42 protein-coding genes are annotated in these 52,643 nt (G+C 74.2%); 15 read left to right on the top strand and 27 right to left on the bottom strand.

Going from position 1 to position 52,643, the window contains the following annotated elements; genetic code table 11:
- Positions 1-93 precede the first annotated feature (93 nt).
- The 17 genes from ACR807_RS19310 to ACR807_RS19390 all read right to left on the bottom strand — a co-directional run bounded on the left by ACR807_RS19310 (position 94) and on the right by ACR807_RS19390 (position 29,232).
- Positions 94-798, bottom strand: a complete 705-nt coding sequence (locus tag ACR807_RS19310; RefSeq protein ID WP_438922734.1) for a thioesterase II family protein — start codon at positions 796-798, stop codon at positions 94-96.
- Between the two features lie 75 nt (positions 799-873).
- Positions 874-4,035, bottom strand: a complete 3,162-nt coding sequence (locus ACR807_RS19315; RefSeq protein WP_438922735.1) for a non-ribosomal peptide synthetase — start codon at positions 4,033-4,035, stop codon at positions 874-876.
- Positions 4,036-4,187: 152 nt separating this feature from the next.
- The gene (locus tag ACR807_RS19320) at positions 4,188-6,584 is read right to left on the bottom strand and encodes a non-ribosomal peptide synthetase (RefSeq protein WP_438922736.1); all 2,397 of its coding nucleotides are present in this window, start codon (positions 6,582-6,584) and stop codon (positions 4,188-4,190) included.
- Positions 6,585-6,607: 23 nt separating this feature from the next.
- Positions 6,608-8,023 (bottom strand): serine hydroxymethyltransferase, encoded by a 1,416-nt coding sequence (gene glyA / locus ACR807_RS19325; protein ID WP_438922737.1) that lies wholly within the window; start codon positions 8,021-8,023, stop codon positions 6,608-6,610.
- Positions 8,020-8,712, bottom strand: a complete 693-nt coding sequence (locus ACR807_RS19330; RefSeq protein WP_438922738.1) for a thioesterase II family protein — start codon at positions 8,710-8,712, stop codon at positions 8,020-8,022. Before ACR807_RS19330 ends, glyA begins: the two co-directional genes overlap by 4 nt.
- Complete coding sequence (locus tag ACR807_RS19335) at positions 8,709-10,046, bottom strand: condensation domain-containing protein (RefSeq protein ID WP_438922739.1); 1,338 nt, start codon at positions 10,044-10,046, stop codon at positions 8,709-8,711. The genes ACR807_RS19330 and ACR807_RS19335 overlap by 4 nt, the downstream gene beginning before the upstream one ends.
- A gap of 5 nt (positions 10,047-10,051) precedes the next feature.
- Positions 10,052-10,900 carry an SDR family oxidoreductase gene (locus ACR807_RS19340; RefSeq protein ID WP_438922740.1) on the bottom strand — a complete coding sequence of 283 codons (849 nt, stop codon included), beginning with the start codon at positions 10,898-10,900 and terminating at the stop codon, positions 10,052-10,054.
- Positions 10,897-12,249 (bottom strand): MFS transporter, encoded by a 1,353-nt coding sequence (locus ACR807_RS19345; RefSeq protein ID WP_438922741.1) that lies wholly within the window; start codon positions 12,247-12,249, stop codon positions 10,897-10,899. Before ACR807_RS19345 ends, ACR807_RS19340 begins: the two co-directional genes overlap by 4 nt.
- Complete coding sequence (locus ACR807_RS19350; RefSeq protein WP_438922742.1) at positions 12,246-15,359, bottom strand: condensation domain-containing protein; 3,114 nt, start codon at positions 15,357-15,359, stop codon at positions 12,246-12,248. Before ACR807_RS19350 ends, ACR807_RS19345 begins: the two co-directional genes overlap by 4 nt.
- On the bottom strand, positions 15,356-16,477 hold the full coding sequence (locus tag ACR807_RS19355; protein ID WP_438922743.1) for a MupA/Atu3671 family FMN-dependent luciferase-like monooxygenase: 1,122 nt from the start codon (positions 16,475-16,477) through the stop codon (positions 15,356-15,358). The genes ACR807_RS19350 and ACR807_RS19355 overlap by 4 nt, the downstream gene beginning before the upstream one ends.
- Positions 16,470-19,511 (bottom strand): type I polyketide synthase, encoded by a 3,042-nt coding sequence (locus ACR807_RS19360; RefSeq protein ID WP_438922744.1) that lies wholly within the window; start codon positions 19,509-19,511, stop codon positions 16,470-16,472. Before ACR807_RS19360 ends, ACR807_RS19355 begins: the two co-directional genes overlap by 8 nt.
- Positions 19,508-22,636 (bottom strand): non-ribosomal peptide synthetase, encoded by a 3,129-nt coding sequence (locus ACR807_RS19365; RefSeq protein WP_438922745.1) that lies wholly within the window; start codon positions 22,634-22,636, stop codon positions 19,508-19,510. Before ACR807_RS19365 ends, ACR807_RS19360 begins: the two co-directional genes overlap by 4 nt.
- A 52-nt stretch (positions 22,637-22,688) precedes the next feature.
- Entirely contained in the window at positions 22,689-22,958 is a 270-nt protein-coding gene (locus tag ACR807_RS19370) for a phosphopantetheine-binding protein (protein ID WP_438922746.1), read from the bottom strand.
- Between the two features lie 626 nt (positions 22,959-23,584).
- Positions 23,585-25,045 carry an alpha-amylase family protein gene (locus tag ACR807_RS19375; RefSeq protein WP_438922747.1) on the bottom strand — a complete coding sequence of 487 codons (1,461 nt, stop codon included), beginning with the start codon at positions 25,043-25,045 and terminating at the stop codon, positions 23,585-23,587.
- Positions 25,042-27,660 (bottom strand): MGH1-like glycoside hydrolase domain-containing protein, encoded by a 2,619-nt coding sequence (locus ACR807_RS19380; protein ID WP_438922748.1) that lies wholly within the window; start codon positions 27,658-27,660, stop codon positions 25,042-25,044. The genes ACR807_RS19375 and ACR807_RS19380 overlap by 4 nt, the downstream gene beginning before the upstream one ends.
- Positions 27,657-28,094, bottom strand: a complete 438-nt coding sequence (locus ACR807_RS19385; RefSeq protein ID WP_438922749.1) for a DUF7144 family membrane protein — start codon at positions 28,092-28,094, stop codon at positions 27,657-27,659. Before ACR807_RS19385 ends, ACR807_RS19380 begins: the two co-directional genes overlap by 4 nt.
- Before the next feature lie 52 nt (positions 28,095-28,146).
- A complete protein-coding gene (locus ACR807_RS19390; protein ID WP_438922750.1) occupies positions 28,147-29,232 on the bottom strand; it encodes an AI-2E family transporter in 1,086 nt (361 codons plus the stop codon).
- Between the two features lie 141 nt (positions 29,233-29,373).
- Between ACR807_RS19390 and ACR807_RS19395 the strand changes: the two genes are divergently transcribed.
- From ACR807_RS19395 to ACR807_RS19405, 3 genes are read left to right on the top strand one after another with little or no spacing between them, the layout of a single operon-like run.
- Positions 29,374-31,221, top strand: a complete 1,848-nt coding sequence (locus tag ACR807_RS19395) for a glycoside hydrolase family 15 protein (RefSeq protein WP_438922751.1) — start codon at positions 29,374-29,376, stop codon at positions 31,219-31,221.
- On the top strand, positions 31,218-31,628 hold the full coding sequence (locus ACR807_RS19400; RefSeq protein WP_438922752.1) for a DUF1269 domain-containing protein: 411 nt from the start codon (positions 31,218-31,220) through the stop codon (positions 31,626-31,628). The genes ACR807_RS19395 and ACR807_RS19400 overlap by 4 nt, the downstream gene beginning before the upstream one ends.
- Complete coding sequence (locus ACR807_RS19405; RefSeq protein WP_438922753.1) at positions 31,625-32,068, top strand: ion channel; 444 nt, start codon at positions 31,625-31,627, stop codon at positions 32,066-32,068. The genes ACR807_RS19400 and ACR807_RS19405 overlap by 4 nt, the downstream gene beginning before the upstream one ends.
- Here ACR807_RS19405 and ACR807_RS19410 read toward each other — a convergent pair.
- The gene (locus ACR807_RS19410) at positions 32,005-33,324 is read right to left on the bottom strand and encodes an MFS transporter (protein ID WP_438922775.1); all 1,320 of its coding nucleotides are present in this window, start codon (positions 33,322-33,324) and stop codon (positions 32,005-32,007) included. The two genes, ACR807_RS19405 and ACR807_RS19410, sit on opposite strands and share 64 nt — an antisense overlap.
- Positions 33,325-33,761: 437 nt before the next feature.
- Here ACR807_RS19410 and ACR807_RS19415 point away from each other — a divergent pair, with 437 nt between their 5' ends.
- The 6 genes from ACR807_RS19415 (at position 33,762) to ACR807_RS19440 (ending at position 40,022) form a co-directional block, all read left to right on the top strand.
- A complete protein-coding gene (locus ACR807_RS19415; RefSeq protein ID WP_438922754.1) occupies positions 33,762-34,745 on the top strand; it encodes a hypothetical protein in 984 nt (327 codons plus the stop codon).
- Positions 34,742-35,596 (top strand): metallopeptidase, encoded by an 855-nt coding sequence (locus ACR807_RS19420; protein WP_438922755.1) that lies wholly within the window; start codon positions 34,742-34,744, stop codon positions 35,594-35,596. The genes ACR807_RS19415 and ACR807_RS19420 overlap by 4 nt, the downstream gene beginning before the upstream one ends.
- A 58-nt stretch (positions 35,597-35,654) precedes the next feature.
- Positions 35,655-36,146, top strand: coding sequence for a DUF1269 domain-containing protein (locus ACR807_RS19425; RefSeq protein ID WP_438922756.1), 492 nt, complete (start codon positions 35,655-35,657; stop codon positions 36,144-36,146).
- Between the two features lie 45 nt (positions 36,147-36,191).
- Positions 36,192-36,413 carry a hypothetical protein gene (locus ACR807_RS19430; RefSeq protein WP_438922757.1) on the top strand — a complete coding sequence of 74 codons (222 nt, stop codon included), beginning with the start codon at positions 36,192-36,194 and terminating at the stop codon, positions 36,411-36,413.
- The gene (locus ACR807_RS19435) at positions 36,404-37,093 is read left to right on the top strand and encodes a MalT transcriptional regulator family protein (protein ID WP_438922758.1); all 690 of its coding nucleotides are present in this window, start codon (positions 36,404-36,406) and stop codon (positions 37,091-37,093) included. Before ACR807_RS19430 ends, ACR807_RS19435 begins: the two co-directional genes overlap by 10 nt.
- A gap of 310 nt (positions 37,094-37,403) precedes the next feature.
- Positions 37,404-40,022 carry a winged helix-turn-helix domain-containing protein gene (locus ACR807_RS19440; RefSeq protein WP_438922759.1) on the top strand — a complete coding sequence of 873 codons (2,619 nt, stop codon included), beginning with the start codon at positions 37,404-37,406 and terminating at the stop codon, positions 40,020-40,022.
- A 66-nt stretch (positions 40,023-40,088) separates the two neighbouring features.
- Here the strand turns inward: ACR807_RS19440 and ACR807_RS19445 are convergent, their stop codons facing one another.
- The 3 genes from ACR807_RS19445 to ACR807_RS19455 all read right to left on the bottom strand — a co-directional run bounded on the left by ACR807_RS19445 (position 40,089) and on the right by ACR807_RS19455 (position 43,531).
- On the bottom strand, positions 40,089-41,414 hold the full coding sequence (locus ACR807_RS19445) for a chloride channel protein (RefSeq protein ID WP_438922760.1): 1,326 nt from the start codon (positions 41,412-41,414) through the stop codon (positions 40,089-40,091).
- A gap of 110 nt (positions 41,415-41,524) precedes the next feature.
- Positions 41,525-41,989, bottom strand: coding sequence for a DUF7144 family membrane protein (locus ACR807_RS19450; RefSeq protein ID WP_438922761.1), 465 nt, complete (start codon positions 41,987-41,989; stop codon positions 41,525-41,527).
- Between the two features lie 96 nt (positions 41,990-42,085).
- Complete coding sequence (locus tag ACR807_RS19455) at positions 42,086-43,531, bottom strand: DUF2252 domain-containing protein (protein ID WP_438922762.1); 1,446 nt, start codon at positions 43,529-43,531, stop codon at positions 42,086-42,088.
- Positions 43,532-43,673: 142 nt separating this feature from the next.
- On the opposite strand from ACR807_RS19455, the gene ACR807_RS19460 reads away from it, so the two are divergent.
- Positions 43,674-45,044 carry a diacylglycerol/lipid kinase family protein gene (locus ACR807_RS19460; protein WP_438922763.1) on the top strand — a complete coding sequence of 457 codons (1,371 nt, stop codon included), beginning with the start codon at positions 43,674-43,676 and terminating at the stop codon, positions 45,042-45,044.
- Between the two features lie 90 nt (positions 45,045-45,134).
- Here ACR807_RS19460 and ACR807_RS19465 read toward each other — a convergent pair whose 3' ends face one another.
- Positions 45,135-45,731, bottom strand: a complete 597-nt coding sequence (locus tag ACR807_RS19465; RefSeq protein ID WP_438922764.1) for a DUF8817 family protein — start codon at positions 45,729-45,731, stop codon at positions 45,135-45,137.
- 372 nt (positions 45,732-46,103) lie between these two features.
- On the opposite strand from ACR807_RS19465, the gene ACR807_RS19470 reads away from it, so the two are divergent.
- From ACR807_RS19470 to ACR807_RS19480, 3 genes are all read left to right on the top strand, one after another.
- Positions 46,104-46,580 (top strand): hypothetical protein, encoded by a 477-nt coding sequence (locus ACR807_RS19470; protein ID WP_438922765.1) that lies wholly within the window; start codon positions 46,104-46,106, stop codon positions 46,578-46,580.
- A 179-nt stretch (positions 46,581-46,759) separates the two neighbouring features.
- The gene (locus ACR807_RS19475) at positions 46,760-47,155 is read left to right on the top strand and encodes an LOG family protein (protein ID WP_438922766.1); all 396 of its coding nucleotides are present in this window, start codon (positions 46,760-46,762) and stop codon (positions 47,153-47,155) included.
- The gene (locus tag ACR807_RS19480; protein ID WP_438922767.1) at positions 47,139-47,981 is read left to right on the top strand and encodes a class I SAM-dependent methyltransferase; all 843 of its coding nucleotides are present in this window, start codon (positions 47,139-47,141) and stop codon (positions 47,979-47,981) included. Before ACR807_RS19475 ends, ACR807_RS19480 begins: the two co-directional genes overlap by 17 nt.
- Here ACR807_RS19480 and ACR807_RS19485 read toward each other — a convergent pair.
- The 3 genes from ACR807_RS19485 to ACR807_RS19495 form a co-directional block, all read right to left on the bottom strand.
- Positions 47,956-48,255 (bottom strand): hypothetical protein, encoded by a 300-nt coding sequence (locus ACR807_RS19485; protein WP_438922768.1) that lies wholly within the window; start codon positions 48,253-48,255, stop codon positions 47,956-47,958. The genes ACR807_RS19480 and ACR807_RS19485 overlap by 26 nt on opposite strands.
- A 106-nt stretch (positions 48,256-48,361) precedes the next feature.
- Entirely contained in the window at positions 48,362-48,628 is a 267-nt protein-coding gene (locus ACR807_RS19490; RefSeq protein ID WP_438922769.1) for a hypothetical protein, read from the bottom strand.
- An 81-nt stretch (positions 48,629-48,709) separates the two neighbouring features.
- On the bottom strand, positions 48,710-49,159 hold the full coding sequence (locus ACR807_RS19495) for a hypothetical protein (protein ID WP_438922770.1): 450 nt from the start codon (positions 49,157-49,159) through the stop codon (positions 48,710-48,712).
- Positions 49,160-49,600: 441 nt separating this feature from the next.
- On the opposite strand from ACR807_RS19495, the gene ACR807_RS19500 reads away from it, so the two are divergent.
- Positions 49,601-50,335 (top strand): SDR family NAD(P)-dependent oxidoreductase, encoded by a 735-nt coding sequence (locus ACR807_RS19500; RefSeq protein ID WP_438922771.1) that lies wholly within the window; start codon positions 49,601-49,603, stop codon positions 50,333-50,335.
- Between the two features lie 375 nt (positions 50,336-50,710).
- On the opposite strand, the gene ACR807_RS19505 is transcribed toward ACR807_RS19500, so the two are convergent.
- Both ACR807_RS19505 and ACR807_RS19510 read right to left on the bottom strand, forming a co-directional pair.
- The gene (locus tag ACR807_RS19505; RefSeq protein WP_438922772.1) at positions 50,711-51,334 is read right to left on the bottom strand and encodes a hypothetical protein; all 624 of its coding nucleotides are present in this window, start codon (positions 51,332-51,334) and stop codon (positions 50,711-50,713) included.
- Positions 51,331-51,474: a hypothetical protein gene (locus ACR807_RS19510; RefSeq protein WP_438922773.1), complete on the bottom strand. Its 144-nt coding sequence runs from the start codon at positions 51,472-51,474 to the stop codon at positions 51,331-51,333. The genes ACR807_RS19505 and ACR807_RS19510 overlap by 4 nt, the downstream gene beginning before the upstream one ends.
- A 264-nt stretch (positions 51,475-51,738) precedes the next feature.
- On the opposite strand from ACR807_RS19510, the gene ACR807_RS19515 reads away from it, so the two are divergent.
- Positions 51,739-52,643: trypsin-like serine peptidase (locus ACR807_RS19515; protein WP_438922774.1), on the top strand; the 905-nt coding region annotated here is incomplete at its 3' end.

A 52,643-nucleotide genomic window follows, 5' to 3' on the forward strand; every position in this document is an offset into this window, starting at 1 on the left:
TGGCCTGGTTGCCGGTGCCGGGCTCCGGCGAGCTGTCCTGGCGGGTGATCGGGGAACCGGGAGCCCACCGGCCCTCCCGCGTGCCGCGGGCCTTCACCCGGGGGCCTCCACCAGCGCGCCGAGCGTCTTCCAGAACAGCGGCCAGTCCTGGGTGAAGTACATGTGGCCGCCCGGCACGTCCACCACGGTGGTCTCGGCGGAGGTGTGCTCGGCCCAGCGAGCCGCGTCCTCGTACGGCACCAGTTCGTCCTCGGTGCCGCGCAGGACGCTCACCGGCACGGTCAACGGGCCGCCGGGTGGAGGGGCGTAGCCGTCCTGGACCTCCAGGTCGGCGCGGAGCGCCGGGAGCAGCAGTTCTCGCAGCTCCGGCTCGTGCCAGGCTTCGTGGTCGTAGCCCACGAGCCCGCGCAGTCGCGCGACGAACGCGTCGTCGTCCAGCAGGGCGCCGTCCATCCGGGGGCGGGCCACGTCGGGCGCCGCCGCCCCGCTGACCACCAGGCGCTCGGGCAGCCGCGCTCCGTCGGCGGCGAGCAGCCGGGTCGTCTCGTACGCGAGCAGCGCGCCGAAGCTGTGCCCGAACACGGCGAACGGACCGGTTCCCGCCGCTTCCCGGACCTGGTCGGCGCAGACGCGGGCGGCAGCCGCCATGGTGGTGCAGGGTTCCCGGACGAACCACTCGTCCCGTCCCGGCAGCTGGACCGGAACGACCCGGAACGGCAGGCCGGGCTGGTTCTGCCACGGCCGGAAGACCCCGGCCCCACCTCCGGCGTAGGGCAGGCACATCACGGCGATCGTCATCGTGACTCCAGGGGAGTGCGGGAGGAGGGAGGGGGCGCGCCCCGGGGACTGCGGCACGGGGAGCCGTCGGGGTGGTCAGCGGCGGGACCGGCCCGCCCAGCCGCTCAGGGCCCGGGCGCGGCGCGCACCGCGCTGCGAGCCGTTCGGTGCGTCGGCCGGTGCCGGGTTCCGCCCTCCACCGGCGGGAGCCCCGGCACCGTCGGGGCGAGCGTCGTCGAGGCCGTCCAGGAACCCGGCCAACGTCCGCACCCTGGTGTACCGGAACAGGTCCGCCGCGTGCAGCGAGGGGTAGCGGGACCGCAGCAGGGTCAACACCCGGAGTATTCCCGAGGACGTGCCGCCGAGTTCGAAGAAGGTCGCCCCGGTGTCGGTGACCGGTTCGCCCAGGACCCGCTCCCAGGACCGCAGGACCGCGGCAGCGGCCGTCCCGGGCAGTGCGGGGGCGGCGGGGTCCACCACCTCGGCACTCGCGGCGGCCCAGCCGGCGAGGACCCGCCGGTCGAGCTTGCCGTTGGGCGAGCGGGGCAGGTCGGCCACGCCGTGCCACTGGGTGGGCAGCATGGCCCCGGTGAGCCAGTCCGCCGTGCCGCGCCGCAGCTCCGCCGCGACGGCGGCGGGCAGCGGGCGGGGCGACGGGCCCGCTCCGGGGTCGTCCTCGCGCACGAGGAAGGCGATGACGCCGGTGTGGTCCGGCAGCGGGGCGACGGCGGCGTCCCGGACGCCGGGACGCCGGCGCAACGTGGTCTCGATCTCCCCGGTTTCGACGCGCTGCCCGAGGATCTTGACCTGTTCGTCGGCCCGGTGGAGGAACTTGAGGCCGGTGCCGGGGGTGAAGGACACGACGTCGCCGCTGTGGTAGCCGGTGACGCCACCGGCACGGGGCAGTGCGGGGAAGCGCTCGGCGGTCAGGTCCGGGCGCCGCCAGTAGCCGTCACCCACGCCGGTGCCCGAGATCAGCAGGTCGCCGGGGCACCCCGGTGGCAGGTCACGGCCGCCCGCGTCCACCACGTGGCAGCGCACGCCCGGCAGCGGCAGGCCGATGTGCACCGGTGCGCCGGGGACGACCCGCCACAGCGTGGTGTACACGGTGGCCTCCGTCGGTCCGTAGCCGTTCAGGACCGGACCGGGGACGAGACCGGCGAGGTCGTCGGCGAGGTCGTCGGCGAGCGGCTCGCCCCCGACCAGGAGGCCGCCGAGCCGGGCGAGGAACGCGCGCCCCCGCGGGGAGGCGGTGTGCAGCCGGGCGGCGGACGGGGTGCACTGGTAGAACGCGCCGTCGGGGTCCGGTACGTCCTGGAGCACCGTGCGGTGGCTGGTCACGTGCACCGTGCGGCCGTTGGTCAGCGGCCAGACCAGCTCGACGAGACTGATGTCGAAGGAGGGACTGGTGCCTGCCAGGACCACGCCGGGGCCGTCGGCGAACTCGGCGTCGAAGGCGGCGAACAGGGCGCACAGGTTGTCGTGGCGGACGACGGCGCCCTTGGGGCGGCCGGTGGACCCGGAGGTGTACATGACGTACGCGGGGGCGTCGGCGGCGACGTCCGGCCACTTCGCCGGGGCCGGTGAGGAGGAGTCCGGGGCCAGTGTCCGCAGGCCGGGCAGCAGGGGGGCCCTGGCGATCAGCGCGGCGGGCTCGGCGTCGCGCAGGACGTAGCGCAGCCGTTCGGCGGGGTGGTCGGGGTCCAGCGGCACGTAGGCGGCACCCGCCCACCAGGTGGCCAGGACCGCGACGACCAGGTCCGGTGAGCTGTCCAGGTGGATCCCGACCCGGTCCCCCGGGCGCACGCCCGCCGCCACGAGGGCGGCGGCCAGGGCTCGGACGCGGTCGGTCACGGCGGCGTAGTCCAGTTGTCCGGTGCCGCTGCGGACGGCGACGGCCGCCGGGTCGGACTCCGCCCTGGCCCGGACGAGGTGGTGCACCGGCACGGTCGCGGTGGCGACCGGGGGACCCGTCAGCGCCGCGAGTTCGGCGCGTTCCCGCGCGCCGAGGAGGTCGTGCGCGGTCAGCGGCCGGGCCTCCGGAGCGGTCAGCGCGTCGAGGGCCGTGACGAGGTGGTCCAGGAAGCGCTCCGCGACGCGGGCGTCGAGGGCCGGCCGGGGGTGGGCGACGACCAGGTGCTTCCCGCCGTCGGGGGCGTGCAGCAGGGTGACGCTCAAGTCGTACTCGACCTGGTCGGACTCGGGCGGTTCCACCCGCCACCGCAGACCCGCCGCGTCGACGGTCTCGGTGTGCAGCTCGCCCTGGGTGCACAGCAGCTGGGTGAAGGGCTTGCGGTCGGGGTGGCGCGGTGCGCCGGTCACGGCGAGGATGTCCTCGATCGGCAGGTCAGCGTGCTCGACCGCGTCGAAGAGAGCTTCCAGGGTGCGGTCGAGCAGGTCTTCCGTGGTGGCGCCGGCCAGGTCGACGCGGATCGGGATGGTGTTCTGCAGACAACCGACGACCGAGACGCCGCGGGTGTCCCGCTCGGCCCCGCTGACCGTGGCGACGACGATGTCGTCGGTGCGCCCGTACCACCCCGCGACCCAGGCCAGGGCGCTCATCACCTGGGTGAACGCGCTCGCCCCCGTCTCCGCCGCGCGGCGGGACATCCGGTCCACGAGGGTGTCGGGCAGCCGCGTGGTGAGCGACGCGCGGGTGCGGTCCGCGCCGGGCGTGAGCTGCGGCAGGGCGCAGTCCTCCGGTGCCTCTTCGAGCGTGGTCGTCCAGAACCGCCGCAGCAGGTCGAGGCGTTCGGCGGACAGGACGACCTCGGGCGGCTCGGCGTCGGCGAGTTCGCCCGGCCCCAGCCCGTGGGCGGTCGTCAGCGAGGACAGCAGGGCGGGGGCGGAACCGTCGTCGAAGACACCGTGGTGCACGGCGAAGAGCAGGTGTGCCCGGTCGGCGCGGTGCAGGACCGTGATCCGGCACAGCGGTGCACCGGAGTGGTCGAAGGGGGCGCCGAGCCTGGCCACGTGGTGTTCGAGGGCCCGGTGCGCCGACTGCTCGTCCTCCGGCAGGGGGTGCACGGCGAGCGGGACCTCGGGCACCGGGTGGACGCGCTGAACGAGGCCCTCGGGCTCCACGTGCAGGGAGACCCGCAAGGCCGGCTGGGCGCGCAGCACAGCGCGCACGGCGGTCAGCAGCCGGTCGATGTCCACCGCTCCGGAAACGGCCAAGGAGTGCACGATGGCGGGCCGGGGCTGCTGCACGTCGAGCACGAAGAAGCGGAGCTGCCCCGGGGTCGCGGGTTTCTGCATTCGGAGTCCTTCTCGATCTGCTCGGGTTCCCCGCCCCGGGAGGTCTCGCGGCGTTGTGCGGCCGAGGTCGCGGAGAACGGCGAAGTCGCGGTTCACCTTTCGGCGGGATGACGCGGGACGCGGGAGTCGGGGGGCGCGGGATTCGGGGGCGCTCAGCGGGGAAGCGGGGGGCGTCCGGTGGCGGCGACGTGGGCGGCGAGCCGGCGGACCGTCGGGTGGCGGAACAGCTCGGGCCAGCTCAGGCCGTCGTCGATGCGGGCCAGGCAGCGCAGCGCGGACATGGAGTCGCCGCCGAGCGCGAAGAAGTCGGTGTCGCGGCCGACCGGACCGGTGTCCAGGACGTCCTGCCAGACCGCGGCGATGTGCTCTTCCCAGGCACCGACCGGGGCTTCGAAGGCCGCCGCTCCGGACCCCGGTGCGTCGGGGGCCACCGAGAGGGCGCCGAGGGCCTTGCGGTCGAGCTTGCCGTTGGGGTTGAGGGGCAGCTCGTCCAGGAGGAGGACCGCCGCGGGAACCATGAAGGAGGGCAGCACCTCGGCCAGGTGTGCGCGCAGTTCCGCGGGGCGCGGGGTCCGACCGGGGCGGGGGACGACGTGGCCGACCAGCCGCCGGGTTCCGGGGGGTTCCTCCCGGGACGTGACGACGGCGTCCTTCACGTCGGGGTGGGCGCGCAGCACGGCTTCCACCTCGCCCAGTTCGACGCGCAGGCCGTGCAGCTTGACCTGGAAGTCCTTGCGGCCGAGGAGTTCCAGGACGCCGTCCGGGCGCCAGCGGGTGAGGTCCCCGGTCCGGTAGAGGCGGTCGTGCACGGCACCGCAGGACCAGTCCAGGAAACGTTCGGCGGTGAGGTCGGGGCGTTCCAGGTAGCCGCGGGCCAGACCGACGCCGGCCAGGTGGAGTTCGCCGACGACCCCGGGCGGGACCGGCTGCAACGCGTCGTCCAGGACGTACACGCGCTGGTTGGCCATGGGGCGGCCGTAGGGGATGCTGACCCAGGCCGGGTCGGTCTCCGTGACCTCGTGGATCGTGGAGTGGATCGACGCCTCGGTGGCACCGCCGAGGGCCGCGAAGCGGACGTCGGGGGCGAGCGCCCGCACCCGTTCGGGCAAGGACACCGGGACCCAGTCGCCCCCGAGCATGACCAGCCGCAGCCGGCCCAGGGCCGTGCCGCCGGTGTTCTCCAGGTGTTCCGCGAGCAGTTCCAGCAGGGCCGGGGCGGAGTTCCAGACGGTGACGTCGTGCCGCGCGAAGAGGCGGGCCCAGTGCGCCACGTCCTTGGCGCGGTCCGCCTCGGGCACCACGACGGTGCCGCCGGCCGCGGTGATCCCGAGGAATTCGTAGACCGACATGTCGAAGCTCGGTGAGGACAGGGCGAGGACGCGGTCCGAGGGGCCCACGGCGAACCGGGAGTTGAGGTCCGCCAGGTTGTTCACCACGCCGCGGTGGCGCAGGGCGATGGGTTTGGGCAGGCCCGTCGACCCGGAGGTGTGGATGACGTAGCACAGGTCGTCGGGACCCGCGATCCGTCCGGGGTCGGTTCCCGGCCGCGCCGCGAGGTCGGGCTCGGTGCCGTCGAGGAGCCCTTCGACCAGGACGACCGGTCGGTCGGTGCCGGGTGGCGGGGCGGGCAGCGCGGCAGCCCGGACCCGGTCCGTGACCACGGCCGCGCAGGAGGTGCCGTCCAGCATCGCGCTCAGCCGCTGGGCGGGGTAGTCCGGGTCGAGGGGCACGTAGGCGCCACCGGCCTTCAGGACGCCCAGCACGGCGGCGAGCAGGGTGGCGGAGCGCTCCAGGCACAGCCCGACCCGTACGTCGGGCCCCACGCCCCCTTCCCGGAGCCGGTGTGCGAGCCGGTTGGCGGCCGCGTTGACCTCCCCGTACGTCCAGGTGCGCGCACCGTCGACGACGGCGGGTGCGCCGGGGCCGGTCGCGGTCCTCTCCTCGAACGCCGTGTGCAGGCAGGTGCCGTGCGGCAGGTCGGCCGCCGTGTCGTTCCACTCGGTCAGGACGCGGTGCGTCTCCTCGGCGGTGAGCAGGGCCAGCCGGGAGACCGGTGTGCGCGGGGCGCGGACGGCGCCCGCTGTGAGGGTGCGCAGGTGGGACAGGACGCGACGGGCGGTGTCCGCCGTGAACAGCCGCTCGTCGTAGCGCAGTTCGGCGGTCCAGGTGTCGCCCTGCCGGTTCAGGGTGAGGTGCCACTCGAACGGCGGGGTGCCCTGCGACCCGGTGCGGTGGGCGACCGCCACCACCGGCGTGCCGAGGTCGGCGGCGGGCGACACGGGGGTGCCGCGGGCCGCCAGGTCCGCCGCGGTGGAGTCCGGGTCGACGGTGTACCCGATGGTGCCGTCGGGAGTGGCGAGGGCGATCGCGTCCTGGCCGGTGAGGCGGTGCAGCAGTGCCGCGAAGCAGGCCGTGAGCCGTTCGTGGGCCGCCGCCCCGTCCTCCTGCGCGACACCGGCCAGGGTGTCCCGGACCAGACCGGTCGCACGGGGGACGGCGCCGGCGCGGCGCGGTCGGTCGGCGCGGATGAGCACGGCCGGCCAGGTCATCGGAACTGTGGTGGTGTCGGGGCTCACAGGAATGCTCCCGTCCGGAGGGCGCTGTGGGCTTCGGCCAGGGCGGTCGAATGCGGCAGGGGGTGGCGGGCGCACAGCGCCCGGACGTGCTCGCGCAGGCGAACGCGCCGGTAGGGGTCGATGCGGTACTCGGTGTCGCTCAGCGGGGTGGTCGCGGTCAGGACGGCGTGCATCAGCTCCGCGCACTCGCGCATGTGCTCCGGCCCCATGCCGCGCTGGGCGAGGATGTTGCAGCCCAGCCGGATGCCGCTGGTGATCAGAGGGGGGCGGGCGTCGCCCGGGACGCGGTTGCGGTTGACGAGGATCCCGCACTCCTCCAGCGCCCGTTCCGCGACGACACCGGTGAGCCGGCTGTGGCGCAGGTCGATCAGGGCCATGTGGTTGTCGGTCCCGCCGGTGAGCACCTCGTGGCCCAGGCGTGCCAGTTCGGCGGCGAGCGCGCGGGCCCCGGAGACGGTGAGCCGCGCGGTACGGGCGAACAGGGGCTCGGCGGCGAGTGCGAAAGCGCGCGCCTTGGCGGCGATCGACGCGGGGGCGGGGGTGCCCTGGTGCTGCGGGAAGACGGCCCGCTGCATCAGCTGGTCCAGCGGGGTGCGCCCGTCGGGACCGGGGGCCCGGTGGTCGCGACCGCTGAGGATGAGCCCGCCCCGCGGTCCGCCGAGTTGCTTGTAGGTGCTGGTCGTGGTGATGTGCGCGTGGTCGACGGGGCTGGGGTGCTCGTTGGCGGCGACCAGGCCCGAGATGTGCGAGATGTCGGCCAGGAGGTAGGCGCCGACCGAGTCGGCGATCTCCCGGAAGCGGGCGAAGTCGAGGGTCCGGGAGTAGGCGCTGGCACCGGCGATCAGCACGGTGGGGCGGTGTTCGGCGGCGAGTTCGGCGACGCGGCGGTAGTCGATCCGGCCGCTCGCGTCGAGGCCGTAGTGCACGGCCCGGTAGTGCCGTCCGGTGACCGAAGCGGGGGAGCCGTGGGTGAGGTGGCCGCCGGCGTCCAGGTCGAGACCGAGCAGGGTGCCGCCGGGCGGCACGAGGGCGGCCAGCACGGCGAGGTTGGCGGAGGAGCACGAGTGCGGCTGGACGTTGGCGTAGCGCGCCCCGAACAGGGCCTTGGCGCGCCGCACGGCGAGCCGTTCGACCTCGTCGAAGTTGACCGCGCCGGGGTGGTAGCGGGCGCCGGGGTAGCCCTCGGCGGTGACGTTCGACAGCGCGGACCCGCTCGCGGCGAGGACGGAGGGCGCGGCGATGCTGGCGGACGCGATCATCGCCAGGGTGGTGTCCTGGTGGCGGACCTCCGCGTCGAGGAGGCCCGCGAGTTCGGGGTCCTCGCGGTGCAGCTCGCCCAGCCCCGCATGGGTGAGGCCGGCCTGCCCGTATTTCGCCCCGCGCAGGTTCGGGGGGAGGTCGGCCAGGGTCACAGCTGCTCCTCGATGACGCGCCACAGCTCCGGCATGGAGTCCAGCAGGTAGAGGTGCCCGCCGGGCATCTCCACTTCGACGTAGTCCTCGGTGGTGAAGGTCTTCCAGTCGGCGACCCCTTCCGCGGAGGCCACCGTGTCGGATGCGCCGCGCAGCGCGGTGAGGGGGATCGGCAGGGGGTCGAGCACCTCGGGCCGGTAGTCGCTGTACTGCTGCAGGAGCCGTGCGTCGGCGCGCAGCACGGGCAGCAGCAGGGCGCGCAGTTCGGGGTGGTCGAGTGCCTCGAAGCCGCGCAGGCTGTCCTGCTTCAGCGATCTGACGGCCTCGTCGTCGTCGGTGCTGAGACCGGTGTAACCGCGGTGGCGGGGGCTGCGCGTGCCGCTGACGATCAGCCGCTCGGGCAGCGGCCCCCCGGTGTCGTACAGGTGGCGGGCGGTCTCGAAGGCGAGCAGCCCGCCGAAGCTGTGGCCGAAGATCGCGAAGGGTTCCCCGGCGGCGGCTTCCGCGACGCGGCGGGAGAGGTCGGTGACGCACTCGTGGAAGGAGGCGTAGCAGGGGCGGGAGAACTCCTCCTCCCGTCCCGGGAGCTGAACGGGTGTGGCGCGCGCCCTGCCGGTGCTCAGGGCCTTCCAAGGGCGGTAGACACCCGCGCCCGCTCCGGCGTACGGCAGGCACATCACTCGCGTCATCGGGCGCTCTCCTCGGTCGTTGTCGCGGGTGCGGGCCGGAACGGTCCGGGAGGGGCCGCGGCGGTGTGCCGCCCCTCCGCTCCGGTCAGCAGGGCGAGCCGGTGCCGGACGGCGGCCGACAGCCTTGCCAACCGCCCTGCCCAGGGGCTGCCGGCCGGGGCTTGCAGCATTCCCCCGAGACGGTGGCCGGGCAGCTCGTTCAGCTGGAACAGGACCTCGGCCTGCCCGCCGAGCGGCACCACGGGTTCGGTGTGCATGCGGACCCCTCCGGCGGCGTGGACGGGGCGCGGCCAGCTCTCGTACGCGAACAGGGCCTGGTACAGCGGCATGCGGCGCCCCGGACGGGTGCGCACCGCGCGGATCAGGTCGTCCTGCGGCAGGTCCATGTGGAGCAGACCGTCGGTGACGGTCCTCCAGGTGCGCTCGCAGGCGGCGGGTCCGGCGGGCCGCCGCACACGCACCGGCAACGTGGTCAGCAGGCAGCCGATGACGTCCGCGAGGTCCGGGGTCCGGGTGGACACCGGGGTGCCGATGCAGAAGTCCTCGGCCCCGCACAGGTCGTGCAGGGCCTGGGCGTACGCAGTGAGCAACACGGCGAACGGGGGGCAGGCGAGGCGCCGGCCCGTCTCGCGCGCCGCGGCGCCCGCCCCGTCGGGGAACCGGACGGCACGGCGGTGCAGCTCGGCCCGGGCGAGCTCGCGCTGGGTCGGGCCGTCGCGGTCCCCCGGCAGGTCGGGCACGCCGTCGAGCGCCGTCCGCCAGTAGGCGGCGAGCTCGGCCCGGCGTCCGGCGTCCGGCGGTCGCGGGGCCGGGTGGGCGGGCGGCGGCGGTTCGGGTTCCCCGGCGACGACGCGGGCGTAGGCCCGGGCGAGGTCGGCGGTGAACACCTCGTGGGACAGCCCGTCGTACACGAGGTGGTGCGTGAGGACGTACAGGGTGGCGCCGGGGGCGTCCTGCGCGTCCTCGGCGAGCGCGAGGACGACGTGGCGTCCGGTGGAGGGGTCCAGGAGCCCGGTCCGGGCCAGCTCGTGGGCGGCGGCGTCGAAGTCGGTGCCCGGGGGGAGTTCCAGCAGCGGCGGTTCGACGGGCGGCACGGTCGTGCACCGCAGTTCCCCCGCCTCGGGCGTGAAGACCGACCGCAGCACCGGGTGGCGGGTGACCACCCGTGCCGCTGCCGCGGCGAGTGCCGTCGGGTCCGGGGAGCCTTCGACGCGCACGGTGCTGAGCACCCTCCAGGCGGGTGCGCCGGGGGCGATGCGCTCGGCGAACCAGAACTGGCGTTCCGTCGCCGAGGCGGCGCGCGGTTCGGCACGGGGCGTTGAGGGGGTGTCCACGGGCGTCACCGGGCCGAATAGCCCGCGTCGACGGTCAGGGTGGTGCCGGTGACGCGTTGGGAGGCGTCGCAGGCGAGCCAGAGCGCGGCGGCCGCCACGTCGGCCGGCTCGACCAGCCTGTGCATCGGCTGGTCGGCGGTGAACAGTTCCTCGTGCTCGGCCGGCGGGACGTCGAGCGCCCGGGCGACCTCGGAGAGCATCCGCCCCTCCATGGCGGGTTCGTCCCGGATGTTGCCGGGGCACACCGCGTTGACGCGCACGCCGTACGAGGCGTAGTCGAGGGCACTGGCCTTGGTGAGGCCGACCAGTCCGTGCTTGGCCGCGACGTACCCGGCGAAGTTGCGGTAGCCCACCAGGCCCGCGGTGGAGGCGATGTTGACGATCGCCCCGGAGCGGCGTTCCACCATGGCGGGGGCGAACACCTTGGTGGCGCGCCAGGCGCCGCCGAGGTCGACGTCCACCATCAGCTGCCAGTCCGCCTCCGACGTCTCGTGCACCGGCCGGCCGGAGGGGGCCACTATGCCCGCGTTGTTGACGAGCACGTGCGGCGCGCCGAACCGGTCGTGGGTCCGCTCACGCAGCTCGGTCAGGGCATCGAGGTCCCGGACATCGACGGCCGCGGTGAGGACGTCGGCGCCGTGGCGGCGGCAGGCGTCGGCGGTGTGGTCGAGCTGGCTCGCGGTGCCCATCGGGTAGGGGACGCCGGGCACCGGGGCGGCCACGTCGAGCAGGACCAGGTCCGCGCCCTGGGCCGCGAAGGCCAGCGCGCAGGCGCGCCCCGCGCCCCGCGCGGCGCCGGTGATCACCGCTGTGCGTCCTTCGAGGACGCCGACGGACTGGTGCGCTGCGGTCATCGGACCGTCGCCCCCCTGCCCGCCGTGGGCTCCGGGTCCGTGTCGGGCGCGATCCGCGCGTCCTGCTCCGGCGCGGCGGGCCCGTCCCGGTCCCCTCCGGTGCCCGGCCGCTCGTCCATGGCGCGCAGGCCGGGCCACCGCCAGCTGACGGCGATCAGGACGAGGTAGACGAGGGCGAAGCAGAGCATCGGCACGCGCAGCCCGGCCAGGTCCACCAGCCAGCCGGCGGTCAGCACACCGAGCGGGGCGGAGGTGAGGGCCATGGCACCGGTGAGGCCGAAGACCCGGCCGCGCAGTTCCTCGGGGACGCGTTCGAGCATGACCGTCGAGAGCATCGGGTTGAGCGGTCCGCCGGCCACCCCGACCAGGAAGCAGATCACCGTCACCCCGACGGCGCCGGGCTCGAAGTAGAGCATCAGCCGCAGCACGGCCACCGCCGCGAAGCAACCGAACAGGGTGTAGCGGCGGTTGGACAGGATGTTCCGGCTGGCCGGGCCGTACAGGAAGGTGCCGACGATGGCGCCGACGCCGACGGCGCCGAGGAACCACCCCATGGCCGCGCTGTTGTGCAGGACGTCCTGGGCGTAGACCGGCAGGAACAGCGGGGTGAAGGCGTCGTCGAGGAAGTTGGTGACGACGACGAAGGCGGTCATCGCGCCGATCACCGGCATCGTGCGGACGAGCGCCACGCCTTCGCGCAGCTGGCCGAAGAAGCCGGGCCCGGCCGCCAGGTCGTCCCGGGACTTCTTGTTCTCGGCGACCGGTACCGCGAAGGCGACCAGCGCGGCGGCGACGAGGAAGGTCGCGGCGTCGACGTACATGCCGACGGCCGAGCCGCTCGCCGCGATCAGCACGCCGGCCAGGGGTGCTCCGGCCACCAGACCGAGCCGGGGGGCTGCCTGGTACCAGGAGTTCACGCTCTCCAGCCGGGCCCCGGCGCCTTGGATGACGGGCTTGAGGAGCGTCATCCGGGCGGCGGTGGCAGGGGTCGCCACGATCGTGCGGGCGAACAGCAGGGCGAGCAGCAGCGGGATGGGCAGCCCCGCGGTGGCGTCCAGGAGCGGTATGAGCAGCACCAGGATGCCCGCGGAGAGGTCGGACAGCACGCTCAGCCTGCGCCCGCCGAACCGGTCGACCAGGACGCCGCCGACAGCGCCCGCGAAGATCAGCGGCAGGGCGCCGATGAACCCGGCGAGACCGGTGGTGACGGCCGAGCCGGTGGTGTGCAGGACGTACAGGGGGACCGTCACGATCGTGATGGCGTTGCCGAAGGCCGACAGGTACTGGGCCATCAGCAGGAACACGAGCGGGCTGCGGTGCCGGAGGGCCGTCGTGGTGCTCTCGGTCATGCCTGTTCCCCCTGTCGTCCGCGGCGCTCTCGGCTGAGCCGTGCGAAGAGACGTTCCATGGTTTCCCCGGTGACCCCTGTCGTGCCGGGGACGTCGACCGGGACTCGGTCCTGCTGCGCCGCCTCGAACAAGCCGCGCAACTCGCGGGCTGCCGCCTCGGCGGCCGTGCGGACCGCGACCGGGTCGACGGCGTCGGGGTTGTACAGCCAGCGCAGCACGGCGCGGCCGTCGTGCACCCCGACCGCCACGTCCACGTCCACGTCGCGCTCCACCTCGGCGTTGCCGCGGGCGGCGGTCTGCGTCGAGGCGGTGAAGGGGCCGTGCGAACCGTCGACGGGGGCGGCCAGCTCGCCCAGGTGGTTCACGATCACCCGGGGCCGTTCCAGTGCGGCGAACTCCGCGCGCAGGTCGGGGTCGGCGGCGCAGGCCAGCATGCCGAACGTCTTGCCGGAATCGGGTACCCCGCGCAGCGCGGCGGCCGTGGCCCGCAGGTCGTCCCGGGCCGGGCCGCCGGTGAGCGGCACCAGGAAGGGGTGGGCGGCCGAGTAGAACCCGACGGCCCGGTCCGGGTCCCAGTCGGGCAGCGCGGCCAGCGGGTCGCGGCCCAGGCCGATCAGCCACACCGACGGCCGGTCGTGCGGTGCCCAGCGCCGCAGCGCGCGGGCGACGGAGGTGAGCGCGGCGGCCCGCAGCGTGCCGTGGCCGCCGGGCGGCAGCGGTACCGACACCTCCAGCGACCGCTCACCGGCGTAGGTGTTGGGGCCGTCCAGGCGCCAGCGGTAGTGGCCGGTGCCGCTCAGCTGGGCCCGCCAGTACCCGGCGTGCGGCGCCGGGTCCAGTGCCCGTACGACGGCGGCGTGTTCGGCGTACCCGGCGCGTTCGGCCACGAGCGGCCGGCCCCGGTAGGCGGCGGCCAGGTCGGCGATGAGGATGTCCCAGGACATGCCGTCGACGACCAGGTGGTTCGCGCTGAGGACGACGCGGTCCGCCTCGTCGGGCGCTCCGGGCAGGAGGCTGACGGCGAACAGCGGCCCGGTGACGCGGTCGAAGCCCGCCCGCTGGGCGTCCACCACCCGCTCCGGGTCGGTGCCGGCGGGCTCCACCGACCAGTGCCAGTCCGCGCCGGGCACGAGCCGGGTGCCGAGGACGCCGTCGGGGCGCACGGTGGTGGTCAGCGTCGGGTGGGCGCGGACCACCTCCCGGGCCGCCCGGCGCAGGCGCTCCGGGTCCAGGTGGCGGTCCGCGGTGAGGACGTGGCTGTGCGAGAGGTCCTCCACCCGGGACAGCCCGCGGCTCAGGAGCATCTCCTGCTCGGGGCCGAGGGGCCCGGCCGGTGGGACCGGCGCGCGGTCCGCCGGGGCATCGCGGCGCGTGCCGAGGACGCGGGCGAGTCCGGCCGGGGTCGGATGGGTGAAGACGTCCTTGAGGGTGACGGTGAGGTCGTCGCCGCGCAACCGGTGGGCGAGCCGGACGGCGAGCAGCGAGGTGCCGCCACTGGTGAAGAACACCGCTTCGGGGTCGGCGCGTTCGACGCCGAGCACGTGGACCCACGCGGCGGTGACCCGGTCCAGGATCGCCGCGTCGACGGGTCCGCCGGCGACCGTGCCGGCTTCGGCACCGTGGCCGAGCAGGGGGGGCGGTGGCGCCTGCGGCGGCGGAGCGGGCCGCCGCAGCGGCTCGTCGGGGCGTTCCGCGAACTGCTCGACGAGCTGGAGCAGGCGGTCGGCCATGGCGGCGACGGTGGCGTGGTCGAACAGCGCCGTCCGGTACTCGATGCGTCCGTAGACGACCTCCCCCACCCGCCACCAGGCGGTGGTCAGGTCCATGGTGGAGACGCCCTCGGGCACGGCGTTGGCGTACACCTCGGCACCGGGGAGCTCCAGGGACCGCGAGTCGTCGAGGTCCAACTGCACCAGCATGGTCTGCAGCAGCGGGTACCGGGTGGCGGACCGGCCGGGGGCGGTGGCCTCGACGATCTCGCCGAAGGGCACTTCGCGGTGGTCGGCCACGGCGGCGGCGGCAGCGGCCGTGGCCGCGAGCACGTCCAGCGGGGTGGGGTCCTCGGGCAGCCGGATCCGCAGCGGGATGCTGGTCAGCAGGAACCCGATCAGCGGTGCCGCCCCCGGCTCGCCGCGGGTGGCGGTGGGGATGCCGATCACCAGGTCGCGCTGCCCGGTGCGCTCGTACAACAGCGCGGCGTACGCGGCGGTCATCGCCGTGGCCGGGGTGGTGCGGACCTCCCGCGCGCGGCGGAAGAAGGATTCGGCGACGGCCCCGTCGAGGATGAAGCTGTGGTGCTCGCCTGCGTGGTCGGAGGTGTCGGGGCTGCGGTCGTAGGGCAGGGCGAGGTGCTCGGGGACGCCGTCCAGGAACGTGCGCCAGAAGTCCCGGTGGCGGGCGCCCCGCGGACCGGCGAAGTACTCGCGCTGCCAGTGGGCCCAGTCGCCGAACTGCACCGGCATCTCGGCGAGGCGAGGCGCGCGCCCCTCGGCGAGGGCCCGGTAGTGCTCCAGGAGTTCTTCGTTGAGGCGCACGTACGACCACTGGTCGACGAACGAGTGCGGCATGGTTTCCACGACCTGGTGGTCGCCCTCGGCGACCTTGGCCACCGCGAGGCGCAGCACCGGGTCGGTGGCGAGGGCGAACGGGCGGCGGACCTGTGCGGCGATGAACTCCCGACGGCGCCGCTCGACCTCGTCGGCGGGCGCGGCGGTGGTGTCGGCGGCCGTCAGGTCGGTGTAGCTGAGGTCCGCCCGCCGGTCGGGGTGCACTCGCAGGTAGGGGCGGCCGTCCTCGGCCTCGGCCCCGGAGCGCAGCAGGTCGTGGCGGCTCACCAGGCTGTCCGCGGCGCGGCTGAAGAGGTCCGGGTCGAAGGCTCCGAGCACGCGCAGCCCGTAGCCGAGGGTGTAGGTGGTGGTTCCCGGGTCGAGCTGGTCGAGGACCCACAGGCGTTCCTGGTCCAGGCCGAGCGGGAACCGGTCCCGCGGACCCGGCCTGGGCCGCAGCACCGGGCCGTGGCTGGTGGCGAGCCGATCGGTGAGCGCCGCGCGCTGAGCGGGGGTGAGCCGGGCGAGCCGGGCCGTCAGCCGCTGGTCGGCGGGGGTGTTCACGCGGGCCTCCCCACGGCCGCGGCACCGAGGTGGAACAGGGTGGGCAGCGACTCCAGGACGTCGCCGGCCGGGAGCCCGAAGTCGATCAGGCAGCCGACCTCGTCGGCGCCGGCCGCGGCCAGCTCGGCGAGGACGGCGCGGGCCTTGGCCGGGCTGCCGAGCAGCGAGGGACCGGTCAGGAAGTCCAGGTAGGCGTTCTCCAGGAGCACGAACTCGTCGCTTTCCCCCGTCTGCTTGCGGAAGGACCGCAGGTAGGCGTGCATGGCCGGGCGGAGGAAGTCCTCCAGGTCCGGCCGGTCGCTGACGTACGCGTGCGTCATGACCACGACGTCGCCCTCGCCGGTGTGCCCGGCGTCCCGCCACTCCTGCCGGTAGCGGGCGATGTTCTCCCTCAGGGCGGGCAACGTCTGCCCCAGGAGCGCGGTCGCCACCCCGTAGCCGGCCCGGGCGGCGGTGACGAAGGTCCCGGGTGTGCCGGTGGCGGTGAGCCACACCGGCAGCTCCTCCTGGACGGGCCGGGGGCGGGTCGACGCCTGGGTCGTGGTGCCCGCGGTGGACGGGTACGGCAGGGTCTCGCCGCGCCACAGGGCGCGCACGTCCTCGATGGTGCGGCCGGTGACCTCGCGCCGTTCCCGGTAGTCGTCCCGGGCGAGGGCGAAGTCGTCCGGGTGCCAGCCGCTGCCGAAGGAGAGGCCGACACGACCGCCGGAGAGACCGTCCACGACCGCCCAATCCTCGGCGATGCGGGCCGGGTGGTGCAGCGGGGCGGCCACGCTGCCCGCGTGGATGCGGATGGTGCGGGTGCGGGTGGCGACCGCGGCGGCCAGCAGCGCCGGGTTGGGCGAGAAACCGCCGAAGTCGACGAAGTGCCGCTCCGGGAACCACACGGCGTGCTGGCCCGCCGCGTCGGCCTCGGCGGCGGCTTCCAGGACGAAGGCGTAGTAGGCACTGGCGTCGGCGTGGTCGGCGCTGGCGAAGAAGTAGAGGCTGCGGCGCAGGTGTTCGGGCAGTGCGACCGGGGCCTGCGCCTGCTCGGCGCGCTGGGTTCGCAGACCCGCGCCCAGCCTGCGCCGCTGTTCCGGGGTCAGCGCGTCGAGGCGCGCGGAGAGATCACTCATGGTCCTGCCCGTTCTCGTTCTCGATCTCCGCCAACAGGCGCAACAGGGCCTCGTCGTCGCGTTCCGCGACGAGTTCTTCGGTCCGGGCCGTGAACCCGGCGAGGGAGGAGTTCTCGTAGAGGTCCTGGAGCCGGATCCCCACCACGAGGGCGTCGTTGACGACGCTGACCAGGTGGGCGGCGTGCAAGGAGGTGCCACCGAGGTCGAAGAAGTTGTCCTGCGGCCGCAGTTCGGTGACGCCGAACGCCTCCTGCCAGATGCCGCGGACGGCGTCGGCCGTCGACGTTCCTCCGGACCGCTCCGCACCGGCGGCCGGGAACGGGTCGGCGCCGTCGGCCACGGGGACCGGGTCCGTCGGGGTCGCGACGGCCGAGGGGTGGACCTCGGGGGCCTGGGGCGCCGGAGCCTCCACCCAGTGGCGGTTGTCGGCGAAGGGGTAGGGCGGCAGCGCCACGGCGCGTGCGGGCCGTGGCGGGTCGGCCAGCGGGTGACCCGCTGTCCACAGCACCGCCAAGGCGCCGTGCCATTCGGCGGTCTCGTCCGAGCCGCGGCGGTCCGACGCGTCGACGACGGGGATGTCGTGCTGCGCGGCCAGGGCCGCCCGGCGGATCTCCGCGGTGGCCGCGTGGGCCCGGTGCAGGCCGAGGACGGTGTCCGGGCGGGCTTCGAGCAGCGTGGTGACCGCGTCGGTGAAGCGGACCGGGTTGCTCATCTGGCGTCCCCAGTAGGCCGGGTCGACCGCCTGGGCCGCGGTGAGCAGCGACCCGGTGAGCCCGGAGACGATGGGGACCGCGGGCGTCGACAGGGACAGGGAGGCGACGAACGCCTCGAACTCCTCCGCGGGGCCGACCATCGAGCGCGAATGGGCGGCGTGGGCGATCGGCAGGCGCTTGGTGCGGATCCCGGCCTCGCCGCAGCGCGCTTCGAAGGCGGCCAGATCGGCTTCGGGGCCGCCGCAGACGGTGTTGTCCAGCCCGTTGAGCACGCACACGTCGACCTCCAGGCCGGCCGCGAGCCGTACCGCGGTGTCCTCTCCGGCGCGCACGGCGGTCATCGCGCCGGGCTCCGCGGTGGCCATCAGGTGTCCTCGGCGCACGATGGCGGCTGCCGCGTCGGCGGTGGAGAAGACACCCGCGTGGGCGGCCGCGGTCAGCTCGCCGACGCTGTGGCCGAGCAGCAACCCCGGGGTGAGGCCGTGCCGCTCGGCCTGGCGCAGGCCGGCCAGTCCGAGGACGAACAACAGGGGCTGGACGAAGGTGGTGTCGACCAGGCGCGGGTCGTCGGCGGGCCAGGTCCGGGCGTCTGCCAGGTCGGGTCCGCCGGCCCGGCGCACCTCGGCGGCGAGTTCGGCCAGGTCGGCGGCGAACCGGTCGTCCCCGGCGGCGAGGCCCGCTCCCGCGCCGGCCAGGTCGACGCCCTGGCCGGGCAGCACGGCGGCGAGCGACGGAGCGGTCACGGCGCGGCGTCCGCCGTTGCCGGCCGCCGCGGTCAGTTCGGCCACCAGGCGGTCGCGGGCCTCGGCGGGGTCGGCGGGCAGGACGGTCGCCCACCGCTCGGGCAGCGCCTTGCGGTGGTGCCGCAGAGTGCCGGTGATCTCGCCCAGGGGGAGTTCGGCGCCGTCACCGTCGAGCCACGCGGCCAGGTCGCGAGCCTTGTTCCGGAGGGCCTCGGGGGTGGCTGCGGACAGCACGACGAGGTGGTGCGCGCCCCGCCCCGCCGGGTCGTGCCCGACCGGACCGGTGGTCCGGGGTGCCGCGGACAGCAGTACGTGGCAGTTGGTGCCGCCGAGCCCGAACGAGCTGACCCCCGCGGTGCGGGGCCGGTCGGCGGGCCAGGGCCGGGCGGTGCGGGGCAGTTCGAAGGAGGCGCAGCCCAGCTCCACGTCGGGGCCGTCGCCGGGTTGGGACGGGGTCGGCGGCAGGACGCCCGCCTCGACCGCGAGGACCGCCTTGATCAGGCCGATGACGCCGGCCGCCGAGTCGCAGTGGCCGATGCTCGGCTTCACCGCCCCCAGCGTGAGGACGGAACCGGCGGGTCGTTGCCCGTAGACCTCGGCCAGTGCCGCGAGCTCGACCTGGTCGCCGAGGGTCGTGCCGGTGCCGTGGGTCTCGACGTAGCCGACGTCGCGCGGTTCCAGCCCGGCGACGGCCAGTGCCTCGCGCAGGACGTCGGCCTGGCCCTGCGGGCTCGGCGCGGTGAGGCTCATGCGGGCGGCGCCGTCGTTGTTGACGGCACTGCCCAGCAGGTGCGCGCGGGCGCTCTCGCCGGTGCCGGGCAGGTCGGAGACCCGGCGCAGCACCACGATGCCGGCTCCGCTGGAGGGCACGGTCCCCGCCGCGTCCTCGGTGAACGCGCGGCACCGGCCGTCGGGCGAGGTGACGCCGCCCTCGGCGAACGCGTAGCCCTGCTCCGCGTCGAGGTGCACCGTGGCCCCGCCGGCTATCGCGATGTCGCACTCGTAGGTGAGCAGGCTGCGGATCGCCTGGTGGACCGCGACCAGGGAGGTGGAGCAGGCGGTCTGCACGGTGATGGCGGGGCCGGTCAGGCCGAGCCGGTAGGCCAGGCCGGTGGCGAGGAAGTCGCGGGAGTTCCCGAGGGCGAGCTGTTCGGCGCCGAGCGCGCGCAGGATCTTCTCGTCCTTGAGGACGTGGTCGCGGTAGTACGTCTCGCTGCCGCACCCGACGAACACCCCGATGCGGCCCGGGGTGCGTTCGGGGTCGATCCCGGCGTCCTCCAGGGCCTGCCAGGCCACTTCGGTGAGGACCCGGTGCTGAGGGTCGGTGGCCGCGGCCTGGGAGGGCAGCATGCCGAACAGCTCGGCGTCGAACCGGTCGAACCGGTCGATCTGCCCCGCGCGCAGTCGGTCGCCGGGCGCGGTGGCCGCCGGCAGGGAGACGACCCCGTCGGCGATCGCCGCCCAGAAGGTCCCGGGGTCCGCGCTGCCGGGCACTCGCAGGGACATGCCGACGACGGCGACGGCGTCCCTCCCCTCCGCGACCGTACCGGGGTGCTCGTCGTGGCCGTTCTCGCTCACGCTTCCTCCTGACGGGGGCGCCCGTCGGAGGGCGGACCGATGACGTCCGCGAGGCGGCGCGGGGTCGGGTTGCGGAATATGTGCTTGAGCTGGGAACCGCGGAAGCCGTTGGAGCGCTGGAGCGCGTTGAGGCGCACCGCCAGCAGCGAGTTCCCGCCCAGCTCGAAGAAGTTGTCGTCGCGTCGCACGGGGACGCCGAGGAGCTGCTGCCACACCTGGGCCAGCAGGCTCGCGGCGTCTGCCGGCTCCTCGGGAGGCACGTCCGGGCCGGCGTCGGTGGTCGCGCTCGGGGGGTCGGTGTCGTGACCGTGCGCGGGTGGGGGCAGTCGGGTCGCGTCCAGCTTCCCGTTGACGGTCAGCGGCAGCGACGGCACCGCGGTGAGGGTCGCGGGCAGCATGTGCGCGGGCAGGCTCGCGGCCAGCCACCGGCGCAGCTCCGCGAGGTCGGGAGCGGTGCCGGGGCCGACCACGTAGGCGTCCATCCGCGCGGTGGCCGCGTCGTGGGCGTCGCGGACGACCGCCGCGGCCGCGGTGACGGCGGGGTGGGCCAGGAGCGCGCCGCGGATCTCGCCGGGCTCGATGCGGTGGCCGCGGATCTTGACCTGGTCGTCGAGTCGGCCCAGGTGTTCCAGTTCTCCGTTCGGCAGCACCCGGCCGCGGTCGCCGGAGCGGTAGAGGACCTCCTCCGGGAGTCCGGCGAGGCTTCCGGGCAGGAAGCGCTCGGCGGTGAGTTCGGGCCGGTTGAGGTAGCCGGCGGTGACACCGCTCCCCGCGACGTGGATCTCGCCGGGGACCCCCGGGGCCACCGGGCGCCTCTCCTCGTCCAGGACGTACAGCCGCCACCCCGGCAGGGGGAGTCCCACCGATCGGGTTCCGGCGAGGGCGTCCGCCCGGACCAGGTCGCGCCACGTGCAGTGCACGGTGGTCTCGGTGATGCCGTACATGTTGACCACGCGGCAGGTCCGCTCCGGGTGGCGGTCCATCCAGGGCAGCAGCACCCGCGGGTCGAGCGGTTCACCGCCGAAGATCAGCAGGCGGACGGAGAGCGGGTCCGGTGCGGTCGCGTCCGCGGTGAGGAGCTGCGTGAACGCGGAGGGGGTCTGGTTGAGCACGGTGACGCGTTCGGCGGCGAGCAGGGCGTGGAAAGCCTCCGGGTCGCGGGCCGTCCAGTGCGGTACGACGACCAGGTGGCCACCGGTCAGCAGGCACCCCCACACCTCCCAGACGGAGAAGTCGAAGGCGAAGGAGTGGAAGAGGGACCAGGTGTCCTGCTCGGTGAAGCCGAACCCGTCCGGGCCGGCCGCGGCGGCCAGCAGCGCGACGACGTTGCGGTGCCGCACCAGGACCCCCTTGGGGGTGCCGGTGGAGCCGGAGGTGTGGATGACGTAGGCGACCCGCTCCTGGTCCGGTCCGGGCAACGGGGTCCCGGGGTCGGCGGGCGTGGCGTCGACGGGGAGCAGTTCCACGTGCGGCGGCAGCAGTGCCGGGTCGCGGTCGGTCACGGCGGTGGTGATGCCGGTGTCCTCGACGATGAACGCCAGCCGTTCGCGCGGGTGGTCGGGGCTGAGGGGCACGTAGGCGGCACCGGCCTTGAGCACCGCGAGGAGGGCGACGACCAGGTCGGTGCCGTGGTGCAGGCAGACACCCACCCGGTCACCGGCGCGCACACCCGACTCGGCCAGGGACCGGGCGAGCGCGGTGGCGCGTTCGTCGAGTTCGAGGTAGCTCAGCCGCTGCTCCCCGCAGCTGACCGCGGTGCGGCCGGACAACCGCGTGACCTGCTCGGCGAAGAGCGAGACGAGGTCGGTCCCGGCGGTGTCCGCGAGCAGCGGTCCGGCGGTGACGACGCGGTCGGTCGCGGGGACGGTGGAGAGGGGGGCGTTCGGGTTCTCGACCATGGCGGTGAGCGTGGCCTCCAGTTGGCGGCAGAAGCCGGTGGCCCCGGCGGTGTCCACCTCGGTCGGCCGGTGGCGCAGCAGGCCGCGCTGCTCGCCGCCGAGGTCTTGCCGGAGGTAGAGGGCGATCGGGAACTGGGCCGGTCCGAACCCGGGGTCCGGCAGGGGGCGCGCCGTCAGTTCCGGCGTGGTGATGTCGGGCAGCGTCCGGCAGGGGACGACGACCAGGGACAGGCCGGCGCGGTCGGCGGGGGGCAGCACCGCCGACAGCGGCAGGTCGGCGTTCCGGTAGGCGGACATGGCGGACCTGTGGGCCTGGCGCAGGTAGTCGGCCACGGTTCGGGTGCCGCCGGTGTCCAGCGGCACCGGCACGGTGGCGCTGAAGTAGCCGATGGCGGTCGTGTGGCGAGGGGCGCGGCGGGAGACGGTGGTGCCGAGCACGGGTCGGGCGGTCGCGCTGTTGCGGCTCAGCACCAACCCGGCGGCGGCGAGCACCAGGGAGTGGCGGGTGAGGCCGAGTCCGGTCGCCAGTTCGCCCGCGGCGTCCCACACCGCGTCGGGGATCAGCAAGGGCACCGTGCCGGAAGACCCGGCCGGGGCCGGTCCGGCCGCAGGAGCACCGGGGGTGCGGGCCCACTCCAGAGCGGCGGACACCCCGGGAGCGAGGTCACGGGCGAGGTCGGCGGCCCGTCCGAGCCGCTCGGGCGGCAGTTCGTGCTCTCCCCGGGACCACTGCGCGAAGGATTCGCCTGGGACGTCGGGCACGTCACCGAGCAGCCACTCGGCGAGCACCGCCATGGACGTTTCGTCCACGAGCAGGTGATGGACCGTCAGGCACAGGTGTGCGGTCCGGGAGCCGTGCCTGACCAGGACGACGCGCAGCAGGGGCCCGTTGTCGAGGTCGAACGGGCGCAGCGCCTCCCGGCGCAGGCGGGCTCGGGCGAGTGGCCCGTCCGGGTCGACCGGGGCGTCGGCGACGAACAGCTTCGGGGGCCTGCGGGCCGGGGCGAACACCAGTCGATCGTGGTGTTCCGCCACCCGCGCGCCCAGCAACGGGTGGGCGGCGAGCACCTCGTCCAGCCGGGCGCGCAGGGAGTCCGGGTCGAGGGCGCCGTCGACGCGCAGGAACAGCGCGGAGTTGTACGTGGCGGGGTCCTCGGCGCTCCGGTCGGCCGCGTACAGGTCGCACTGGCTCGGGGTGAGCGGCAGCACCGCGGTGTCCCCGTCCACGCCCGGGCTGTTCCCGCGGGACCCCGTGCGGCCGTCCTGGTTCGCCGGGCCGTTAACCGCGGCCATCGGGAACGGCCCGTGCGAGGGTGGCGGCGTCCGGGGCGTCCAGGACTTCCAGGTAGTCGACCTCCTGGCCGGTCAACCGGAAAATCCGGTCGGCGAGCAGCACGGCCTTGAGCGAGTCCCCGCCGTTGGCGATGAACCCCGTGTCCACCTCGGCGTCGGGACCGAGGACTTCCTTCCAGGCCGCGGTGATTTCCGCTGCCGATCCCTGCGTCGGGAGCCCGTTCGCGGCGTCCTCGAACAACTCTTCTGTCGACATGGAAAAGCCCCCCATTGGTGGTTTCACTCCAGGCGGCCCTACTGTCCGCAGTCGCCCCACGATCTGCGGAACTGCCTACCATGGAATGCGTGCGACGAGCGTCGACGAGCACCGACGACCGTCGTGGTGGCGCGGGAAAACTCGCGAGACCCGCTCGCGTCAGGGATTTATGGTCATTTCGGACATCTCGCCGCTTCGTGAATCGGTCAAGCGGGGATGTGTTTCACGTTCTGCGAGGCACGGCATTGCGGACAGGTGGTGAAAAATGTCGGCAACTCGACAGCCGAGCTGGATGCGAGAAATCGATGAGGCCCCTACTTCCGGTCGACGTGCCGCCGGTCCCCCGTCTCGGGCAGTAGTGGGAACGTTACCGGCGATATCGAGAGTCGGTAAATAACCGGACGTGGGGTTCACTCGGATGGCCGTAATTTGATCTTGCACGGGTCGGGAATCCCGATGCGGGAATGTTCGTGGGCCGACCGTCACACCGGCGGGTGGTTCTCGGGGGCTCGGGAGTTCGTGGCGTTGCGGGCTCGTCGGGGGACGCGGGTTCCCGGCGCGGCCACCGGAGCGAGGCACGTCGCTGCCGTGAGGCGTTCACGGCGGCGACGACACCTCGCGCGGGATCAGCCGGTGACGGCCAGCAGGTGGTACTGCCAGGGTGGCAGCGCGACGTACAGGCCCCGGGTCGACACCTCCTCCCCGTCGCGGTGGAAGGTGTCGTCGCGCAGCGGGTCCCGGAAGCCGGTGGGGCCGGTCGGGAGGTCCGCCCACGGCAGGGCGACACGGCCCTGGGACGGCACGGGGGAGAGGTTGACCACGACCAGGTGCCGCGCGTCCGACCCGGTCCAGGACCAGGCCAGCAGGTTCTCGCACGTCCGGTTGTCGGGCCAGCCGGCCACGTCCAGCAGCCGCCACGTCCCGGTCCGCACCTCGGGTGCGACGGCCAGCAGGCGGTGGTGCCACGTGGCCAGGGTCGTGTCCGGGGGCTCGTCGGGGGCGCGGTCGAGGAACACCGGTGAACGGGTCCGCCTGCCCTCGAACTGGCCCTCGTGCCACAGGGTCGCGCCGGGCAGGGTGGCCAGGGCCACGGCCGCCGCGGGGACGGCCTCGCGGGGCAGGCGCGACGCCACCCTCGGCTCGTCGTGGTTCTCCAGGAAGCGCAGCAGGCGGGCCTGGTACGCGAGGTCGGCGCGCAGGTGGTCCCGCACGCCCGCCGCGTCGAGGTCCATGACGCGGTCGTAGAGGCGCTTGTCGTAGCAGAGGTCGAAGCCCTGCTGGTGCAGCGCCCACTCCATGTCCCAGTACGCCTCGGCGATCATCAGCGTGTCCGGGTGCCGGGTGCGGAACCCGGCGAGCACCTCCGGCCAGAAGTCGAGCGCCGGGGGTGGTCCGGTGCGGCCCGCCCACGTGCGGGTGAAGACGTCGTTGGTGGGCAGCATCGCCATGTCGCAGCGGATCGCGTCGCACTGCTCGGCGATGTCGGACAGCGTCCGCGCCGTGGCGTCGCGCAGCGCGGGGGAGAAGGCGTCCAGTTGCACCACGTCCGGCCACGGCGGGAAGTACGGGTCCCGGCCCCTGGCCACGACCTGACCGCCCAGCGCCAGCCACGCGTCCGGCGAGTCGGCGAGGTCGTGGTCGTCGCCGCGCACGAACAGCTCCGGCCGGCCGGTGGTCCACGGGTGGTCCGGTGCGACGTGGTTGGGGACGTAATCCAGCACGAGCAGCACGCCCCGGCGGGCCAGTCGGCGGCGGGCCTGCGCGAGCCCGGACCGCCCGCCGAACCGCTCGTCCACCTCGTAGCGGCGCACGCAGTACGGCGAACCGATCACGTCGTCGACCCGCAGGTCCGGCAGCGCCTCCCGGAACGAGCGGCGGGTGTCGGCGTCCACCAGCGCCAACCCGGCGGCGCTGCGCTCCCACACGCCCATCAGCCACACCGCGTCGACGCCCGGCCGCGCCACGGCGTCCCACGCCCCGTCGGGCACGTCACCCAGGGTCACCGGCCGCCCCAGCTCACGGGTGAGGTCGGTGAGCCACACGGCGGTGTTGACCTCGTGCACCACGAGCTGCGTCGGCGGCGTCATCGGGCCACCGTCCCGCGGAACAGCAGCGGCAGCAACGCGACGGTGCCGGTCCACCCGGTCTGGTGACTCGCGCCCAGGCCGGCGCCGGTGTCGCCGTCGAAGTACTCGTGGAACTGCACCAGGTCCCGCCAGTGCGGGTCCTCGCGCAGCCGGTGGCCGCCGTGGACGGGCCTGCCGCCGTCGCCGGGCAGGAACAGCCGCACGAGCCGGTCGGAGATCTCCTCGGCCACCTCGTGCAGGGTCAGCCACCGGTCGGACCCGGTCGGGCACTCGACGCGGAAGGTGTCGCCGAAGTGCCGGTGCAGGTTCAGCAGCCCGCGCACCAGCATCACGTTGACCGGGAACCACACCGGTCCCCGCCAGTTGGAGTTGCCGCCGAACATGCCGCTGTCGGACTCGGCGGGCAGGTAGGACACCCGGTGCTCCCGACCGTCGACGGTGAACGCGTAGGGGTGGTCGCGGTGCCACTTCGACAGCGAGCGGATGCCGTGCGGGCTGAGGAACTCGTCCTCGTCCAGCACCCGGGTCAGGATTCGCCGCAGGCGCTCCTCGTCGAACAGGGCGAACAGGACGGGGCCGGTGCCGTGCACCTGCTCGCCGTGCCGCCACATCGCCGCGGCCACCGCCGGGTGCCGGTCCAGGAACTCCTCCGCGTCCCGCACGAGACCGGGGAAGCGCTCGCGCACGGAGCCGTCCACGACGGTCGCCGCGGCCAGCGGCACCAGGCCGACGGCGGAGCGCACCTTCATCGGGGTGGAGGAGCCGTCGGGGCGGCGCAGCACGTCGTAGAAGAAACCGTCCTCCTCGTCCCACAGCCCGACGCCGTCCGACCCGACGTGCCGGCTGGCCGCCGCGATCCACGCGAAGTTCTCCAGCAGCACCTGCGCCTGCTCGGCGTAGGACGGGTCGTCGACCGCCAGCTCCAGCGCGATCCGGATGAGGCTCTGGCAGGCCAGGGCCATCCACGCGGTGCCGTCGGCCTGGTCGATGTGGCCGCCGGTGGGCAGTGGTGCGTTGCGGTCGAACACGCCGATGTTGTCCAGTCCCAGGAAACCGCCCTGGAAGACGTTGCGCCCGTCGGCGTCCTTGCGGTTGAGCCACCAGTGGAAGTCGCGCAGCAGCTTGGGGAACGCCCGTGCGAGGAACGCCCGGTCGCCCTCGCCGCGCACCGCCTTCTCGTGCTCGTGGACGAACAGCACCGCCCAGGCGTGCAGGGGCGGGTTCGCGTCGCCGAAGTTCCACTCGTAGGCCGGGACCTGCCCGTTGGGGTGCTGCAACCGCCGCTCCAGCAGCAGGTTCAGCTGGCGCTTGGCCAGCGCCGGGTCCACCACGGCCAGCGCCACCGCGTGGAAGGCCAGGTCCCACGCGGCGAACCACGGGTACTCCCAGCCGTCCGGCATGGAGATGACGTCCTCGGCGACCACGTGCCGCCAGTTGTGGTGGGGTGAGGCCGGTGGTCCCAACGGGTCGGCGCCGCGCTCGGTGAGCCAGCGCTCCACGTCGAAGGCGTAGTACTGCTGGGACCACAGCATCCCGGCCAGCGCCTGCCGCGCCACCGCGCGCTCGTCGGCGGAGAGGTCGCCCGCCAGCACGTCGGCGTAGAACTCGTCGGCCTCGGCGCGGCGGGCGGCGAACACGGCGTCGAAGTCGGCGAACGGGTCGGCGGCGGTGCGGTCGGCGAGCCGGACGCGCACGTCGGCGCTGCCGCCCGCCGGGATGTCGAACACGCACACCGCCGCCGCCTTGGTGCCGACGTCGTGCGGGTCGACCGCGGACATGTCACCCCGCACGACTGCGCGGTGGATGCCGTCCTTGACGAACGGCGTGTCGTTGGGCGAGCCGAACACCTTCTCGTCGTCGGTTTCGTTCCCGGTGACCAGGAAGGACGCCGGCGGGTCCACCGACAGCCGCCGCACGCCCAGGCCCGCGCCCTCCGCGCGCACCGAGCCGCCGGCCGCGGCGAGCTCCGGTTCCTCCTGCCCGCCCGCCCACGACCAGGTGTGCCGGAACCACAGGGTGGGCAGCACGTGCAGGCGCGCCGGGTCGGGTCCCCGGTTGTGCGCGGTGACCTTCATCAGCACGTCCTCCGGACCGGCCTTGGCGTACTCCACGACGACGTCGAAGTACCGGCCGTCGTCGAAGATCCCGGTGTCGAGCAGCTCGTACTCGGGGTCCTCGCGGCCGCGCGAGGCGTTGACCGACACCAGGTCGCCGTAGGGGAACTCCCGTTGCGGGTACTTGTAGAGCATCTTGAGGTAGGACCCGGTGGGGGTGGCGTCCAGGTGGAAGTAGCACTCCTTGACGTCCTCGCCGTGGTTGCCCTCGGCGTTGGTCAGGCCGAACAGCCGCTCCTTGAGGATCGGGTCCTCGCCGTTCCACAGCGCGAGCGCCAGGCACAGCCGCTGCCGGTCGTCGCTGATGCCCGCCAACCCGTCCTCGCCCCACCGGTAGGCGCGGCTGGTGGCCTGGTCGTGGGTGAACGACGACCAGACGTCGTCACCGAACCGCGCCTCGCGCACGGTGCCCCACTGCCGGTCCGCCAGGTACGGGCCCCAGCGGCGCCAGGGGACCCCCGCGTCGGCCTCGTCGAGCCGGCGCCGCTCCGCGCCGGTCACCGCCGACCACCCACTTCGTCGCCGTGCACGACGACCGCCCACACCACGACCACGCACAGCGCGATCACGATGGTCGACCACACCGGCTGCACGGACACGAAACCCAGTTGCAGCAGGGAGTTGACGGACGCGAACACCACGGTGACGACCCGCGCCCAGGCCGCGCCGGTCAGCAGCGCGGTCCCGGCCAGGGCGATCAGCACACCGACGACCAGGTGCACCCAGCCCCAGCCGGTGAGGTCGAGCAGCAGGACCTCGCCCGACCCCACCACGTAGTACTCGTCGTCGAACAGGGCGACCACGCCCTCGATCACGGTGAACAGCCCGATGACGACCATCATGATGGCCGCGAACCCGATCCAGCCGACCCACGCGCTGGTCCTGGGCCTCTCGTCCACCCACGTGTGGGCGGTGCGGTTCGTCTCCTGCGCCATCTCGGTTCCTCTCGTCGTTGCGGTCACGCTTCCACCGACCACTCTGGGGACCTCACGGTGCCGTTTCTTCACCCGGCGCGGACGAACGGGCGCGGACGAGCGCGGCGACCCAGGCGGCGCGCGGGTCCACGTCCACCAGCACGGCGCCGACGAGCAGCGTCGCCGGCACGGCCAGCAGCATCCCGAGCGGACCCAGCACCCAGCCCCAGAACACCAGGGCCACGAACGCGGCGGTGGTGGACAGCCCGACCGCGCCGCCCGCGAACCGGGGCTGCACCAGCGACTGCCCGACGAAGTTCACCAGCGCGTAGACGGCGCAGACCAGCAGCGCCCGCCGGGGGCCGTGCTCCAGCAGCGCGAGCACCGCCGGTGGGGCTAGGCCGAGCAGGAACCCGATGTTGGGGATGTAGTTGGTGACGAAGGACAGCAGGCCCCACAGCACCGCCAGCGGCACGCCCAGCGCCCACAGCGCCGCGGTGTCGACCACCGCGATCACGAGGCCGAACACCGTCGTGACGACGAGGTAGCGGCGGGTGCGGTGGGCGGAGGAGCGCAGCGAGGCGCCCAGTCCCGGCCGGTCGGCGGACAGCTCGGCGAGCCGGGCGTCCATCCCGTCCACGCTGAGGAACAGCAGCAGCGCCAGCAGGAACACCAGGTTGGTGGCGAGCCCCGCGAGGTCCCCCAGCAGTGCGGCCAACGAGGACAGGACCCGCGTCGTGTCCACCGACTCGACGAGCGAGCGCAGCTGCCCGGGCTCGCCCGCCGCCCGGTCCAGCAGGTCCGAACCCCGCGCGAGCAGCTCCCGGCCCCGGTCGACGTAGCCGGGCAGCAGCGCGCCCAGCTTCGCGCCGGACGCCACGACGGTCACCGCGAACAGGACCACCACGCCGTACACGGTGGCCACCACCGCGGTCGTCTCCGCCCACCGCGGCACCCCGCGCCGGCGCAGCGCACGCCGCAGCGGGCTCACCGCGATCACCACCACCAGCGCCAGCAGCGCGGGGGTGACCAGCCACGCGGCGGCGCGCAGACCGGCCACCACGACCACCGCCGACGCGCACCCGAGCAGCACCACGAGCCCTCGGGGCAGCGGTCCCGTCCCCGCCCGTTCCCCTGTTGTCGCACCACTTCCGGCCATATCTCCTCCGTTTCGCGCGGTCGGCCGACACCGTGACAGCCGGCGGCCCGGCGGTTCTTCACCCCCGGCGGACGAAGGGCCGCGCGACCTCACCCGGCACGTGCGGTGCCGGGGCGGCGCGCGGCGACCAGCGTCGTGCCCATGTCGATCCCAGAGCAGCACGACCACCCGCCGATCGCGGCGCACGGACTGATCGGTGATCTCCAGACGGCGGCGCTGGTCGCCGCGGACGGCACCGTGGACTGGTGGTGCGTCCCCCGCTTCGACTCGTCGAGCGTGTTCGCGTCCCTGCTCGACCGCGAGCGGGGCGGCCACTGCCGCATCGGCCCGGTCGGCGACCGGCGGCTCGGCCGGCAGCTGTACTTCCCCGACACCGCGGTGCTGATCACCCGCTTCACCACCGGCACCGGGGTGGGGGAGGTGGTCGACTTCATGCCGCCCGCCGGCACCGCGGCCACCACCAGGCGGCGGCTGGTGCGCGTGGCCCGCTGCGTGCGCGGCGAGGTCGACTTCGAGGTGGAGGTCGCGCCCCGGTTCGACTACGGCACCGCTGCGCACCGGACGACCCTCACCGACGACGGCGCCGTCTTCGAGACCCGCGACACCTCCCTGGTCGTGCACGTCGTGCGGGAGCCGGGGGAGCCCCGGGCCGACGTGCGGCTCGTCGAGCAGGACCTGCGCGGGGTGCTCCGGTTGTCCGAGGGGCAGGTGCGCGGGATCGTGCTGGAGACCAACCTCGGCGGGCCGCCCCGGGCGGTGCGGGTCGCGGAGGTGGAGCGGGAGTTGGCGGATGCGGTCCGGTTCTGGCAGACCTGGCTGTCCCGCTCGACCTACCGCGGCCGGTGGCGCGAGGCCGTGGACCGGTCGGCGATCACGCTGAAGCTGCTGACCTACGCGCCGACCGGCGCGATCGTCGCCGCGCCCACGGCCGCGCTGCCCGAGCGCATCGGCGGCGGGCGCAACTGGGACTACCGCTACACGTGGGTCCGCGACGCCTCCTTCGCGGTGTCGGCGCTGCTGGACCTCGGTTTCACCGACGAGGCGCGGGCGTTCGCGCGGTGGCTGGCCGACCGGTACGAGGAGGGCGACGGCCCGTTGAAGGTGCTCTACCGGGTGGACGGCTCGCCGCACGTGCCCGAACGGGTCCTCGACCACTGGACGGGCTACCGCGGTTCGGGTCCGGTGCGCGTCGGCAACGCCGCGGGCGGCCAGCTCCAGCTCGACATCCACGGCGAGCTGTTCGACGCCCTGCACCGCGCGCACGGGCACGGTCTGCGCGTGGGCCGGCGCGGCTGGCTGGCGCTGTCCGGCGTCCTGGACTGGCTGGAGCGCAACTGGGACCAGCCCGACGAGGGCATCTGGGAGACCCGCGGCGGGCGCCACGACTTCACCTACGGGCGCGTGATGAGCTGGGTGGCCTTCGACCGGGGGCTGCGCATCGCGGACGCGCAGGGCCTGCCCGCGCCCGCGGAGCGGTGGCGCGCGGCGCGGGACGCGATCCACGAGCAGGTGTGGAGCAGGGGCTGGGACCCGGGCCGGCGGGCGTTCGTGCAGCGCTACGACTCCGACGTGCTCGACGCCTCCGTGCTGCGCCTGGGCAGGGTCGGGTTCGTCTCGCCGCGCGACCCGGCGTGGCTGGACACCCTCGACGCGGTGGAGCGCGACCTGGTGGTGGACGACCAGGTCCTGCGCTACGACCCGGTCGCCTCGCCCGACGGGCTGGACGGGGACGAGGGCACGTTCTCCCTGTGCACCTTCGACCACGTGGCCGAACTGGCCCGGGCGGGGCGCGTGGGCAAGGCCCGGCTGGTGTTCGAGAAGGCGTTGACGCACGCCAACGAGGTGGGCCTGTACGCGGAGGAGCTCGGTCCGGACGGGGCGCAGCTGGGCAACTTCCCCCAGGCGTTCACGCACCTGGCGCTGGTGCAGGCCGCCGTGACCCTGGACCGGGCGCTGGCCGCGGGGGGCGGGTCGACGTGGCACTGGTGACACTGTGGTGGTTCGCCTCGCCGGACGGGGCGGAGGACGCGTTGCACCTGCTGCACGACCGCCGGGTGCCGTTGTGGGACGCGGCGGTCGTGTCGTGGCCCGAGGACCTCGCCCGACCGGAGGTGCGGCGACCCGGGCGGGTCGTCGGTGACGCGGTGCTCGGCGGCGCGTTCTGGGGGCTCGTCGTCGGGTTGCCGCTGTCGGCGCCCGTCCTGGGCGCCGTGGTGGGCGCGGCGGTCGGGCTGCTCGTCGCGTGCCTGACCCGCCCGGGACTGGACGACGACACGGTGCTGGGGTGCCGGCGGCACGTCACCCGGGGCTGCTCGGTGCTGGCGGTGCTCAGCGACGGCGAGGACGCGCCGGCCGCGCCGGCCGCGCCGGCCGGGGCGGGGGCCCGGTACCCGTGACCGGGCTGGTGGTGGCGGCGGGCGTCGCGGTCGTCGCGCTGGTGATCGCCTGGCAGGTGCGCGGGATCGGCCGGTCCGACCACCCGGTGCGGCGGGGCGTCCAGGCGCTGGTGCTGGTGGCCGGGCTGTTCGTGCTGGTGTTCGCCGGCTGCTACCACCTGCTCTCCGCCGCCGACCGGGCGGCGTTCACCGAACCGCTCGACCGCGTCGACGCGGTCTACTTCGCGGTCACGGTGTTCGCCACGGTGGGGTTCGGCGACATCGCGCCCGTGACCACCACCGCGAGGGTGGTGGTCACGGCGCAGATGTGCGGGGACGTGCTGCTCGTCGGCGGCGTGGCCCGGCTGGTGGTGCACGCGGTGCGGACCCGCCGCCGTCAGGTCGAGGGCGACGGCGCGGGCGGACGGGGTGGGCCGGACGGGCGGGCCGGTCCGGGCTGACGCGGTGGGCCGGGCCGGCGGGGCAGCAGGACCGCGACGCCGAGCCCGAGCACCGCGAACCCGCCGAGCACGGCCAGGGCCGCGGCGAACGGCCCGCCACCGGCGGCGGTCGACGCGACGGCCGACCCGGCCAGCGCCGTGCCCAGCGAGGAGCCGAGGTTCGACACGGATCGCGACACCCCCGACACCGCGCCCTGGACCGGCGCCGGCCACGCCGACTGCACCAGCGTCACCGACGCGGTGAGCATCGTGCCGACGCCGGCGCCGAGCAGCAGCAGGCCGGGCAGGAACGCGGGGAACCCGGAGCCGTGGCGCACCGGCCACACCAGCAGCGCCACGCCCACCACCGTCACCGCGAACCCGGCGCGGACGATCCACCGCTGGGGGTGCCTGCGCGCCAGCCGTCCCGCGACGGCCGCGGCGGCGAGCACCCCGGCGGTGGCGGGCGCGAGCACCAGACCGCTGCCCACCGCGTCCAGGCCGCGCACCTGCTGGGCGTAGACCGACAGGACGATGAACGCGCCCTGCAGCACCAGCCACTGCACCAGTTGCGTGGCCAGCCCGAGGACCGTGCCGCGGTCTCGGAACAGCGCGGGCGGGCACAGCGGGTCCTCGCGGCGGCCGATGTGCCACCCGAACCACACCAGCACCAGGACGCCGAGCCCCACCACCGCCCAGGCCGAGCGCAACACGCCCAGCACCACCAGGGACATCGCCGCCGCGGACAGCACCGCGCCCGGCACGTCGAACCGGCCCGACCGGGGCGGTGGGCCGGGGTCGGGCAGCCGGCGTGCGGCCACCAGGATCGCCACCACCACCGCGACCTGGAGCAGGAACGCCGCCCGCCAGCCGAACGCGCTGGTGAGCAACCCGCCCAGCAGCGGCCCGGCGGCCGCGCCGACCCCTCCCGCCGCGCTGACGACGGCGAAGGACCGCGCCCGGTCGGCCACCTCGGTGAAGGCCACCGTCACCATGATGTAGATGGGCGGGATCATCAGCGCCGACCCCACGCCCTCCAGCACGGAGTAGCCCACCAGCAGCAGCAGCGGTCCGGGCGCGAGGGCGGCCAGCAGCGCGCCCGCCCCGTACACCGCCAACCCCGCGACGAAGCACCTCTTGCGCCCCCACACGTCGGTCAGCTTGCTGCCGGGCACCATCAGCGCCGCCATCGTGAGCGTGAACAACGTGATCATCGCTTGGACATCGGCCGCAGAAGTGTGAAAATCCTCCGCGATGGCGCTGATGGACACCGTCATGGTGGTCGCGGCGAAGCTCGCGATGAACTGCGCGAGCGCCAACGGCGCCACCATTCCCCTTTTCCGTCGCACGTTCATCCCCTCCGGGTGATGCGGTGGCACACGTCCGTCCACCACTGGTCCGTCACCGGCCGCGGTGAGCGCCCGGCCGGTACCGACGGTCGCACCGGGGCGGTTCCCGCCGGCTCACCCGCCGCGGGTGGGGCCGCGCCGGCGATCACCCGCGGCGGGTGTCGCCGCGGCGCGCACCCCACCGTGACGCTGGTGTCGCGGGACGGGGATCGTCGGGGGGCTTCGGTCCCGGTCCCCGTCCCGTGCCGGTGGCGCCGGCCGGTCGACGCGCGGTAGCGGGCGGAGCGGTCGGGGCGCGGCCCGCGGCATCGCGCGGCGGTCCGGCGCCACCGGGCCCGTATCCCTTGCGGAGCGAGGAGAAACCCGTGCGCACACCCGTCCTGCTCGGCCCACGCAGCGTGATCGACGTGGTCCGGCCGCTGCACCCGATAGCCTCGGTCCACATCGGTGGTCCGAACGGGACGAGCTGGTCCGACCGCTCGGCGACGCTGGTCGACGCGCTGCTGGCCGACGGCGCGGACGAGGCGACCGCCCTGGACTTCCTGGTGGCCGCCTCCGACGAGCCGGAGACGCCCGCGGTGGTGTTCGCCGACGGCGGCCACGTGCCGGCGTCGTACGCCACCCCCGGTCTGCGCGGCCCGGACTCGGTCCGGTTCGGCGCGCCCGCCCACGTGCTGCCCCTCCTGGCGTGGGCGCAGGAACGGCCGCCCTGCGTCGTGGTCGACGCGCGGCGCGCCGGTGTCGAGGTCACCACCAGGCCCGGCGGGCTGGGCACCGGCGCGCGGGAGTCCGTGTGGTGCCGGCCCGGGGCCGTGCTCGACGCGTGCCGGGCGACCCTCGCCGGCTTCCCCGCCCGGTTGGTCGTCGTCCGCGGCGAGGAGCGGCTGGCCGAGTCGCTGCGGGCGGAGCTCGCCCCGGCCGCCACCGTGCGCCGGGTCCGGGAGACGAGCCCCGCCCGGCTCGCGGAGGTGGCGCGGTCCACGGCGCGGCTGTGGGCGGCGCAGAGCCTGGCCGACTTCGACGAGCGGTCCGCGATCCCCGGGCACACCGCGGCCGGGGTCGAGGCGACCCTCGACGCCCTGGCGCGCGGCCGGGTGCGGGAACTGCTGGTGGCGGGCACGACCGCGGACCCGGCCACCGCCTGGTTCGGCACCGCGGCGCGGCACGTGCTGGACGGGAGGCGCTCCGCGCCGTGGGCCCGGCGATCGGGACCGGCGGTCGACGTGGCCGTGCGCGCCGCCCTCCTGGGCGACGTGCCGGTGCGGGTGCTGCGGCCCGGCGCGCCCGGCACGCCCGCCGGCGGCATCGCCGCCCTGTGCGGCTACCCGCTCGCGCTGGTGCGGTCGTGAACGACGAGCTGGTGCCGCTGGGCACCGGGTTCGACGTGTCCTGGCGCGGGTACCGCCGTGACCAGGTGCACCGGTACGTGGACGAGGCGGAGGCGGACGTCCGGCTGCTGACCGCAGACCGGGACGCCGCGCTGCGCTGCGCGGACCTGCTCACCGCCCGGCTGGAGGCCCAGCGCCACGAGAACCGCCTGCTGCGCGCGCGGCTGGACCGGGTCTGCCGGTCGCCGCTGGACCTCGACGGCGCGGAGGAACGCGCGTGGCACCTCGTGCGGCTGGCGCAGGACGAGGCGGCCGAGATCGCCGCGCGCGCCCGTGCGGTGGCCGAACGGGCCTGGCTGGTCGAGCGCCGCGCCGAGGCGTCCCGCCGCCGGCGGCACGAGGCGCTGATCGAGCAGCTGGAGGCACACCGCCGGCACGCCGAGACCGAGCACCGCACGCTGCTGGACCGGGCGCGCGCCGAGGTCGCCGCGCTGACCCGGGAGGCCGAACGCCGGCGACGGGAACTCGACGACCGCGCGGCCCGCGCCCGCCACCGGGTCGCGGAGGACTTCGAGCTGGCCATGTCGGTCCGGCGGGCCGAAGCGCTGCGGGCGCTGGCGCGGCACGAGGCCGCGGCCCGCGCCGAGACCGAGCACGTCGTGCGCGAGGCGCGGCAGCGGGTCGCCGTCCTGACCGGGCACCGAGACCGGATCACCACCCGGCTGCGCGCCGTCGCCGAGGTGCTCACCCGGACCGGCTCGGCACTGGCGCTCGCCCCGGCGCTCTCCCCGTCCGCGCCCGACGCGCGCACGCCCGATGTGTCCGTGCCCGACGTGCCCGCGCCCGGCGCGCCAATCGCCTCCACCGGGTGAGGCGCCGGACCACCCGCCACCGCTGAACTGGCGGCACCCCAAGAGAACGGAAGGCGACATGGCTACTTTGACCATCTGGAAGTTCCACTCCGCGGACGGGGCCGACCGGGCCTCGCGGACCCTGGAGTCACTGGCCAAGGGCCGGCTGATCACCGTGCACGACGCGGCGGTCGTGTCGTGGCCGGAGAACCGGAAGAAGCCCAAGCTGCGCCAGCTGCACAACCTCGTCGGGCGGGGCGCGCTGTCGGGCGCGTTCTGGGGCATGCTCGTCGGCCTGCTGTTCCTGGCACCCCTGGCCGGGGCGGCGATCGGCGCCGCCGCGGGCGCGGCGGGCGGCGGGCTGGCCGACATCGGCATCGACGACGACCTCGTCCACGAGATCCGCGAGCGGGTCACCCCGGGCACGTCGGCGCTGTTCGTGCTCACCACCGACGCCGTGCTGGACAAGGTGAAGGACGCGTTCGCCGACTCCGACCAGCCCGAGCTGCTGTTCACCAACCTCTCGCCCGAGCAGGAACAGGCGCTGCGCGAGGTCTTCACCGACGACTGACGCCCGTCCCGGCGCGACCGCGCCGGCTTCCCCAGGAGGTGTCGCGTGGCACGTGGGCACAAAGGCCGCCGCCTCGCCCTGTTGTGCGTCCTCGTGGCGCTGGTGCCGCTGGTCGTCCAGCGGCGCGAAGGCCGGCTGCCGTGCGGCGCGGGGAGCGTCGTGGCGGTGGCGGTGGTGCTGTTCGCCGCCGTGCCGCGCACCGCGGTGCGCCTGGCCGCCGCGTTGGCGGACCAGCCCACCCCGGCGACGGGCCGGTCATGTCCCTGACCGGTGTGCTCGCGCGGGAACGGCTGTTCGCCGACCTGGACCGGGTGGTGGACCACGGTGACGGTCCCGCCCCGGTGGCGCTCGTGCACGCACCGACCGGGGCGGGCAAGACCACCCTGGTGTCGAGCTGGGCCGCGCGGTGCACCGACCGCGCGGCCCGCGGCGACCGGACCGCCCCGCTGGTCGTCGTGGTCCCGCTCGCGGAGCGGCACGGCGAGCCCGCGGCGCTGAGCGAGGCCGTCCACGACGTGCTGGTCGCCGTCGACGGGTCGCCGTTGACGCGGTTGGTGCCGCGCCCCCGGCGGAGCGCCGCACCGGTGTCCCCGCTGTGCCTGGCCCTGGACAACACCGACGTGCTGGCCGGCCGACCGGCGGCGCGGCTGCTGCCGACGCTGGCGCGCCACCCGTCGCTGCGGCTGGTCCTCGTCGGGCGCACGCCGCCGCCGCTGCGCCCGTGGCTGCGCGCCCGCGGCAGGTCGCGCGAGATCGGGGCGGCCGACCTCGCGTTCACCGCGGACGAGGCGGCGCAGTTGCTGCGGGCGCACCACGTGGCGCCGTCCCCCGAGGACCTGGCCCTGCTGCTGCACCGGACCCGCGGGTCGGCCGCCGACCTGCGCCTGGCCGTCACGTCGCTGACCGCCCGGGGCACACCGGTCGACCGGCCCGCCATGATCGTGTGAATCGGGTCACAGCGGTTCGCGGTGGAAATCCCCGTTCCCCGCCGCCGCGCGGTGCTCCCCGCCGGCGGGGGACCCGTTCGGACGCCGCCGTGCGGGCGATCGCGCGCGACACGTGGGCCCGTTCGCCATTCCGGACGGCCACCTGTGCCAGAACCACTCACGTCACCCACCGGGGGTGAGGAGCACCCGTGACCGCACCGCCGATGATCGTCCGCACCGCCGCCGCCCGATCCACCGGCGCTCCGCTCCCGGGCGGCCCCACGACCGGGCACACCGGAGCGACCGCCGGTAGACGAGGAAGGCAAACAGAATGTCGGAGCGGCAAGACCCAGCGGACGCCGGCCGCGAGCGGGACACCGGGCACCCGGTGGCACCGCCGAAGCTGCGCGTCCCCCTCGCCGAGGCGCCGATGGTGCACCGGCACCGGCTCGCCGCCCTGCTCGACCAGCACACCGCCACGACGACCGCCGCGCCGCCGGTCACCGTGGTGACCGGCCCGGCCGGCGCGGGCAAGACCACCGCGCTGGCCATGTGGGCGCGACGGCACGGGACCGCGCGCGTGGCGTGGGTGACCCTCGACGCGCACGACAACACCTCCCCCTACCTGTGGTCGGCGGTGCGGGAGGCGCTGGTGGACGCGATCGGCCCGGGGGAGCTGCCCGACCTGCCGCCGCCGGCCGAACCGGACTTCCCCGCCCTGCTCATCGCCGCGCTGGAGCACCTGCCCTCACCGGTGCACCTGGTCGTGGACGACGTGCAGCTGCTGGAGGACCGGACCGCGTTGCGGGGCCTGGAACTGCTCGTGCGGCACACACCCGGACCGCTGCGGTTGGTGCTGGCGGGACGCTACGCACCGCCGCTGCGGCTGTCCCGGTTGCGCCTGGAGGGCAGGCTGCGGGTGGTCGGGGAGCGGGACCTCGCGTTCACCCGGGAGGAGGCCGGCGAGCTGTTCGCCCACCACGGCCTGAGACTCGACGCCCGCGACCTCGACCACGCCCTGCGCCGCACCGAGGGCTGGACGGCGGGACTCCGGCTGGCGGCGATGACGGGGGACCCGGCGGCCTTCAGCGGCGCGCTGCCCGCCGTCGCCGACTACCTCACCGAGGAGGTGCTGACCCCCCACGGCGAGCGGGCGCGGCGGCTGCTCGTGGCGACCAGCGTGTGCGAGCAGGTGTCGGCGGACCTCGCCGCGGCCGTGGCCGAGGAACCGGACGCCAACCGGCTGCTCCAGGACCTGCGCCGCACCCACGCACTCGTCTCCGCCGCCGACTCCGGCGAGGGCTGGTTCCGCTTCCACCCGCTGCTGCGCGACCACCTCTCCGCCGAGCTGGACCGCACCCGGCCGCGCGACCGCCCCCGCCTGCACCTGGCGGCGGCGACGTGGCACCGCGACCACGGCCGTCCGCTGGTCGCGGTGGAGCACGCCGTGCACGGGGAGCGACCCGACCTGACCGCGGACCTCGTCGGCCGGCACGGGCTGGCGGAAGTGCTGTGCGGCAACGGTCCCCGACTGCACGAACTGCTCACCGCGGCGGCGGAGCCGCTCTCCGAGCGCCCCCTGGTGGCGCTGGTGGGCGCGGTGGCCGCGCTCGACGCGGGCGACCTCGCCGCCGCGGACTGGCTGCTCGGGCACGTCGGCGACGGCGCGCTGACGTCGGACCGCAACCGGGCGCTGCACGCCGCCGCACGGCTGCACCGGGCACGTTTCCACGGCGACCTGGCCGGACCGCTGCACACCCTGTCCTCGACCCAGGCGGGCCGCACCGGCGACGCCGCGGTGGACGTGCTGGCCCGCCGCGAACGCGGCATCGCGCACCTGTGGTCGGGCCGGCTCGACGAGGCCGAACAGGACCTGCGGCACACCCTGGACGCCGCCGAGCGCGGCGGGTTCGACCACGCCGCCCTGGAGTGCCTGGCGACCCTGGCGACCCTGGCGGCGGCCCGGGGCGACGCGGTGGCGATGGCGCACCACGCCGACCTGGCGTTCGACGTCGCCGCCGCGCACGGCTGGCAGGACCGCCCGGCGTGCGCGGTCGTCTACGCGGTGCTCGCCGCCCACGCCCACAGGTGCCTCGACGACGCCACCGCCCGCGACATGGCCGCCCGGGCCGTGAGCGCCCTGCCGGACACGGCGGACCGCACGGTGGAGCTGGCCGTGGCCGCGGTGCACGCGATCACCGCGTTCGACCGGGCGGACGACCCGCACGCGGTCGTCTCCGCGCTGTGGAAGCAGTGGCGCGGTTTCGCCGACGACCACGTCGCCCCGCACGTGCTCGCCGAGGTCGCGCCCACCGCGCAGCGGATGGCGCTGAGCGTGGGGGAGGAGCAGTGGGCGGTGGACCTGACCGGGTACGTCGAGTCGCTGCTCGGCCCCTCCGCCGAGCACACCCTGCTCCAGGCCGTGCTCCTGGCCCACCGCGGGCGCACGACCCAGGTCCGCAAACTGCTGGAACCGCTGCTGCGCGGGCACTGCGACGCGGTCACGCCCGGCACCCTCGTCGACGCCTGGGTCCTGGAGTCGACCGTCCTGGCCCGCGAGGGCAACACCCAGCACGCCCACGACGCCCTGCGCAAGGCCCTGGCCGCGGCCGAGCCCCTGCACGCGCTGCGCCCGTTCTACAACGCGGGCAAACCGGTCCGCGACCTCCTGGCCCGCGGCGCCGGCCGCTTCGGCAGGCTGGACCGCTTCGCCACCGCGGTGATGACCACCGTCCCGACCGCGTCCACCGGCCAACCCGAGGGCCTGACCACCCGCGAACGGGCGCTGCTGGTGGAACTGCCGTCGATGCGCACGGCCGAGGAGATCGCCGATTCGATGTTCGTGTCCATCAACACCGTCAAGACCCACCTGCGCGGCATATACCGCAAGCTGGGGGTGAGCCAGCGCCGCGACGCCGTGGTCGTGGCCCGCCAACGAGGTCTCATCTGAACGTCCGCGACGCGCGCGACCCGCCACCGTCCGCCGGGGCGGGCGAGCGCCGCCGACCCGTGCGGTCTACCCGCGTCGGGGTCCTTCCCCCGTGCGACGGCCGAGGAGGGTCGAGAGCAGTTCGCCGACGACCACCGCGGTCACCGCCGCGAGGATCACGACCGGCACCTGACCGGCCGCGGCGTCGCCCAGCAGGAGCACGACGAGCACGACGCTCGTGAGGGGCAGGCGGGTCACCGCCGCGCCGGCCGCCATGCCGACGGCCAGCCCGGGAACCGTCCCGAGGCCCGGCACCGCGGTGCTCGCCAGCACGGTGCTCGCCAGCACGCCGAAGGCCGCGCCGATGAGGACGGCGGGGAACACCGGGCCGCCGCGGAACGCCCCCAGGCACACGGCGTAGGCGAGGCACTTGCAGACCAGCAGCGTCGCGAGCGCCCCCGTCGACCACCGGCCGGGCTCGGTGGCGAGCACGGGGAGCAGGCCCTGCCCGGACAGCGCGACCTCCGCCGGCGAACGGCCGGTGATCACGGCGTAGGCGGCAGCGGCGGCCCCGGCGAGCAGGCCGGCCGCGACCGTGACCACCGCGGTTCGGCGGGCCGCCAGGCGGGCCGTCCTCCGTCCGACGGCGAAGGCGCTCCACGTCGCCGCCGCCACGACCGCCGCGACGGGGAAGGTCCACACCACGTCGGCGACGTCGAGCCGGGCGGGTCCGAGGCGGGGGATGGCCAACGCGGCGACCTCCAGGCCGGTCCACCCGCCGAGCCCGGTGAACACCAACGCGCCCACCCCGCTCGACACGAGGCACGGGAGGACGAGCAGCGTCGTCCGGCGCCGGTCGAGGCCGACGACCTCGATGTACATGACGACGGCGACGAGCGGGTTGCCGTAGGCGGCGGAGACCGCGGCCGCCGATCCCGAGGCGGCGACCACGGCGGTCGTCCGCGCGTCGCCGGGCACCTTCGCCGCCCTCGCCGCGAGCAGCGCCAGACCGCCGCCCATCGCGAACAACGCCGCCTCGGGCCCCACCACGGCGCCGAGCACCCACCCCGCGGTCGCCGCGAGGACGGTGCCGGGAACGTGACCGGGCGTGGTCGGGCTCGCGTCGAAGCCCCTGGCCGGCACGTGGCCTCCCCCGCCGGGGAGGTGCTTCACCGCGAGCGCGACGAGCACTCCCGCCGACCCGATGGTGACGATCGGCCACCACGCCGGGAGTTCCTCGAAACCCAGGCTCGCCGGGAGCGTCTCCCAGACGACGTGCTCCAGCCAGTGCACCGCCGCCAGGAAACCGAAGACGAGCAGGGACAGCGGAACCCCGACCAGCGCCGCGACGAGCATCAGCGTCGGGTAACCCCGACCGAGCAGCCCCCCGCCGCTCCCGTCCGGCTCGGACACGGTGGCCTCCACGGGGTTCGCGACGGTCGGGCGACAGGGGTGGACTCGGCCGGGGGTGGACTAGGCCGGGGTGGACTCGGCAGGGGGTGGACTCGGCCGGTCCCGGACCGTCAGGCCTTCGCCGCCGCGTTCCCGTGCACGACCAGCGCCCAGATGACGACGACGTCGAGGGTGACGGCGACGAGCGACCACAACGGGTGCGCCGGCATGAAGACCACCTGCGCGACGGCGTTGACCGACACGAGCAGGACGACGACGCCCCGGGCCCACACCGCCCCGCCCGTCAGCGACACGCCGGCGACCACGGACGCCACTCCGACGACGAGGTGGACCCACCCCCACGTGGTCAGGCTGAACACCAGCAGACCGTGCGGACCCACCGCGTACTGCTCGACGGCGAACAGCGCGACCAGGCCGAAGATGGTGTTGAACACCCCCACCAGGACCGTCATCACGGCGGCGAACGCGATCCACCCCGCCCACGCGGCTCCGGTCCCGACCGCACCACCGGGGTGACCGGTCGCCGTCCCGCGGTCGCCGGTCGGCGTACCGGTACCTGCTGCCGTGCTGTCCATGGCGAACTCCTGTCGACGAGGGGGTGGGGCGACACCCACGATCGCCCCTCTCGTCCGTCCGCTCCTCGCCCGCGGGTGATGAGATGCGCTCGTCGGCTACCCGGACGTCGCGCGGACCCGACCGCGCCCGATCGCCTCGACCAGCGCGGCGTGATCGCGTTCGTTCTGGTCGGCGCAGGCGTCGGCGAACTCGGCGACCGCGTGGTCGAAGACGTCCCCGGAGCCGAGGTAGGCCGCGATCGCGATCCGGTCACCGGAGCGGGCGTGCGCCCGCGCGAGCGTCCAGCCGCACAGCTCGCCGTAGGCCTCCCGGCTCGCCGGTGACTGGGTCTCGATCGCCGCCGAGCCCTTCCAGTCCCACAGCTGCCGCACGTGGAAGTCCCGCACGCGGTGGTCCAGGCCCGACTCGACCCGGACCCAGCCGAGGAAGATGTCGCTGACCGACTGGATGAGCCGTTGCCCCACGACGACCCGCTGGCCGGCGTTGTCGAACTCGCTGGGCCGGGTGAACCCCTCCAGCACCGACGGCCCGGCTTCCTTGGCCTGGAGGAACAGCGGGTCGCGCGCGTCGGCGCCGAGCAGGAGGAGCATCCACGAGCGGGTGCCCACGCTGCCCACGCCGACGACCTTGCGGGCGAGGTCCACGAACCTGTACTGGTCGAACAACACCTGCCGCTCCGGTGCCAGGCTGCCGCGGTAGGCGCCGAGGACCTCCCGCACCCGCGCCTCGACCCCGGCGACGTCCGCGCCGGCCCCCAGCAGGTCGCCGGCGGGCACGACCAGCGGCGGTTCCGGGACGATCCGAGGCTCGCCGTCCACGAGGCCAGCGAACCGGTCGAGCGTGCCGAGGTGGTCCCTGGAGCGCGCCTTGGCGATCGCGCGACCGATGTTCCCGCGCTCGGCCCGGTGGCGCTTCGGGCCGAGCCGCCCCCGGATCTCGGCCACGTCCAGGTGCGCGTACCAGACCTGCAGCGACGTCCGACCGGCGAACTCGCGCATCGCGCGCCGGTAGGCGGCCACCGTCGCGACCACGATCCTCCGACGCGTCCCGGGTGCGTAGCCGCTGCCCCGGCCCGCGACCTCCACGCTGGTGGCGAGCCGCTTCACGTCCCACTCCCACGGTCCGGGCAGTGTCTCGTCGAAGTCGTTGACGTCGAAGACGAGTCGTCGCTCCGGCGAGGCGAACAGGCCGAAGTTCGACAGGTGGGCGTCCCCGCAGCACTGCACGGTCACGCCGCTGTCCACCGTCCGCGCCAGGTCGCTCGCCATCGGGAGCGCGGCGCCGCGGAAGTACGCGAACGGCGAGGCGGCCATCCGCCCGTAGCGGATCGGCACCAGCTCCGCCACGCGGTCCCCGTCCTGCCTCCGCAACAACTCCAACGGGTCGGCCCGACCGGCACCGGCATCGAACTCGGCGTGCCGGCCCCGGGGCACCCTGCCCCGCAGGGCTCTTCCCCTGCGCGCGCGGTCGTGACGGGTCAGCGGCACCTTCCCGCCACCGCCACCGCCACCGCCACCGCCACCGTCCCCGACTTCGCTCATCGACGTGCCTCCACGCTCGGTGTGGACGTCCGAGACTCGCCCGGGGGACAGCCGTGCCGCATCCCCCGCCCCGGGTGAGGCTCCCGAGGTCATCCGAGCCGGGTGACGACGACCGCCGCGACCACCCGGAACCGTGGTCGGCATGGACAGGCAGCGCGCGATGGACGTCGAGGACACCGAACGGCCGCCACCACCCTCGACCGGCCGCAGAGCCGCGGCCGCGGCTGCGCTGTCGGCCCTCGCCGGGGCCGTCGCGGTCGTCGCGACGGCACTCGTGCGCCACCCGGTCGCGTTGCCGGTCTCGCTGGTCCTGCTCTTCGCGGCGGTCACCGCGGCGTGGTCGGCACTGGTGCGCCGCGGCCCCGCGCGGGTGCTCGCGACGGCGACGGCCCTGGCGGCACTGGCCGGGATTACCCTGCTGCCCGGCACCAGGTCGTTCCTGGTGATCGCGGCCGTGCTCGGACTCGTCCTCGCGTCGAGCGTCGCGGCACGGGTGGCAGTCGGGCGCGACCCGGCCCCGGTGGCCCGCAGCCGCACCGTTCGCCCCGCCCGGCACGGCGTCCTGCTGGTGAACCCGCGCTCCGGCGGCGGAAGAGCAGCGCGGTTCGGCATCGAGGACGCGGCGCGGGACATCGGCGTCACCCCGGTCGTGCTCCGCCCCGGCGACGACCTCCGCGCACTCGCCGAACAGGCGGTGGCCGCCGGCGCCGACGTGCTCGGCATGGCGGGCGGCGACGGCTCCCAGGCGCTGGTCGCCGACGTGGCACGCCGGCACGACGTCGCGTTCGCGTGCGTGCCGGCCGGTACGCGCAACCACTTCGCGCTCGACCTCGGGCTCGACCGCGACGACGTCACGGCCGCGCTGGGCGCGTTCGGCGACGCGGTCGAGCGGCGGGTCGACTTGGCGCAGCTCGGCGACCGCGTGTTCGTGAACAACGTCTCGCTCGGTGCGTACGCGACGGTCGTGCAGTCCGAGGACTACCGCGACGCCAAGCTGGCGACCACCGCGCAGCGGCTCCCCGACCTGCTCGGCCCCGGAGCCGAACGCCCCGACCTCCGGTTCACCGGACCCGACGGCCCGGTCGCGGACCGAGCGGATGTCGTGCTCGTCTCCAACGGCGCGTACCGCTTCGAGAGCCTGACCGGCTTCGGCACCCGGACGGGACTGGACGCCGGCGTCCTCGGCGTGGTCACCGTCGCGGTGGACCGCGCGTCGGACCTGCCGACCCTGATCGCCGCCGAGGTCGCCGGTCGGATCGGCAGGTTCCACGGCTACCGCGAGTGGACGGTGCCGCAGTTCGAGATCCACTCCGGCCGGCCACTGCTCGACGTCGGGGTGGACGGCGAAGCACTCCGCCTACCCCCACCCCTCCTGTTCCGCACGCTCCCCGGCGCGCTGCGCGTCCGCACCCCGGTGGACGCACCCGGCGCACCCGCGCCCGTCCGGGCGGGGAACGTGATCAAAGCCCTGCTCCGCGTACTCGCCGGCGCTCCCGTCCACAAGAACGCATGATTCCCCTGCATCAAGGGGTGCTCCGAGGCCGGTGTCGGCGGAGGTGCGAGGGCGCGGACGATCTCCAGGTGTTCGCGGTCAGGGCCGCGCTCAAGCGCCCGGACGCGTCTCGGACCCCTTGACCCGTTCAACGAGCTCGTCGCGGTACTCCCGCACCGCCTGGAACTCCGGTTCGTCACCGGTCGCCCGCTTCAACGCCCCTTCCAGGATCTTCAGCCCCTGGCGTTCGTCGCCGTGCGCGTCCGCCTGCCTCGCGGCGTTCTCCATGGCCTTGGCGAGCTTGGTCCGCGCCTCGGGTTCCTTGGCGGCCTTGTGGACCCGGATCCAGTTGCCGCCCGGGTCGACGACGGTGAACCCGGTGTACCGGTCGTTGCGCAGCCGCGGCCGGGTCATGCGCGGGATGCCGGAGATGAGCAGCTTCCCGTGCACGGACCGCATCCCCGCCGCGAAGGCCTCGAACAGCTCGCTGGTGTCCTCCACGATGACCAGGCACGTGCTGTACGACTGCGCCGGGTCGTAGTCGTCCATCCCGAAGAAGTGCAGGTTGATGTCTTCCCGTCGTACCGCGACGTGCGGGTTCGGCCGCGTCTGCCGATAGGTGATCTCGAAGCCGAGCATCTCGTAGAACGACGCGATCTCGTCGATGGAGGGACAGGGCAGGAGCGGGATGGTCAATTCGTTCGCCACCGCCCGAAGCTACGCCCGGACCAGCCGAAACGACACGGAGCTATTTGCTCGTGCGAACAGCACTGGTCGGCAGGTGTCGATCTACAGGACGTCTCGGGTGAAGCGGTGCGCCACCTGCCCGAACGGGCGGAAGCCTTCACCACCCTGCCGTCGGCAACCCGGATGCGAACCGCGACCACCGCCCTCCGCCGCCCATCCAACGACCAACCGACAGTCCGGAAATGCCGCCCCCCGCAGGGAAATCGACATCCATCACAAGATCACGAACGACCGGCTGCTCTCTGTCACCACTGGAAGTGCGCCAGAGCCGATCACGAGATAGACCCCAGTAGCTCGAAAACAGACCCGGAGGGGACACGTAGTTCTACCGATGTGATCCATCGCGAGGTGACGCACGCTGACGGTGTGGCCCCCGGGTGGAATCTGGTGATGCACGTCGCGGCGCTGGTGCTGTCGGTCTACCTGCGACTGAGCTGGGGCGGGTGGGAGACGGTCGCCTTTGCCCTGTCGATCATCGGGCCGGTGGCCATGCTGTTGCCCAGCCTCGTGGCGTTGGGGGTGCGGCGGCGCCATCGGCTCGGTGCGAACGTGTGGGTGCCGCTGGCGGCCGCGTCCGGTTCGATGGTGCTCGCCGGCGCACTGCTCGTGGGAGCGGGCGATCTGCCGGCGCCGACCATCCCGCTGTTCGAGTTGCTGGGGTTGCCGTGGAACCGCGATGAGTGGGGAGCCTGGACCAACCCCATCGGGCTGGCCTGCGCGGTCGTCTTCCTGGTGTTCCTCGGCTGGGCGTTGCTCGAGGTAGCGGCATCGGGCTTCGCCGCCCGAGGAGAACGCCCGATGTTCCGCTGATGAACTGGCGGTACGTGGGTACCGCTCAGTTCCGCGGCCACTGTCTCGGCTTCTTCCTGGGCGGAGAGGAAAGAGGGTGGCGAGTGCGTCGTCGATGTCGAGGTCGGTATCGAGGGTGAGGCGCACCTGGTCACCCAATCGGGTTGACCGGGTGTGTCGCCATCACTCGATCGGGGAGCGTGCGCCCAGGTTCGGAGGCGTTGGTCGGGTGGGAGGTCGCCCACGAGGGGCTGACCGAGCTGCACGTGGTCGCGGGGCTGCACGAACGCAAGGCGATGATGACGGGGTTGTCGGACGCGGTGTTGGCGTTGCCCGGTGGGGCGGGCACGTTGGACGAGCTGTTCGAGGCGTGGACGTGGGCACAGCTCAAGGTGCACACCAAGCCGGTCGGTGTGCACAACGTGGCGGGGCGCATGTCCCCCCGAACACTTCGTCGCGCCGCCGGGTCACCGCGACGAGGTTCGGCAACTCGGGTTCGCACCACGCGAGAGTGCCCCGTGCGGGTGACGAGTTGCGTTGCACCACCCGCCGGCCGTGTTGTCCTGGTAGGTGTCGGGCATGACTTTCGGGGCTGAGGTCGACCGGATGGTGCGCGCCAACCGGGCGAACTGGGACGCGCGGACACCGGTCCACGCGGCGAGCGAGTTCTACGCGATCGGCCGGCGGGACCCACAGGGCTGGTTCGCGCCGTTCGAGTGGGACGCGTTCGGTGACCTCGCCGGACGGGAGCTGGTCCACCTCCAGTGCCACATCGGGATCGAGACCCTCGCGCCGGCACGACGAGGTGCGCGGGTCACGGGGCTCGACTTCTCCGCGGCTTCGGTCGAGGAGGCCCGGCGGATCGCGGCGGAGGAAGGGGTCGGGATCGACTACGTCCACGCCGACGTCCACGACGCCGTCGCCCACCTGGGTGCCGGGCGGTTCGACGTCGTGTACACCGGCAAGGGGGCCCTGTGCTACCTGCCCGACCTCGCGCGCTGGGCGGAGGTGCTGGTCGGGCTGCTCAAGCCCGGTGGCTTCGTCCACATCGCCGAGTTCCACCCCCTGCTCAACGCCCTCGGTCCTGAACCCGGCCCCGGTGAGGGGCCCGAGCTGCTGTTGCGCCACGACTACCTGGAGGGGCGTGGCGCCACCATGAGCGATTCCACGCACACCTACACCGACGGCCCGGCGTTGGGCTCGGACACGGTCTCCTACGAATGGATGCACTCGATCGGGGAGGTCGTCACCGCGCTCGTGCGCGCCGGCCTGAGGATCGACGCGCTGATCGAGACCGACACGCTGCCGTGGCCGCGCTGGCCCCACATGGTCCGCACGAGCGGCGGCTGGTGGGCGCTGCCCGAGGACGAGCCCCGCATACCGCTGCTCTACGGGCTCAAGGCGTCGAAGCCGCCGGCGTGACCTCCGCTCCGGTCGGAGCCGAACGCGGAGGGGGCACCGAGTTCAAGCGGCCGCGCACGTCGTCCACCCCCGGGCCGCCGAACTCGTCGAGGACGGCAAGAGCGGCCGGCCACGAGGTGCGCGCCGCCGACTGGTCGTCGCCGACCAGGACGTCACCGCGCTTGATCGGCGTTTCCGCTTCACCCCAGCGGTCTTCGATCTCGCGGCGGACGTCCAGGGCGAGGTCGAGGTGGGCGAGTGCGTCATCGCGCCTGCCCGTGGCCTCCAGGGGCACGCCGAGCGAGGGTGAGGACGTAGCCGGTGCCGGGCGCATCACCGGTCGGTGCGGCGCGCCCGGCACGGGCGAGGCCGGATCGCTGCCCGTTGACCGTCGCGGGCGGTCAGTCGGTTCGGGCCTGGCAGGCTTCCAGCGCCCAGGGCTGTCGGCCGTAGGCGTCGCGGAGGATGCGGTAGCAGGTGGTCAGTTCGGCGGCGGTGCAGGCGTCGTGCGCGATCCACGGGTCGGCGTCGTGCTCGCCCACGGCGATGTCCATGCAGTCGCCGAAGTCCTTCGGCGCGGGTGCGGCCGTCGCGGCTCCCGGCGCCAGCACACCGGCGGCCGCGAGGAGCAGGCCGGTCAACAACACCTTGGACGCGGTAGTGGTCATTGTCTTCTCCCGGTGGAAGTGGATGGTCGTCGTATCCGGTGGGGGTGTCCCGGCGCCTCGCCCGGTCGGTGCGGGGTCCGGTCAGCCGATGCCGTAGAGGTGGACGGTCACGCGACCGTCCTCACCTTCGACCACGTAGGGCTCGTGGTGGCCGCGGTAGGGCAGGCAGCCGCCGGCGAGGTGGTCGTCGGAGTCCTCGTCGCGCTCGCTGACGTAGGCGCACACCTGCTCGACGACGTCCTCGTCGAACGCCACCTCCTGCGTGGCGAAACCGGTCGCCGGGTAGCGCCACGCGGACGGGACGTCCTCGGTGCGTCCCTGGCGCCACAGCAACCTGTCCTGGTCGGGCAACCGCAGGACCACCGCCCCGTACGGCTCGGGGTCCCCGGACTCGCCCGGGTCCGCGAACTCGATCGAGTACACCACCCGGTTCTGCTGCACCGCCCCCGCGGGGCCGGCACCCGGCAGACCGGTCAGCAGCAACCCCGCCGCCACGACCGCCGATGCCCTGCCGAACCACTTGACGACCATCCCCGCCTCCGTACCCGTGCCGCCGATGCCGACACGGTCGACGGTAGGCAGCCGATGCCCCGCCCGCTGCCGACAGCGGGGGAAACCGACCGTGCGGGTGAGGGCGTCCACGACCGGGCGGTGAAGACGAGTGCCGCCGGACACGGACCGTGCCGTCCACCGCGACCAGGTCCCGGCCGGAACCCTGGGGGACCGGGCGGCAAGGGGGCGTCGAGCAGCGGGATCGGCCGGGTGCGGTCCGCCCTTTGAGGACCCTGGACCACTCTGCCCGGACATAACTCAACAAGAATCGACAACACACGGTGTGGCTGATCAAGCACGCATCCAGGTTTTCGATGTCGTAGGGGTAGCGCCGCGCTGATTCGTCGCCGGGGCTTGCGAACGGGGTTCGGCGCGGCGTACGTTCCTGCGCCTTTTGTCGAACTGAGAGGGAGTACACCCGTGGAACTGCGCAACCAGGTCGCGCTCGTCACCGGCGCCACCGCCGGGATCGGCCACGAGACCGCGAAGTTGTTCGCCCGCGAGGGCGCGAGCGTGATCGTCCACGGCCGGGACGCCACGCGCGGCGCGGACGTCGTCGCCGAGATCAAGGCGGACGGCGGGACCGCGCGGTTCGTCCGGGCCGACCTGGCCACCGCGGAGGGCGTGCGGGAGCTCGCCTCGGCGGCGGGCGAGGTGGACGTGCTGGTGAACAACGCGGGCATCTACCCGTTCGCGTCGACCGCCGACCAGACCCGCGAGGGCTTCGAGGAGTTACTCGCGGTCAACGTCCTCGCGCCGTTCCACCTCACCGCGGCGCTGGCGCCCGCCATGGTCGCCAAGGGCGCGGGCGCGATCGTCAACGTCTCGACGATCGCCGCCGTGTCACCGGTCCACAACGCCGCCGCCTACGGCGCGACCAAAGCCGCCCTGGAGTCCCTGACCCGCAACTGGGCCGTCGAGTTCGGCATGAGCGGCGTGCGGGTCAACTCCGTCGCGCCGGGCGGGGTGACGACCGGGACCGTGATGAACCTGTTCGGGGACGCCGTCCACGACAACGCCGCCACCACCACGGCGCTGCGGCGCATGAGCGAGCCGAGGGAGATCGCCGAGGTCATCCTCTTCCTCGCCTCGCCGCGGTCCAGTTACGTCACGGGCGCGCTCCTGCTGGCCGACGGCGGGTACACCATCGTCTAGCGCCCGCCCCGCCCGGAAGACCTCGGCTGTCGGGCGTCGGCCGGCAGCTCGTCGAGGATGAGCGCGTCGGGGCGCGTTCCAGGAGCTGTTCGGGGTTCGGATCACGTGGCTGGGGCCGAGGTCCTCAGCCACGTGATCGTCCCCCGCAGGTGCGGTCCGGCCTCGTCGCTCTTCGGACGGCAAGCGCAAGTCGGTGCGGCCGATGGCCGAGCGCCTCGGTGCCGACCACCGGCAGTTCTCGCACTCCTGCGGTCCTCGGCGTGGCCGCTCACGCGTCTCGCTGACCGCGGTTCGGAACAGCGTTCTCCGGAGCCGGGAACGATCAGAACCGGCCTTACCACCAGCCCCGTGACGCTTTCGGAGCCCGCCGCCGGGTCACGGCTCGACCACGCCACCAGCGGCAAGGCGCGCGTTGGCGGCACGAACGATTCCCTCGGCGAGCTTCCGCATCTCAGCCCTGATCGCCTCCTCGTCGCGGTGCTGCGGCAGCGTCTCGTCCCAGGCTTCCAGCGGCTGGAGCATCAGGCCGATCTCCCTCGCGTTGTCGCAGGACCACCACAAACCCCACAGCGAGCGTGCACCGTCTTCGGGCAGCAGACCTCCGGCGATCATCCGGCGGGACACGTCACGGGCGACGACCCAGGGAGCCCGAGACGTGTCCACGGGCTCGACGCCGAGCTCGGCCAGCGTCCGTCGGACAAGTGGCACCGCGTCGGCGAGGGTGAAGCGGGAGGGCGGTTCACCGGCCAGTTCGAGCAACGCGGGACTCTCCACACCGGCGACGAGCAGATCGCAGGCCAGCCAAATCGCCTCGTCAGGTCTGAGCAGATCGACGATCAGGTCGGCGTTGAGCCGCAGCAGCCGTTCGCGCAGCTCCTCGGGCAGGTCGTCCATGCGCACCAGTGAAGCGCCGGACCGCTGCGACCGGTACCGGATATTCGCGACAACCCGCCACGTGATGCCGTTGTCGACCACGTACGGGATCGCGTCCACGATCATCCGGTTGCAGTGATCATCCACCGCCCAGCCCGACCACCGAGGCACGCGGGATCGGGCAACAGCGGGTCCAGTTCGACCCATTCGGCGTCGGCGTGCGCCTTGGGGATCGCGCTGCGCTCGACCTCGGCGAAGCGGGCCACGATCAGCGGAGCCTGGTCGGTGAGGGTGCTGGGCGGGACTTCGGCCGACGACGTCCAAGGTCACCGACAGGGTCGAGCCGTGGTCGAGGGATCATCCGACCAGGCACGGTAGGCAGGTGGCGGCGCGGGTTCCGCTGAGCGGAGCAACTTTCCACGTCGCGGGGCCGGTTCTCGCCGTTCGCGTATTTCCCGACCCGGGGTCGACCTCTCATCAGCGTGAGTGGCGACCGCCGCCGCCATCGGGGAAGGACGAACTTGCAGATCATGCGCACTGCCAGATCCCGGAGAATCGCCACGCTGACACTGGCGCTCGTCGCGGTGTCGGCCCTGGTGCCGTCGGCGTTGAGCACCGCCGTCGCGGCGCCCAAGCCCGAGGGCGTCACGATGGTCAACGGCGCCGGCAAGACCGTGGCGCTGCCCGCCGCGGCGGCCGCCGCGCTGCGGTCCACCGCCGGCCGGTCCGGGAACAACCTCAAGACCGAGGACACCGCCAAGGAGGAGCCGGGTTCCGTCGGCACCAACTCGGTGATCGGGGCCGACGGTCGGGTGCAGGAAGGTGTGCCCACGACCTACCCGTGGGGCGCGATCGCGCACCTGTCCACCAACCAGGGCGGCTGCACGGGCTTCATGCTCAGCCGCGACGTCCTGGTCACCGCCGGGCACTGCGTGCACTACGGCGGGAGCTGGGTGACCTCCTACACCGTCACGCCCGGCCGCACCGGCAACAACGCGCCGTTCGGCTCGTGCAGCGGCGGCATCAACGACGTGTGGACCACGTCCGCCTGGATCAACGGCTACCCGTCCGACCACGACTACGGCCTGGTCAAGCTGACCTGCGACATCGGCAACTCCACCGGCTGGTTCGGCTGGTGGTACAACACCGCCGAGAACCTGGTCAACCAGACCTTCTACGTCGAGGGCTACCCGGGCGACAAGCCCTTCGGGACCATGTGGTGGGACAGCGACACCACCTACTCGCAGACGGCCAACAAGCTCTGGTACTGGATCGACACGGCGGGCGGCCAGAGCGGCTCCCCGGTGTACCACTACAACTCCGTCAGCCCCGGCCTGTGCGGCGGTTGGTGCGTGACCGGCATCCACACCAACGGCGTGGCCGGCACCAACCCGACGAACAGCGGCACCCGCTTCCGCCCGGACGTCATGTCGTT

It is taken from the genome of Saccharothrix sabaoui (assembly GCF_051756985.1).
Lineage (GTDB): Bacteria > Actinomycetota > Actinomycetes > Mycobacteriales > Pseudonocardiaceae > Actinosynnema.

Excerpts from the sequence above, each read along its gene's own strand:
- ACR807_RS19345 (WP_438922741.1), bottom strand. The coding sequence starts at position 12,249 with ATGACCGAGAGCACCACGACGGCCCTCCGGCACCGCAGCCCGCTCGTG.
- ACR807_RS19410 (WP_438922775.1), bottom strand. The coding sequence starts at position 33,324 with ATGACGGTGTCCATCAGCGCCATCGCGGAGGATTTTCACACTTCTGCG.
- ACR807_RS19320 (WP_438922736.1), bottom strand. The coding sequence starts at position 6,584 with ATGACCTGGCCGGCCGTGCTCATCCGCGCCGACCGACCGCGCCGCGCC.
- ACR807_RS19490 (WP_438922769.1), bottom strand. The coding sequence starts at position 48,628 with ATGACCACTACCGCGTCCAAGGTGTTGTTGACCGGCCTGCTCCTCGCG.
- ACR807_RS19355 (WP_438922743.1), bottom strand. The coding sequence starts at position 16,477 with ATGAGTGATCTCTCCGCGCGCCTCGACGCGCTGACCCCGGAACAGCGG.
- ACR807_RS19390 (WP_438922750.1), bottom strand. The coding sequence starts at position 29,232 with ATGGCCGGAAGTGGTGCGACAACAGGGGAACGGGCGGGGACGGGACCG.
- ACR807_RS19385 (WP_438922749.1), bottom strand. The coding sequence starts at position 28,094 with ATGGCGCAGGAGACGAACCGCACCGCCCACACGTGGGTGGACGAGAGG.
- ACR807_RS19435 (WP_438922758.1), top strand. The coding sequence starts at position 36,404 with ATGTCCCTGACCGGTGTGCTCGCGCGGGAACGGCTGTTCGCCGACCTG.
- ACR807_RS19480 (WP_438922767.1), top strand. The coding sequence starts at position 47,139 with ATGACTTTCGGGGCTGAGGTCGACCGGATGGTGCGCGCCAACCGGGCG.
- ACR807_RS19505 (WP_438922772.1), bottom strand. The coding sequence starts at position 51,334 with ATGATCGTGGACGCGATCCCGTACGTGGTCGACAACGGCATCACGTGG.
- ACR807_RS19330 (WP_438922738.1), bottom strand. The coding sequence starts at position 8,712 with ATGACGCGAGTGATGTGCCTGCCGTACGCCGGAGCGGGCGCGGGTGTC.
- ACR807_RS19340 (WP_438922740.1), bottom strand. The coding sequence starts at position 10,900 with ATGACCGCAGCGCACCAGTCCGTCGGCGTCCTCGAAGGACGCACAGCG.
- ACR807_RS19460 (WP_438922763.1), top strand. The coding sequence starts at position 43,674 with ATGGACAGGCAGCGCGCGATGGACGTCGAGGACACCGAACGGCCGCCA.
- ACR807_RS19315 (WP_438922735.1), bottom strand. The coding sequence starts at position 4,035 with ATGCAGAAACCCGCGACCCCGGGGCAGCTCCGCTTCTTCGTGCTCGAC.
- ACR807_RS19440 (WP_438922759.1), top strand. The coding sequence starts at position 37,404 with ATGTCGGAGCGGCAAGACCCAGCGGACGCCGGCCGCGAGCGGGACACC.
- ACR807_RS19310 (WP_438922734.1), bottom strand. The coding sequence starts at position 798 with ATGACGATCGCCGTGATGTGCCTGCCCTACGCCGGAGGTGGGGCCGGG.
- ACR807_RS19495 (WP_438922770.1), bottom strand. The coding sequence starts at position 49,159 with ATGGTCGTCAAGTGGTTCGGCAGGGCATCGGCGGTCGTGGCGGCGGGG.
- ACR807_RS19395 (WP_438922751.1), top strand. The coding sequence starts at position 29,374 with ATGTCGATCCCAGAGCAGCACGACCACCCGCCGATCGCGGCGCACGGA.
- ACR807_RS19455 (WP_438922762.1), bottom strand. The coding sequence starts at position 43,531 with ATGAGCGAAGTCGGGGACGGTGGCGGTGGCGGTGGCGGTGGCGGTGGC.
- ACR807_RS19425 (WP_438922756.1), top strand. The coding sequence starts at position 35,655 with ATGGCTACTTTGACCATCTGGAAGTTCCACTCCGCGGACGGGGCCGAC.
- ACR807_RS19370 (WP_438922746.1), bottom strand. The coding sequence starts at position 22,958 with ATGTCGACAGAAGAGTTGTTCGAGGACGCCGCGAACGGGCTCCCGACG.
- ACR807_RS19375 (WP_438922747.1), bottom strand. The coding sequence starts at position 25,045 with ATGACGCCGCCGACGCAGCTCGTGGTGCACGAGGTCAACACCGCCGTG.
- ACR807_RS19450 (WP_438922761.1), bottom strand. The coding sequence starts at position 41,989 with ATGGACAGCACGGCAGCAGGTACCGGTACGCCGACCGGCGACCGCGGG.